Source organism: Novosphingobium sp. PASSN1, assembly GCF_002278815.1.
Genome location: NZ_NKIS01000005.1, coordinates 173,015 through 230,685 on the forward strand (window position 1 = coordinate 173,015; position 57,671 = coordinate 230,685).

Annotated in this window: 43 protein-coding genes (2 of these 43 running past the window's edge); 33 read left to right on the forward strand and 10 right to left on the reverse strand. The window is 65.4% G+C overall.

What is annotated here, in order from left to right; translation table 11 throughout:
• The 15 genes from CFE35_RS10510 to CFE35_RS10580 form a co-directional block, all read left to right on the forward strand.
• Positions 1–1,103, forward strand: the 3' portion of a protein-coding gene (locus tag CFE35_RS10510) for a CoA transferase (RefSeq protein ID WP_292930549.1). 106 nt of this gene lie to the left of the window's left edge; only the last 1,103 of its 1,209 coding nucleotides appear in the window; the start codon falls outside the window, past its left edge; its stop codon occupies positions 1,101–1,103.
• Positions 1,100–2,347 (forward strand): acetyl-CoA C-acetyltransferase, encoded by a 1,248-nt coding sequence (locus CFE35_RS10515; RefSeq protein ID WP_292930550.1) that lies wholly within the window; start codon positions 1,100–1,102, stop codon positions 2,345–2,347. The genes CFE35_RS10510 and CFE35_RS10515 overlap by 4 nt, the downstream gene beginning before the upstream one ends.
• Position 2,348: 1 nt before the next feature.
• On the forward strand, positions 2,349–3,935 hold the full coding sequence (locus CFE35_RS10520; protein ID WP_292930551.1) for an acyl-CoA dehydrogenase family protein: 1,587 nt from the start codon (positions 2,349–2,351) through the stop codon (positions 3,933–3,935).
• Positions 3,935–4,792, forward strand: coding sequence for a hypothetical protein (locus CFE35_RS10525; protein WP_292930552.1), 858 nt, complete (start codon positions 3,935–3,937; stop codon positions 4,790–4,792). The genes CFE35_RS10520 and CFE35_RS10525 overlap by 1 nt, the downstream gene beginning before the upstream one ends.
• A complete protein-coding gene (locus CFE35_RS10530; protein WP_292930553.1) occupies positions 4,789–5,730 on the forward strand; it encodes an NAD(P)H-binding protein in 942 nt (313 codons plus the stop codon). Before CFE35_RS10525 ends, CFE35_RS10530 begins: the two co-directional genes overlap by 4 nt.
• Positions 5,730–6,659 (forward strand): alpha/beta fold hydrolase, encoded by a 930-nt coding sequence (locus CFE35_RS10535; RefSeq protein WP_292930554.1) that lies wholly within the window; start codon positions 5,730–5,732, stop codon positions 6,657–6,659. The genes CFE35_RS10530 and CFE35_RS10535 overlap by 1 nt, the downstream gene beginning before the upstream one ends.
• Positions 6,660–6,815: 156 nt before the next feature.
• Positions 6,816–9,791 (forward strand): TonB-dependent receptor, encoded by a 2,976-nt coding sequence (locus CFE35_RS10540; protein ID WP_292930555.1) that lies wholly within the window; start codon positions 6,816–6,818, stop codon positions 9,789–9,791.
• 109 nt (positions 9,792–9,900) lie between these two features.
• On the forward strand, positions 9,901–11,421 hold the full coding sequence (locus CFE35_RS10545) for a tryptophan halogenase family protein (RefSeq protein WP_292930556.1): 1,521 nt from the start codon (positions 9,901–9,903) through the stop codon (positions 11,419–11,421).
• Positions 11,418–12,137, forward strand: coding sequence for a SapC family protein (locus tag CFE35_RS10550; RefSeq protein WP_292930557.1), 720 nt, complete (start codon positions 11,418–11,420; stop codon positions 12,135–12,137). The genes CFE35_RS10545 and CFE35_RS10550 overlap by 4 nt, the downstream gene beginning before the upstream one ends.
• Positions 12,130–13,161, forward strand: coding sequence for a cupin-like domain-containing protein (locus tag CFE35_RS10555; protein ID WP_292930558.1), 1,032 nt, complete (start codon positions 12,130–12,132; stop codon positions 13,159–13,161). Before CFE35_RS10550 ends, CFE35_RS10555 begins: the two co-directional genes overlap by 8 nt.
• Positions 13,158–14,660 carry a tryptophan halogenase family protein gene (locus CFE35_RS10560; protein ID WP_292930559.1) on the forward strand — a complete coding sequence of 501 codons (1,503 nt, stop codon included), beginning with the start codon at positions 13,158–13,160 and terminating at the stop codon, positions 14,658–14,660. Before CFE35_RS10555 ends, CFE35_RS10560 begins: the two co-directional genes overlap by 4 nt.
• On the forward strand, positions 14,657–15,598 hold the full coding sequence (locus CFE35_RS10565) for a glycoside hydrolase family 16 protein (protein ID WP_292930560.1): 942 nt from the start codon (positions 14,657–14,659) through the stop codon (positions 15,596–15,598). The genes CFE35_RS10560 and CFE35_RS10565 overlap by 4 nt, the downstream gene beginning before the upstream one ends.
• Positions 15,599–15,601: 3 nt before the next feature.
• Complete coding sequence (locus CFE35_RS10570) at positions 15,602–16,666, forward strand: LacI family DNA-binding transcriptional regulator (protein WP_292930561.1); 1,065 nt, start codon at positions 15,602–15,604, stop codon at positions 16,664–16,666.
• Complete coding sequence (locus CFE35_RS10575) at positions 16,659–17,891, forward strand: MFS transporter (RefSeq protein WP_292930562.1); 1,233 nt, start codon at positions 16,659–16,661, stop codon at positions 17,889–17,891. The genes CFE35_RS10570 and CFE35_RS10575 overlap by 8 nt, the downstream gene beginning before the upstream one ends.
• A gap of 80 nt (positions 17,892–17,971) precedes the next feature.
• Entirely contained in the window at positions 17,972–20,356 is a 2,385-nt protein-coding gene (locus CFE35_RS10580; RefSeq protein ID WP_292930563.1) for a glycoside hydrolase family 3 protein, read from the forward strand.
• 6 nt (positions 20,357–20,362) lie between these two features.
• On the opposite strand, the gene CFE35_RS10585 is transcribed toward CFE35_RS10580, so the two are convergent.
• The 3 genes from CFE35_RS10585 to CFE35_RS10595 all read right to left on the reverse strand — a co-directional run bounded on the left by CFE35_RS10585 (position 20,363) and on the right by CFE35_RS10595 (position 25,328).
• Positions 20,363–21,940 (reverse strand): tetratricopeptide repeat-containing sulfotransferase family protein, encoded by a 1,578-nt coding sequence (locus tag CFE35_RS10585; RefSeq protein ID WP_292930564.1) that lies wholly within the window; start codon positions 21,938–21,940, stop codon positions 20,363–20,365.
• Entirely contained in the window at positions 21,937–22,821 is an 885-nt protein-coding gene (locus CFE35_RS10590; RefSeq protein ID WP_292930565.1) for a sterol desaturase family protein, read from the reverse strand. The genes CFE35_RS10585 and CFE35_RS10590 overlap by 4 nt, the downstream gene beginning before the upstream one ends.
• Positions 22,822–22,952: 131 nt before the next feature.
• On the reverse strand, positions 22,953–25,328 hold the full coding sequence (locus tag CFE35_RS10595; RefSeq protein WP_292930651.1) for a TonB-dependent receptor: 2,376 nt from the start codon (positions 25,326–25,328) through the stop codon (positions 22,953–22,955).
• Between the two features lie 787 nt (positions 25,329–26,115).
• Here CFE35_RS10595 and CFE35_RS10600 point away from each other — a divergent pair.
• The 10 genes from CFE35_RS10600 to CFE35_RS10645 all read left to right on the forward strand — a co-directional run bounded on the left by CFE35_RS10600 (position 26,116) and on the right by CFE35_RS10645 (position 40,599).
• Complete coding sequence (locus CFE35_RS10600) at positions 26,116–27,162, forward strand: putative urea ABC transporter substrate-binding protein (protein ID WP_292930652.1); 1,047 nt, start codon at positions 26,116–26,118, stop codon at positions 27,160–27,162.
• A 4-nt stretch (positions 27,163–27,166) separates the two neighbouring features.
• Positions 27,167–27,982, forward strand: coding sequence for an ABC transporter permease (locus CFE35_RS10605; RefSeq protein WP_292930566.1), 816 nt, complete (start codon positions 27,167–27,169; stop codon positions 27,980–27,982).
• A complete protein-coding gene (locus CFE35_RS10610; RefSeq protein ID WP_292930567.1) occupies positions 27,979–28,752 on the forward strand; it encodes an ABC transporter ATP-binding protein in 774 nt (257 codons plus the stop codon). The genes CFE35_RS10605 and CFE35_RS10610 overlap by 4 nt, the downstream gene beginning before the upstream one ends.
• 11 nt (positions 28,753–28,763) lie before the next feature.
• A complete protein-coding gene (locus CFE35_RS10615) occupies positions 28,764–29,237 on the forward strand; it encodes a CopG family ribbon-helix-helix protein (RefSeq protein WP_292930568.1) in 474 nt (157 codons plus the stop codon).
• Positions 29,234–30,061, forward strand: coding sequence for an urea amidolyase associated protein UAAP1 (locus CFE35_RS10620; RefSeq protein WP_292930569.1), 828 nt, complete (start codon positions 29,234–29,236; stop codon positions 30,059–30,061). Before CFE35_RS10615 ends, CFE35_RS10620 begins: the two co-directional genes overlap by 4 nt.
• A gap of 12 nt (positions 30,062–30,073) precedes the next feature.
• On the forward strand, positions 30,074–30,712 hold the full coding sequence (locus CFE35_RS10625) for an urea amidolyase associated protein UAAP2 (RefSeq protein ID WP_292930570.1): 639 nt from the start codon (positions 30,074–30,076) through the stop codon (positions 30,710–30,712).
• Positions 30,713–30,860: 148 nt separating this feature from the next.
• Entirely contained in the window at positions 30,861–34,457 is a 3,597-nt protein-coding gene (uca, locus tag CFE35_RS10630; RefSeq protein WP_292930653.1) for an urea carboxylase, read from the forward strand.
• On the forward strand, positions 34,454–36,208 hold the full coding sequence (gene atzF / locus CFE35_RS10635) for an allophanate hydrolase (protein WP_292930571.1): 1,755 nt from the start codon (positions 34,454–34,456) through the stop codon (positions 36,206–36,208). The genes uca and atzF overlap by 4 nt, the downstream gene beginning before the upstream one ends.
• 13 nt (positions 36,209–36,221) lie before the next feature.
• A complete protein-coding gene (locus CFE35_RS10640) occupies positions 36,222–37,136 on the forward strand; it encodes a YncE family protein (RefSeq protein ID WP_292930572.1) in 915 nt (304 codons plus the stop codon).
• A 136-nt stretch (positions 37,137–37,272) separates the two neighbouring features.
• Positions 37,273–40,599 (forward strand): glycosyl hydrolase, encoded by a 3,327-nt coding sequence (locus CFE35_RS10645; protein WP_292930573.1) that lies wholly within the window; start codon positions 37,273–37,275, stop codon positions 40,597–40,599.
• Between the two features lie 4 nt (positions 40,600–40,603).
• Here the strand turns inward: CFE35_RS10645 and CFE35_RS10650 are convergent, their stop codons facing one another.
• From CFE35_RS10650 to CFE35_RS10675, 6 genes are all read right to left on the reverse strand, one after another.
• The gene (locus tag CFE35_RS10650) at positions 40,604–41,923 is read right to left on the reverse strand and encodes an NAD(P)/FAD-dependent oxidoreductase (protein WP_292930574.1); all 1,320 of its coding nucleotides are present in this window, start codon (positions 41,921–41,923) and stop codon (positions 40,604–40,606) included.
• A gap of 87 nt (positions 41,924–42,010) precedes the next feature.
• Positions 42,011–43,171: an alpha/beta fold hydrolase gene (locus CFE35_RS10655; RefSeq protein WP_292930575.1), complete on the reverse strand. Its 1,161-nt coding sequence runs from the start codon at positions 43,169–43,171 to the stop codon at positions 42,011–42,013.
• A gap of 3 nt (positions 43,172–43,174) precedes the next feature.
• The gene (locus tag CFE35_RS10660) at positions 43,175–44,077 is read right to left on the reverse strand and encodes a VOC family protein (RefSeq protein ID WP_292930576.1); all 903 of its coding nucleotides are present in this window, start codon (positions 44,075–44,077) and stop codon (positions 43,175–43,177) included.
• Entirely contained in the window at positions 44,074–45,321 is a 1,248-nt protein-coding gene (locus tag CFE35_RS10665; RefSeq protein WP_292930577.1) for an amidohydrolase family protein, read from the reverse strand. The genes CFE35_RS10660 and CFE35_RS10665 overlap by 4 nt, the downstream gene beginning before the upstream one ends.
• Positions 45,318–45,746, reverse strand: a complete 429-nt coding sequence (locus CFE35_RS10670) for a heme-binding protein (protein ID WP_292930578.1) — start codon at positions 45,744–45,746, stop codon at positions 45,318–45,320. The genes CFE35_RS10665 and CFE35_RS10670 overlap by 4 nt, the downstream gene beginning before the upstream one ends.
• 86 nt (positions 45,747–45,832) lie before the next feature.
• The gene (locus CFE35_RS10675) at positions 45,833–46,756 is read right to left on the reverse strand and encodes a LysR family transcriptional regulator (RefSeq protein WP_292930579.1); all 924 of its coding nucleotides are present in this window, start codon (positions 46,754–46,756) and stop codon (positions 45,833–45,835) included.
• A 131-nt stretch (positions 46,757–46,887) separates the two neighbouring features.
• Here CFE35_RS10675 and CFE35_RS10680 point away from each other — a divergent pair, with 131 nt between their 5' ends.
• Genes CFE35_RS10680 through CFE35_RS10695 form a run of 4 tightly spaced genes read left to right on the forward strand, consistent with a single transcriptional unit; the run spans position 46,888 to position 51,342 of the window.
• The gene (locus tag CFE35_RS10680; RefSeq protein ID WP_292930580.1) at positions 46,888–48,222 is read left to right on the forward strand and encodes a family 1 glycosylhydrolase; all 1,335 of its coding nucleotides are present in this window, start codon (positions 46,888–46,890) and stop codon (positions 48,220–48,222) included.
• A gap of 3 nt (positions 48,223–48,225) precedes the next feature.
• On the forward strand, positions 48,226–49,095 hold the full coding sequence (locus CFE35_RS10685; protein WP_292930581.1) for an alpha/beta hydrolase: 870 nt from the start codon (positions 48,226–48,228) through the stop codon (positions 49,093–49,095).
• The gene (locus CFE35_RS10690) at positions 49,092–50,207 is read left to right on the forward strand and encodes a ThuA domain-containing protein (protein WP_292930582.1); all 1,116 of its coding nucleotides are present in this window, start codon (positions 49,092–49,094) and stop codon (positions 50,205–50,207) included. Before CFE35_RS10685 ends, CFE35_RS10690 begins: the two co-directional genes overlap by 4 nt.
• Complete coding sequence (locus tag CFE35_RS10695) at positions 50,200–51,342, forward strand: FAD-dependent monooxygenase (RefSeq protein ID WP_292930583.1); 1,143 nt, start codon at positions 50,200–50,202, stop codon at positions 51,340–51,342. Before CFE35_RS10690 ends, CFE35_RS10695 begins: the two co-directional genes overlap by 8 nt.
• Positions 51,343–51,363: 21 nt before the next feature.
• Here the strand turns inward: CFE35_RS10695 and CFE35_RS10700 are convergent, their stop codons facing one another.
• Positions 51,364–52,032 (reverse strand): TetR/AcrR family transcriptional regulator, encoded by a 669-nt coding sequence (locus CFE35_RS10700; protein ID WP_292930584.1) that lies wholly within the window; start codon positions 52,030–52,032, stop codon positions 51,364–51,366.
• A 125-nt stretch (positions 52,033–52,157) separates the two neighbouring features.
• On the opposite strand from CFE35_RS10700, the gene CFE35_RS10705 reads away from it, so the two are divergent.
• From CFE35_RS10705 to CFE35_RS10720, 4 genes are all read left to right on the forward strand, one after another.
• Positions 52,158–53,255 carry an LLM class flavin-dependent oxidoreductase gene (locus CFE35_RS10705; RefSeq protein ID WP_292930585.1) on the forward strand — a complete coding sequence of 366 codons (1,098 nt, stop codon included), beginning with the start codon at positions 52,158–52,160 and terminating at the stop codon, positions 53,253–53,255.
• Positions 53,256–53,442: 187 nt separating this feature from the next.
• Positions 53,443–55,842 (forward strand): TonB-dependent receptor, encoded by a 2,400-nt coding sequence (locus CFE35_RS10710; RefSeq protein ID WP_292930586.1) that lies wholly within the window; start codon positions 53,443–53,445, stop codon positions 55,840–55,842.
• A 175-nt stretch (positions 55,843–56,017) separates the two neighbouring features.
• Positions 56,018–57,367: an MFS transporter gene (locus CFE35_RS10715; protein WP_292930587.1), complete on the forward strand. Its 1,350-nt coding sequence runs from the start codon at positions 56,018–56,020 to the stop codon at positions 57,365–57,367.
• Between the two features lie 123 nt (positions 57,368–57,490).
• Positions 57,491–57,671: the start of a TIM barrel protein gene (locus tag CFE35_RS10720; RefSeq protein ID WP_292930588.1), read on the forward strand. Its footprint extends 842 nt past the window's final position; the window shows 181 of its 1,023 coding nt (coding positions 1–181); it begins with the start codon at positions 57,491–57,493; its stop codon lies beyond the right edge, outside the window.

A 57,671-nucleotide genomic window follows, 5' to 3' on the forward strand; every position in this document is an offset into this window, starting at 1 on the left:
TCGACCAGATCGGCGGCGGGCAGGATTTCAAGCGCTGGCCACTCACGCCGGAGGGCCATTCGCTCTCGTGGGAAAACCTCAACCGCGCCAAGAAGAGCGTCGCGCTCGATCTCACGAGCCGCGAGGGCCGCGCTATCCTGACGCAGCTGATCCAGAAAGTCGGCACGCTCGTCACCAACCTGCCCGTCGGCGGGTTCCTCGCGCATGAAAAGCTGGCGGCAGAGCGAGCGGACCTCATCACCGTGCGCGTCATGGGCTGGCCCGATGGCGCCATTGCGCTGGATTACACCGCCAACGCCGTCGTCGGCTATCCCGCGCTCACCGGCACGCTGGCCGATCCGTCGCCGGTCAATCATGTGCTGCCCGCGTGGGATCTCCTGACCGGGGCTTACGGCGCGTTCGCGCTCGTCTCCGCCATCCGCCGCCGCGAGCAGACCGGGCTGGGCGGCGAAGTGCGCCTGCCGCTCACCGATATCGCGATGGGCAGCGCCGCCAATCTCGGCCGCGTGGCTGAAGTGCTCCAGAACGGCGCAGACCGCGAGCGCCTCGGCAATGGGGTCTACGGCACCATCGGGCGCGATTTCGTTACCGCCGATGGGGTGCGCGTGATGATCGTCGCGATCAATGAACGCCAGTGGCAGGGCCTCGTCCGCGCGCTCGATCTGCAGTCGGGCCTCGCCGCACTGGAAGCCCGCCACGGCGTCTCCTTCACCGGCGACGACGGCGTGCGTTATCGTCACCGCGATGCGATCTACGCCTTGATCGAAGCCGCCATCGCGCCGCTGTCTCACGCCGCGCTCGGGGAAAAGCTGGATGCGAACGGCGTGACGCACGGCCCCTACAAGACGATGCCCGAAGCGGTGCAAGACCCCCGCCTTGTCAGCGCAAACCCGATGTTCCAGCACACGGCGGACAACCCCAGCGGCTTTGCCTATCCCGCTGCAGGCGCCTTCGCCACCTTCCCCGGCCTCGAACGCCTGACCCCGGCCCCGGCCCCCGTGCTCGGCGCCGATACGCGCGACGTTCTCGCCCGCCACCTCGCCCTTGATCCCCAAGCCATCGACCAGCTCTTTGAAGCCGGCATCGCAGGAACCCCCGCATGACCAAACTGACCCGCCCAAATCTTGTCAGGGCCGCTATCGTTGCCCCAATCCGCACCGCCGTCGGCAAGTTCGGTGGCAGCCTTGCCGACATGAACGCAGGCCAGCTTGGCGCGGTGATCCTCAAGGCGCTGATGGAGCGCACGAAGATCGACCCCTCGCGGGTTGACGACGTCGTGTTCTCGCAAGGCTACGGCAATGCCGAAGCCCCCGCCATCGGCCACTGGTCTTGGCTGGCGGCGGGCCTGCCCATCGAAGTCCCCGGCTACCAGCTTGATCGGCGCTGCGGCTCGGGCCTTCAGGCCGTCATCAATGCCGCGATGATGGTGCAGACCGGACAGTCCGACGTTGTCGTCGCGGGCGGCGTGGAATCGATGTCGAACGTGGAATACTACACCACCGAAGGGCGGCGCGGCACGCGCGCAGGCGGGCTCATGCTGCATGACCGGCTCACGCGCGGCCGCCTGATGTCGCAGCCGATCGAGCGGTTCGGCGTCATCACCGGCATGATCGAGACGGCCGAAAACCTTGCGCGCGATTATGGCATCACCCGCGAACAATGCGACGCCTTCGCCGTGCGCAGCCACCAGAACGCCGCCACGGCGTGGAAGAACGGCCTGTTCGATGATGAACTCGTCCCCGTCGCCATCCCGCAGAAGAAGGGCGATCCCAAGATCTTCGCGCACGATGAAGGCTACCGCGCGGATGCCACGATGGAGAGCCTTGGCGCGCTGAAGGCGCTGGAGGCCAAGACCATCCCCGGCGCGGTCGTCACCGCAGGCAATGCCAGCCAGCAGAACGATGCGGCTGCCGCCTGCCTTGTCGTCGCCGAACACAAGCTCGAGGAACTCGGCCTCGAACCCATCGCCTGGTTCCATTCGTGGGCCGCTGCGGGCTGCGACCCGGCGCGCATGGGCATCGGCCCGGTGCCTGCGGTAGAACGCCTGCTCGCGCGCTCCGGCCTTGGCTGGGGCGATATCGACGTGGTCGAACTCAACGAAGCTTTCGCCCCGCAGGCGCTCGCCTGCCTCAAGGGCTGGGGCTGGAGCGAGGACGACAGCCGCCGCGAGATCCTCAACGTCAATGGCTCGGGCATCTCGCTCGGCCACCCCATCGGCGCGACGGGCGGGCGCATCCTTGCCAACCTCACGCGCGAACTGGTGCGCCGGGATGGCCGCTATGGCCTTGAAACCATGTGCATCGGCGGCGGTCAGGGCATCGCCGCGGTGTTCGAGCGCGCGTCCTGATATGGACCTTCGCACGCCGCTCGAAGCGGCCATAACCTACCGCGAAGCTGCCCGAAGCGCGCTGGCGCAGCGCCTCGCCAACCGCCCGGTGGATGCGGAGCAGCGCGCCGCGCATGGATTTGCATGGATCGCCACCAGTGTCGCTGCGCTGGAAGCCGTCCATGCCTGGGCGGAGGCAGGCAGCAGCCCGCTCGACGTCCAGGTTGCGCAGCTCGCCTTTGCCGAAACGCTCGGCCAGCTGACCGGCGCGCTGCTGATGGGGCCGGCAGAAATGCTGCGCCCCGCAGACCTTGGCCTGACCGCCGAAGCGCGCGCGCTTGCCAATGCCGCCGCCCCGCTGCTCGATGCCGATATGGCGGAAACCCGGGCGGTGCTCGCCGCCGCACTGGCGGAAGGCCAATGGCCCAGCGAGACCTTCCACGATCCCGAACTCGATGAAATCCGCGCGCAGTTCCGCCGCTTCACCGATACCGAGATCATCCCCCACGCACACAAATGGCACCTCGCCAACACGCTGATCCCGGACGAGACGGTGCGTGCCATGGCCGATCTCGGCACGTTCGGCGTGTGCATCCCGGAGGAGTTTGGCGGGCTCGGCCTTGGCAAGCTCGTCATGTGCCTCGTCAGCGAGGAATTGTCGCGCGGGTGGATCGGCGCTGGCTCCTTGGGCACCCGCTCGGAAATCGCGGGCGAGCTTATCATGCTGGGCGGCACCGAAGCGCAGAAGGCGCACTGGCTGCCGCGCATCGCCAGCGGTGAGATGCTGCCGGTCGCCGTGTTCACCGAACCCGATGTCGGCTCCGACCTTGGCGCGCTCACCACGCGCGCCGCGCAGGATGCGAGCGGCGATTGGGTCATCCACGGCGCGAAGACGTGGATCACCCATGCCGCGCGTTCGGATGTGATGACGCTGCTCGTGCGCACGAAACCCGATACACCCGGCTATGCGGGCCTTTCCATGCTGCTCGTGCCCAAACCGCGCGGCACCGAGGAGACCCCTTTCCCCGCCGAGGGCATGACCGGCAGCGAAATCGAAGTGCTCGGCTATCGGGGCATGCGCGAATATGCGCTCCAGTTCGACGGGATGCGCGCGCCCGCCGATGCGCTGCTGGGGGGCAAGGAAGGCGCAGGCTTCAAGCAGCTGATGCAGACCTTCGAAGGTGCCCGTATCCAGACCGCCGCGCGCGCCGTCGGCGTGACGCGCCGCGCGCTGGAGCTGGGGCTGGACTACGCACTCCAGCGCAAGCAATTCGGGCAGGCGCTGATCGGCTTCCCGCGCGTGGCGGACAAGCTGGCGGTCATCCTCGCCGAATACGTCACCGCGCGCGAACTCTCCTACGCCGCTGCCCGCGCCAAGGACGCCGGCCGCCGCTGCGATATCGAGGCCGGCATGGCCAAGCTCCACGCCGCCCGCGCCGCATGGACCGCCGCCGACGCCGCGCTGCAGATCCACGGCGGCAATGGCTATGCGCTCGAATACGAGATCAGCCGCGTGCTGTGCGACGCGCGCATCCTCTCGATCTTCGAAGGCGCTGCGGAAATTCAGGCGCAAGTGATCGCGCGCGGCCTCATGGCGGGGCGTGGCTGATGGGCGATTACGCTGCATGGATCGGCCGCGAGGAGGTCCGCCGCGATCTGCTGACGCCCGGCCTGCTCGCCCGCTGGTGCGCCACGCTGGACCGCGAAGGACCCGCCGATGCCGCGCCGCAGGGCCTGCATTGGTGCCTGTGCGTGCCGGACGCGCCGACTGCTGCGCTGGGCCCAGATGGTCATCCGAAGCGTGATGACAGCCCCGGCAGCCTGCTCCCCCCGCTCCCGCTCGAACGCCGCATGTGGGCGGCGGGCGCAGTGGAGTTCCTGCACTCCATCGCCAGCGGTACGGCCATCGAACGCCGCACCCGCGTCCTCTCGATCACCGAAAAGCAGGGCGGCACCGGACCGCTCGTCTTTGCCGAACTGGCGCACGAGACCTTTGCGAACGATGCCCTCGCGTTGCGCGAAACGCAGACGCTGGTCTACCGCGATGCCCCGCCGCCCGGCAGCCCCCTCGCGCCGCCACCGCTCGGCGAAGGCCGCTTCGATTCAGGTGCATGGGATACAACGCGCGCGGTTCTGCCTACCCCTGCCCTCCTCTTCCGCTACTCCGCGCTCACCTTCAACACCCACCGCATCCACTACGACCAGCCCTACGCAACCGGAGTCGAAGGCTATCGCGGCCTTGTCGTCCATGGCCCGCTGATCGCCACGCTGCTGCTCGATCTGGCGCGCCGCACGCTCGGCAGCGAGGCCGCGCTGGCGGCCTTCAGCTTCCGCGCGGTTTCCCCCGCGATGGCGGACGAGCCGCTCCACCTCGCCATGCGGCGCGAAGGCGAAGGCCTTGTCCTTGCCGCCCACGCGGACGATGGCAGGCAGGTGATGGCCGCGAAAGCAACACCGGCGGCATGAGCCGGGTTGCTCTCATCGGCGCAACCGGCACCATCGGCCGGGCGGCGGCGGATGCGCTCGTTCAGGCTGGCCATGACGTTACCTGCATCGTCCGCAGCCCTGCCACTTTTCCCGGCGCGCTCACCCACATCGCGGATAGCGCTTCAATCGCGCGCGAAGGCTTCGGCGAACTGCGCTTCGACGCCGTTGTCTCCTGCATGGCCTCGCGCACCGGCGTTGCCAGCGATGCCTGGGCGATAGACCACAAGGCCCAAAGCCATGCCCTCGCCGCTGCCCGCAAGGCCGGGGCGGAGCATTTCGTGCTGCTGTCCGCGATCTGCGTGCAACGGCCGCGCCTTGCCTTCCAGCAAGCCAAGCTGGCGTTCGAGTCCGAGCTTGCCGCCTCGGGCCTGCGTTATTCCATCGTCCGCCCGACAGCGTTCTTCAAATCGCTCTCCGGCCAGCTTGGGCGGGTTCGCCAAGGCAAGCCGTTCCTGATTTTCGGCGATGGCACGCTCACCGCCTGCAAGCCGATCAGCAACCGCGATCTGGCGGCCTATATCGCCGCGTGCCTCACCGATCCGAAGCGGTGGAACACAGTGCTCCCCATCGGCGGCCCCGGCCCCGCGATCAGCCCGCGCGATCAGGGTGAGGCGCTGTTCGCGATGCTGGGCATGGAGCCCCGGTTCCGCTCTGTCCCGCCCGGCTTCCTTGGCGGCATCGCCGGTGCGCTTGGCGTCGCCGCCAAACTCATCCCCCCGCTCGCCGCCAAGGCCGAACTCGCCCGCATCGGACATTATTACGCGACGGAATCGATGCTCGTCCTCGATCCCGCGACAGGCCGCTACGACGCTGACCTCACGCCCGAAACCGGCACCGACACCTTGTTCGAGCACTACCGCGCCATCATCGCCGGCAAAGCCGCAGCGGACGCGCGCGGCGATCACGCGGTGTTTTGATGTTGCGCCGCATCCTGCGCTGGGCTGCCGCGCTGCTCTTCGCCGCCATCGCCGCGCTCGCGCTCTGGCTCTATGCCCCGGACAAACCCCGCGCCATGCTGGAGGCCGCCTATCCCGGCGAATACCGCCTGGTCCTCGGCCAGCGCCTGCGCCTGCTGGATACCGGGCCGCGCACTGGACCGCCGCTGATCCTGCTGCACGGCTTCGGCTCCAGCCTCGATACGTGGGAGCCTTGGGCCAAAGTGCTATCCCGCCAATACCGCGTGATCCGGCTCGATCTTCCGGGCTTCGGCCTCACCGGCCCTGATCCCACGGGCGATTATTCCGATACCCGCACCCTCGCGGTCCTTGCCGCGCTGATGGACCAGCTTGCCCTGCCCCGCGCCACCCTGATCGGCAATTCGCTCGGCGGCCGGTTCGCGTGGGAATTTGCGGCGCGCTATCCGCAGCGGGTCAGCCGCCTCGCGCTGATCTCGCCCGATGGCTTCGCCAGCCCCGGCTTCGAGTATGGCAAGGCTCCCGAAGTCCCGCTGCTGCTCGAACTCATGCCGTGGGTCGGCCCGCGCAGCCTGATCCGCGCCAATCTTGCCCCAGCATGGGCGCATCCCGAAGCGCTGCCGGATGCCGTGCTCGAACGCTACCGCGACATGCTGCTGGCCCCCGGTGTGCGGCGCGCGATCCTTGACCGCACGCGCCAGACGGTGCTGACCGATCCCGCGCCGCGCCTGCGCAGCATCACCGCGCCCACGCTACTGCTTTGGGGGACGCAGGACACGATGATCCCGCTCGGCAATGCGCAGGATTATCTGCGCCTGATGCCAAACGCGCGCCTCGTCCGCCTGCCCGGCATGGGCCATGTGCCGTTCGAGGAAAGCCCCGCGCAGGCCCTTCCCCCTCTGGAACGCTTCCTGGCCGAGCCCGCGCCCTGATCAATCCGGTGTGGCAAAAATGCCTATGATCCCGCGCAAAGCCCCTGGGGGCACCTTGACGAAGTGAACGTTCCCAGTTAGGTGAACGTTCACATTCGATACGCACATCGACTACTCAACCGGACAAAGTGCCGGAATTCAGGGGGAAGAATCGCCATGAACGCATCCCGAACGCCTGCCTATACGCGCCTCATGCTTGGCGCATCGGCAGCCGCTCTCGCACTCGCTGCGCAGCAGGCCCACGCTCAGGAAGCAGCGCCGCAGGCCACCGCCAGCGCTGACGCACCGGCAGACGCCATCGTCGTCACCGGCATCCGCGCCTCGCTCCGCAGCTCGATGAACATCAAGCGCACCGGCATCGGCGTGATCGACGCGATCTCGGCGGAAGACATCGGCAAGTTCCCGGATACCAACCTCGCTGAATCGCTCCAGCGCATCACCGGCGTCTCGATCGATCGCTCCAACGGCGAAGGTTCGACCGTGACGGTTCGCGGCTTCGGCCCGGACTACAACCTCGTCCTGCTCAATGGCCGCCAGATGCCTGCCTCCAGCCTCGGCGGCAGCAGCGGCGCGCCGGCTTCGCGCAGCTTCGATTTCGCCAACCTCGCCTCGGAAGCCGTTGCCGGCGTCGAAGTCTACAAGTCGGGCCGCGCCAGCCTCGCCACGGGCGGTATCGGCTCGGTCATCAACATCAAGACCCCGCGCCCGCTTGACCGGCCCGGCCTGCACGGCAGCATCGGTGCCAAGGCGCTGTATGATACCTCGGTGTTCGAAGGCGGCAAGGTGAAGCCCGAAGTCTCGGGCATCATCAGCGATACTTTCGCCGACGACCGTATCGGTATTGCGATCAGCGGCTCCTATCAGGATCGCCGCGCGAGCCAGGCCCAGTTCAATGCGGGCTGGCGCGAAGGCTACCTCGGCTATGAAAACAACTGGGGTTCGCTCCCGGTTGATGCCAACGACTGGCGCGGCAATTTCGCACGCACCGAAAACCGCCCCGGTCCGAACAGCACCTATCAGGTGACGCAGAACGCGGGCTACGATTTCAGCACCTTCCGCCGCAAGCGCATCAACGGTCAGGCTGTCGTGCAGGTGAAGCCGACCGATACGCTGGTCGCCACGGTCGACTACACTTTCTCGCAGAACACCATCGATTCGCGCACCAACAGCATCGGCGTGTGGTTCAACCACGATCAGACCAGCAGCAGCTGGACCGATGGCCCCGCCGCTGGCCCCAATTTCTATGCCGAGAGCTTTGGCCCGGGCAAGGATCTGGCGATCACCGGCGCGGTTGCGGCCAACCGTTCGCGCAACCAGTCGATCGGCGGCAACCTCAAGTGGGATGGCCCCGGCGGCCTGCGCCTCGAACTCGATGGCCACCACTCGACCGCTGAAAGCAAGCCGACCTCGCCTTACGGCACCGGCATTGCGGTGGGCAGCGCGATCTTCGGCGTGAAGAGCCAGAAGGTCGATTTCACCTCCGACATGCCGGTCATCTCGGTCGAGATGTATCCAGGCGCGGAAATCACCGCCGCCAACATCCGCCCCGCGGGCAACGCCTTCCGCACCGCCTACATGCGTGACGAGATCAACGAGATCGCGCTTCGCGGCGGCTACGATTTCGATGCCTCGTTCATCGACAGCCTCGATTTCGGCGCCACTTACACCGAAAACAAGGTGCGCTCGGCCTTCGGCGTGATCCAGAACGACAGCTGGGGCGGCACGCTTTCGGCAGCTGACACGCCAGATGATCTCTATTCGATCCGCGACCTGCCGAACGATCTGGCCGGCATGAACATATCGGGCAACGGGACCATCCCGAGCTATTTCAACATCAATACGCCCGCGCTGATCACACTGCTCAACGACAAGCTTGGCATCTGCGCCAGCGCCCCGGTCGCCGGAACCTGCATCGCCGATTTCAATACGGATCGATTTGTGCGCGAGCGGACGACTTCTGCTTACCTGCAGTCGACGCATACGTTCGATCTGGGCGAAGCGCCTTCGCACCTGCGGCTTGGTCTGCGCTATGAAAAGACCAAGGTCTTCTCCAGCTCAAAGGTACCGATCCCGACCGGCACCGTGTGGAGCGGGGGCAACGAAACCTCGATCATTTATGGCGGCAGTGGCGAGACCACCCGGCAGGGTGACTACGAAAACTGGCTTCCGGCCATCGATTTCGACATGTCGCCGGTCAAGAACGTGAAGTTCCGGGCGTCCTACAGCCACACGATCACCCGCCCGGACTATGAATCGCTGCAAGGCGGCCTTACGCTGGCCTCGCCGATCCGTGGCGGCACGAGCACGGCCTCGGTCGGCAATCCGAACCTGCTGCCCTACAAGTCGAAGGGCGTCGATATCTCGGCAGAATGGTACTATGGCCCATCGAGCTATATTTCGGTCGGCTTCTTCCACAAGGTGGTGAAGAACTACATCAGCAAGCCGCAGGTCAATCAACCTGCCTTCGGCCTGACTGACGCTGCTGCGGGCGACCGCGCCAAGGAAGCCCGTGCTGCTCTTGGTGCCGATGCAAATGCCACGTCGATCATGAACTATATCGGGAACAAGTATCCCGATACGGTGGCTGGCCGCGATGGCAATGGCAACGTGACCGGGATCAAGTCGCTCGCTGATGATCCGCTGGTGAATTTCATCACTACGGTTCCCGTCAACAGCGCGCAGAAGGCCCGCATCTGGGGCTGGGAATTTGCCGCCCAGCACAGCTTCTGGGATACCGGCTTCGGCGCCATCGTGAACTACACCGTGGTGCAGAGCGACACCAAGTTCGACAACACCTTGCGCTACACCGTGCCGCAATTCGCGGTCCTCGGTATCAGCAACAGCGCGAACGCGGTGCTGTTCTACGACAAGAAGGGCCTCCAGGCCCGCGTCGCCTACAACTGGCGTGCCGGGTTCCTCGGCGGTCAGGGCTTCGATCCGTACTACACCAATTCGTATGGCCAGTTCGACGTGAGCGCGAGCTACGAGATCAAGAAGGGCGTGACCGTCTTCGGCGAAGGGATCAACATCACCAACGCCGACCGCAAGGGCCACATGCGCAACGACCAGACCGTGTTCTTCGCGGCCCCCGGTTATGCGCGCTGGGCAGCGGGCGCACGCTTCTCCTTCTGACAGGTTCACGCCTGAACGAAGGTCTGCAATCGAGAGGGCCGCACTGCTCATAGCGGTGCGGCTCTTCTCTTTGGTCACACGGGCTAATCTGCGCTATGGTCGCCCTTCGATGAGCAATCCGGTTCAGCATATCGTCATCGTCGGCGGGGGCACTGCCGGATGGCTTTCGGCCTGCCTGCTCGCTGCGCGCTTGCCGGGCAAACGGATCACACTGGTCGAGGCACCCGATATCCCGACCATCGGCGTGGGCGAAGGCACCTGGCCAACGATGCGCGAAACCCTCGCCGCCATCGGCATTCCCGAAGCGGAATTCCTTGCCGAATGCGACGCCGCGTTCAAGCAAGGCTCGCGCTTCGATGGCTGGCGCGATGGTTCGGCTGAAGACAGTTACCTCCACCCCTTCACCGCCCCGCCGCCTGCCGAGATGCAGGCGCTTGCCGCTGCGTGGCAGGAAAACGGCAGCCAAGGCCCGTTTGCTGCGGCGATCACGGCGCAGCACGGCGTCTGCGCGGCCAACCTCGCGCCGCGCCAGCGCACCATGCCAGGCTACGCGGGCGCGCTCAATTATGGCTATCATCTCGATGCGGGCAAGTTCGCCGCGCTGCTGATGCGCCATGCGACCACCCGGCTTGGCGTGACGCATATTGCTGCAAGAGTCACCGGCATCGAGGCTGCAGCAAATGGCGATATTGCGGCCCTCATGCTGGAAGGGCGTGATCCGCTATCGGGCGATCTGTTCCTCGATTGCTCGGGGCAGGCAGCCCTGCTGATCAAGGGGCATTGCGGCGCTGGCTGGGTCGACCGCTCCGACATTTCCTTCAACGACCGCGCGCTGGCCGTGCAGGTTCCGGTTCGGCCAGGCAGCCCCATTGCTGCGCAAACCATCGGCACCGCGCATGAAGCGGGCTGGCTGTGGGATATCGGCCTGCCCACCCGGCGCGGGATCGGCTGCGTCTATGCCTCGCGCTTCCTTTCGGACGAGCGCGCCGAGGAAATCCTGCGCGGCTATATTGCAGCCAAAGTGCCCGGCGCGGATGTCGCCAGCCTCACCCCGCGCAAGCTCGCGTTCGCCACCGGCCACCGGGATCGGTTCTGGATCGGCAATTGCCTTGCCGTGGGCCTATCCGCCGGGTTCATCGAACCGCTGGAGGCTTCGGCCATCGTGCTGATCGAATTGTCGCTCAAGGCACTGGCGGACAACTTCCCGCAAAGCCGCGCCAGCATGGCTATCCACGCCGCGCGCTTCAACGAGTTGTTCCGCTACCGCTGGGACCGGATCGTGGAGTTCCTCAAGCTCCACTACGTGCCCAGCCAGCGCACCGAGCCCTATTGGCTGGCCCAGCGCGCGCCCGAGACGATCCCGCCGCGCCTTGCCGAATGCCTTGCCTTGTGGCGCGAACAGGCCCCCTCGGCGTGGGATTTCCCGCGCGTGGATGAAATGTTTCCCGCCGCCAGCCAGCAATATGTGCTGCACGGCATGGGCGTTCCCGTGCCGACCGGCAGCAGCGCCCCCGCGCCGCACGCCCGCCTCGCCGAAGTCACCGCCAAGGCCCGCGCGCTCACCGCCGCGCTGCCAACGGCGCGCGACTACCTCGACCGCCTTTCCGCGCCCACCAGGATTCCCGCATGAGCCAGCACAGCATCCTCAATCCCGCCGATCACGGCCAACTGCGCATCCACACCGAAGCGGGCGCGGAATATGGCGACGCCGTGATGGCCTGCCTCGCCATGCCCGCCGAATTCCGCGAAGTGCAGGCGCATTATCCCATCGTTTTCCGCCGCGATGCCGAAACCGGCAAACTCGCCGCGCTCGCCCTGTTCGGCTTCGAGGCGGGCGAGAACCTCTACCTGAATGGCAGCACGTGGGACGCGCGCTACCGTCCGATGGCCCACGCAGTGCAGCCCTTCCTGATCGGCCGTTCGGCAGAGGAAGGCGCGCCGCCGCAAGTCCATATCGACATGGCCCACGCGCGCATTTCCACCAGCGGTGAAGGCATGCGCGTGTTCGACGATGCAGGCGCGCCCACGCCCTATCTCGAAACCCTGGCCAACATGCTCGGCGATCTCGATTACGCATGGCACGAAAGCACTGCCTTCTTCGATGCGCTCGAAGCTTATGGACTCGTCGAACCGTTCAGCCTCGAAGTCACGCTCGACAATGGCGCAGTGCAGTCGCTCGTCGGCTTTCAGACCATCCACGAGGACCGCCTCGCCAGCCTCGACGGCGAAGCGCTCACGGACCTGATGAGCCACGGCCACCTCGCGCGTATTTACATGGTGCTGGCCAGCCTCGCGCAGTTCGGCAATCTCGTCGCGCGCAAGAACCGCAAGATTGCGCTTGGCTGAAGCCGACGCCTCGATCTTCGCCGCGATGCCTGCGGTGGAGGAGCGTATGGCGGGGGATGCCGCTGCGCTCGATGCGCTGCTCAAAGGTGCGCGCACGCCGTTCGTGATCCGCGGCCTCGCGCAAGCTTGGCCGCTGGTGCGCGCTGGCCTCGTGTCGGCCCGCGCCGCCCGCGCCTATCTCCTCGAACGCGCCCGCCCCGTTCCGTTCACCGTCTCCCTCGGCGAACCGGGCAAGGACGGCCGCCTGTTCTACGGCGCCGACATGGCAATGAATTTCCGTGAGGCGCGCGGCAAGCTGGCCGATGTGTTCACCGGGATGGACGCCAACGAAGGCCGCGCCGATGCGCCCGCGATCTACATGGGCTCGATCGACGTGCCTGCCCATTTCACGACCGTCGCGGCGGAAAACAGCATTGATCTGGGCACGCGCGAGCCCATCGTCAGCCTGTGGATCGGCACGCCCACCCGCATTGCCGCGCACAACGATTTTCCCGACAATCTCGCGATCTGCGCCGCGGGTCGCCGCCGCTTCACGCTGTTTCCGCCAGATCAGTTCGCCAATCTCCACCTCGGTCCCATCGACAACACGCCCGCAGGCCGCGCCGTCTCGATGGTCGATTTCCATGCGCCCGATCTTGATCTCCACCCCCGCTTCGCCGAGGCGCTGGGCCATGCGCAGGTCGCGGTGCTGGAGCCGGGCGACGCGCTGTTCATCCCCTCGATGTGGTGGCACCATGTGGAGGGCCTCGCCCCCTTCAACATCCTGATGAACTACTGGTGGCGCGATACGCCGCGTTGGCTGGGCCAGCCGCAGGACGCGCTCAACCACGCAATCCTTTCCATTCGCGATCTGCCCGCCGAAGACAAGGCAATCTGGCGCGCGCTGTTCGATCACTACGTCTTCGAAAATGGCCCCGAAGTCACCGCCCATATTCCCGAAGGCGGGCGCGGCATCCTCGGTCCGCTCGATCCCGCCGCCGCCGGACGCCTCCGTTCCTTCCTGCTCAGGACACTCAGCAAATGACCCAAGCAAGCACCAAGCGCCGCATCATCGTGGCTGGCGGCGGCACTGCCGGCTGGATGGCCGCCGCCGCACTCGCCCGCACGATGGGCGATGCCATCGAACTGACGCTGGTGGAATCCGATGCCATCGGCACCATCGGCGTCGGCGAAAGCACGATCCCGCCGCTGGTCGCCTACAACCGCCTGCTCGGCATTGCCGAGGCCGATTTCATGCGCGCCACGCAGGCCACCTTCAAGCTGGGCATCAATTTCGAGAACTGGCGGGTTGAGGGCGAAAACTACTTCCATTCCTTCGGCACCACCGGGCGCGATCACTGGAGCGCGGGCTTCCAGCACTTCTGGATGCACGGGCTGACCAAGGGCCACAAGGAAAGCTACGACGACTACTGCATCGAGCTTCAGGCCGCGATGAAGTCCAAGTTCGCGCACTTGCCGGACAACCGCATCAACTACGCCTATCAGCTCGATTCCAGCCTCTATGCGGTGTTCCTGCGCAAACTGGCCGAGGCCGATGGCTGCCGCCGCGTCGAAGGCAAGATTGCCGAAGTCGAGCTCAATCCCGAAACCGGCGACATCGCCGCGCTGCGCCTCGATTCCGGGCAGCGCCTTGAAGGCGATCTGTTCCTCGATTGCACGGGCTTTCGCGCGCTCCTCATGGAAGGCGCGCTGCATGTGGGGTACGATGACTGGAGCCACTGGCTGCCCTGCGATTCCGCCATCGCGGTGCAGACCGCAAGCGTCCGCGCGCCCATTCCCTACACCCGCGCCATCGCGCATGATGCGGGCTGGCAGTGGCGCATCCCGCTTCAGCACCGGCAGGGCAACGGCATCGTCTATTGCAGCCGCTACCTCTCGCAGGAGGCCGCGCAGGAGCGCCTGTTTGCCACGGTGGAGGGCGAGCGGCTGACCAAACCGAATGTGATCCGCTTCACCACCGGTGCGCGGCGCAAGCAGTGGCACCGCAATTGCGTGGCCATCGGGCTTTCGGGCGGGTTCATGGAGCCGCTGGAATCAACCTCGATCCACCTCATCCAGCGCGCGATCCTGCGCGTGATCCGGATGCTGCCCGCCGGCGAAATCAGCGCGCGCGATGTGGCTGAATTCAACGAGCAGCAGATGACCGACATGGAGCAGATCCGCGATTTCCTGATCCTCCACTACAAGGCGACCGACCGGCGCGACAGCCCGTTCTGGCGCCAGTGCGCGGCGATGGATATCCCCGACAGCCTGACGCACAAGATCGAACTGTTCCGCGAGACGGGCCGCGTGTTCCGCAAGAACGAGGAACTGTTCGTCGAAAACAGCTGGGTGCAGGTGATGATGGGTCAGGGCATCATGCCGAAGAGCTACCACCCCGTCGCCACCAAGCTCTCGGACGCGGAACTCGCCCATCTCCTCAAGGGCCTGCGCGAAAGCGTGGCCAAGACTGTCGCGGGCCTTCCCGATCATCATGCCTATGTTGCGCAATACTGCGGCGCGCAGGAAGCTCGCGCGGCATGATCGCTCGCCTTGTTCTGCTGGCCGCGCTGCTCACGCCCGTAGCCGCGCAGGCCGCGCCAAGCGGTCCCGGCTGGCAGCTCGTCTGGTCCGATGAATTCCGCGCGCCGAAGATCGACAAGACCAAGTGGAGCTTGGATGTCGATTGCTGGGGCGGCGGCAACGGCGAGCGCCAGTGCTACACCGGCCGCCTGCGCAACGCGCGCATCGCGCAAGGCAAGCTCGTCATCACGGCGCGGGCTGAGCGCACCACCGGCCCTGCGCTGCCTGCCAGCCAGCGCCCCGATCCCACGCAGCCGGGCGCGCTGGTCACGCGGGACTATTCCTCCGCGCGCCTCACCACGCGGGGCAAGGCTTCGTGGCGTTATGGCCGCATCGAAGTGCGCGCCAATCTCCCAGAAGGACAGGGCACCTGGCCCGCGATCTGGATGCTGCCCGAAGCGACCACGTATGGCACTTGGGCGGCATCGGGCGAAATCGACATTCTCGAAGCGGTCAATCTCGGCGTCCCCTGCGCGGCTTGCGCGGGCGGCAAGGAAGACACGATCCTCGGCACGCTCCATTTCGGCAAGCCATGGCCGGGCAACACCCACAAGGGCACCGAAGCCCACCATCCCGAAGTGCTCAAGGGCTACCATACCTATGCCATCGAATGGCAGCCGGATCAGATGATCTGGCAGATTGATGGCCAGACCTATGCCGTGCGCCAGCGCAGTGAATGGTGGACATCCGGCTCCGCTACCCCCGGCGCGCCGTTCGATCAGCCCTTCCACCTCATCCTCAATCTCGCGTTCGGCGGCGACCTTGCGGAGACGCGCGGCCTGAAGGGCGTGTCCAACACCAATTTTCCCAAGCGCTTCTTGATCGATTGGGTCCGCGTCTGGCAGAAGCCGCTTTTAACCGCCAGCATCGCGCCGGTGGACCAAGCAAGAGGCCAATAACGCATGGCGAGGCGGCGTCAGGCGGTCACGATCAGGCACGTTGCGGCGGATGTGGGCGTTTCGCTCCAGACGGTCAGCCGCGTCATCAATAACGAGCCGAACGTCCGCCCCGAACTGAAGGAGCGCGTGCAGGAGGCGATCACGCGCCTCGGCTACGTGCCTTCCATCGCCGCACAGCGGATGAGCGGCTCGCGCTCCTACCTGATCCTCGCCCTGAACGATCGCGACCGCACCATCGCCGATTGGCGCGCGCGGCAGGGCACCGACTGGGTCGATCAGATGCTGCTGGGCGGCATGCTGAAATGCGCCGAACACGGCTACCGGATGATCGTCGAACTGGTTGATACGCATAGCGATCACGTGGAGCGCGAACTGCTCGCCGCGGTGGCCGCGCTCCAGCCCGATGGCATCATCCTCACCCCGCCGCACTCGGATAATCCGCAGATCGTGGCGTGCCTTGCGCAGCAGCAAATTCCGTTCGCGCGGATCGGATCGAAGGCGCAGGATCGCGGCATGCCGATCCTGATGGACGATGAAGGTGCCGCCGCCGCCGCCACCCGCCACCTGATCGCGCGCGGGCATCGCCGGATCGGCTTCATTGCCGGTTCGCCCGATTACAACCTCAGCGGCTGGCGCATCGATGGCTGGAAGGCTGCGATGGCCGAAGCGGGCCTGCCTAGCGATGATCTCCTGCAAGCAGGCGATTTCACATACGTTTCGGGCGAGCGCGCCGCGCAGGCGCTGCTGGCCCTGCCTTCACCGCCCACCGCGATCATCGCCAGCAGCGATCAGATGACGCTGGCCGCGCTCGAAGTGGCGCGCAAGGCCGGGCTCGCCGTACCGCACGATCTCTCGCTCATCAGCTTTGACAACACGCCAATGATGCAGTTCACCCAGCCCCCACTGACCGCCATCGACCAGCCCATCGCCGCCACCGCCTCCAAGGCGGTCGAAATGATCATCGCCGCGCAGAAGGGCGAGCGCCTGCCCGAAGCGGTCACCGTGATCCCGGCCACGCTGGTCGAACGCGGTTCGGTCGCCGATGCCAGGCAAACCGTGAGTGCCTGACAAGCCGGGCGTTTCCGGCGAACCCGTCACCCGCCAGCCGCTATCCTTCCTCATGCTCTATGCGCTGGCATGGGCGGGCGGTTCGATTGCCTATGTCCCCTTCCTCACCATTCTCCTGCCGGTGCGGGTCGCCGCGCTGGCGCCGGGCGGGCCGGAGCAGGCGGTGCTGTGGCTCTCGGCCATCGCGTTTTGCGGCGCGATTGCGGCCAGCGTGGGCCATATCCTGTTCGGCTGGCTGAGCGACCTGACCAGAACGCGCCGCCCATGGGCCGCGCTCGGCCTTGCGCTGTCGTGCGGTCTCCTCCTTTTCGTGCCGCTGGCGCGGAGCCTTGAAGCCCTCATCCTGATCGTGGCGGCGTGGCAGCTCGGGCTCAACATGATGCTGGCCCCGCTTGCCGCGTGGGGCGCGGACTGTGTGCCCGATGGCCAGAAAGGCCTGCTCGGCGGCTTGCTGGCATTCGCGCCCGGCCTTGGCGCGCTGGCAGGAGCGCTGGTGACTGTTCCCGGCCTCGCTTCTGCCGATGGCCGCCTCGTGGTCGTCGCGCTGACTGTGGCGGCAGCCGTTCTGCCCGCGCTGCTGCTTGCCCCGCGCGCCGCGGCGGTTCAGCCTGCAACGCCCCTTGCACAAGCCGAGCAACCTCGCCGAAGCGCGGCACTGCGCCAGTCTGCCCTCAAGATGTGGGCCGCGCGGCTGCTGGTGCAAGTCGCCGAAGCCGCGCTGTTCTCGTTCCTTTACCTCTGGCTGCGCTCGATCGATCCGGCGGTCGAGGACTACCTCACGGCGCGCGTATTCAGCCTTGTCCTCGTACTCTCGGCTCCCGCCGCGCTGCTCGCGGGGCGCTGGGCAGACCGGCGCGGCCACCCGTTCCGCCCGCTCGTCGTCTGCACGCTCATCGCCCCGTTCGGGCTGGTCGGCATGGCGCTGGCACACAGTGTTGCGGCAGGCGTGGCGAGCTATGCCGTGTTCGGCTTCTCCACCTCGATCTTCCTCGCGCTGCATTCCGCGCAGACCTTGCGCACTTTGCCCGACAGCAATCGGCGCGGTCGCGATCTCGGCCTGTTCAATCTTACCAACACCATGCCGTCACTGGTGATGCCGTGGTTCACCCTCGCGCTGGTGCCGTGGTTCGGCTTCTCGGGGCTGTTCCTGCTGTTCGCGGCATTGGCGCTTGTTGCTGCCGTATTGCTGGCGGGGCTGCGCGAGTATCCGCTGGCCAAAAACTGATCGGCCCGCTTGATTTTGGTGGTTTCTCATGCGACGAGACAAATGAGAACGTTCACAGAAATACACGGGGAAGAGTGACGATGATGGTTCGGCGCACGCTTTTGGCAGCCATGTTGCTGGCTTCGGGCAGTGTTCTCGCGGCCCAGGATCAGCCCTCCAGCACCGCCCACTCCGCGCTCTGGCCTGCGGCGAAGAGCCCCGCCGCCATCTCCAGCCCCGCCACCGAGCGCCGCATCCGGCGCATGATTGCGAACATGACGCTGGAGCAGAAGATCGGCCAGATGATTCAGGCCGATATCAGCGCGATTACGCCCGAAGATCTGGCGAAGTATCCCCTCGGCTCGATCCTCGCGGGCGGCAACTCCGGCCCTTATGGCGATGAACGCGCCGATGCCGCGAAGTGGTCGAAGCTCGTGCACGAATTCCGCGCCGCCTCGGCCAAGGCAGGGGCCGGCATTCCGATGCTGTTCGGCGTCGATGCCGTCCACGGCCATTCCAACTTGCCCGGCGCCACGATCTTCCCGCACAATATCGGCCTTGGCGCGGCGCACGATCCTGCGCTCATCCAGCGCATCGGCGAAGTGACCGCCATCGAAGTCTCCGCCAGCGGGATCGACTGGACATTCGCTCCCACCCTCGCCGTGCCGCAGGATCTGCGCTGGGGCCGCAGCTATGAAGGCTACGCTGCCGATCCCGCGCTGATTGCCAGCTATGCCAAGGCAATGACTGTGGGCCTGCAAGGCCCGCTGGTGCCCGGTAAGCCGCTGGCGGCAAACCGCGTCGCCGCCACCGCCAAGCACTATCTGGCCGATGGCGGCACCGATGGCGGCAAGGATCAGGGCGATGCGCTGATTTCGGAACGCGAACTCGTCGCCCGCCACGCGCAAGGCTATCCCGCCTCGATTAATGCCGGTGCATTGACCGTGATGGCCAGCTTCTCCAGCTGGAACGGCGCCAAGAACCACGGCAACAAGAGCCTGCTGACCGATGTGCTCAAGGGCCGCATGGGCTTTGAAGGCCTCGTCGTCGGCGATTGGAACGGCCACGGCCAGATCCCCGGCTGCACCGTCACCGATTGCGCGGCCACCTTCAACGCCGGGCTCGATCTCGCCATGGCGCCCAACAGCTGGAAAGGCCTGTTCGAAAGCACCGTGCGCGAGGCCAAGGCGGGCACGATCCCGATGGCGCGGATCGACGATGCCGTGGCGCGCATCCTGCGCGTGAAGGCCAAGCTGGGCCTGCTGGGCGCAAACCCGGTCGACCGCGGCAATCCGTCCGTGGTCGGTGCGGACGCGCACCTTGCCGTCGCGCGTGAAGCGGCGGCCAAGTCGCTCGTCCTCCTCAAGAACAACGGCGGCGTTCTGCCGCTGCGCCCCGGTGCCAAAGTGCTGATCACTGGCCCCGGCGCGGATAGCATGGCCATGCAGGCGGGCGGCTGGACGATCACCTGGCAGGGCACCGACACCACCGCCGCCGATTACCCCAGGGGCCAGACCATCGGCCGCGCCATCGCCGCTGCGGTCAAGGACGCAGGCGGCAGCGCCGCGCTTTCTGCCGACGCCACGTTCGCAGACCGTCCAGACGTGGCCGTCGTCGTCTATGGCGAACAGCCCTACGCCGAATTTCAGGGCGACATGCCCAACATCGCCTTCCGCGCACAAGCGGGGGAGAAGGACATGCTGGCGAAGCTGAAGGCGCAGGGGATCAAGGTCGTCTCGGTGTTCCTTTCGGGCCGCCCGCTGTTCACCGGTGCCGAACTCAACCTTTCCGATGCCTTTGTCGCGGCCTGGTTGCCCGGCACGCAGGGACAAGGCGTGGCCGACGTGCTGGTGGCCGGCAAAGACGGCAAACCGGCGCGCGGCTTCACTGGCAAGCTCCCCTTCCCTTGGCCGGCAGACGCGGTCTCCCCGATCAAGGAGCCGCTGTTCCCCGCGGGCTATGGCCTTGCCTATGGCATGAAAGCCAGTGCCTCGCGCTTCAATGAAGACCCCAAGGTCGAACTTGCTCCGCTCGCCAGCGACGGCGTCTATGTCACGCTCGGCAAGGTTCCCTCGCCCTGGCACATCAGCCTCGATCCCGGCATCACCGCCCGCGCGGTGGATCTCGGCGCGCAGGAAGATGCGCAGCAGTTTGCCTGGAGCGAGACGGGCGGCGTTGGTCTTGATGGTCCGTCGGTCGATCTCATGCGCCAGCTTGACGAGGAATTTGCACTCAAGCTCGATGGCCGCCTCGATGCCGCATCCGGCCCGATCGAGATCGGCATGGCAGGCGCCTCGCTCAAGGTTCAGCCCGCGCCGGGGCCCTTCACGCTGCGCATTCCGCTGCGCTGCTTCCATGAAGCGGGCGCGAACTTCAAGGCGGTAAGCTCGCCGCTGCGCATTGCGGGTGGCAAGGGCCTCGTCCTCACGCTGCGCTCCGCCGCTATCGAAGGCGTCGGCCAGACCATTCCCTGCCCGGCAAAGTAAGCCCGGCTAAATGGCGATACCTTCCGCGGCGAAATAGGCGATCACCGGGGCCAGCGCGTCCCGGTGCCGCTCCCACCGCGCGACCGATGTCGTGTACATCGGACGCCGCACTTGCGCGGCGCTGGGCGTGGAAACCGGTGCGGCGTTGCGGTGGAAATCGAGGCAGGCGGCGTCCCATGCCAGCCCGCAATGCGCCAGCAGCGCCCGCGTCTGCGCTTCCTGATCGGCGACCAGCGCTTCATAGCGCAGTTCCAGAATCCGCCCCGGCAGCGCTGCGCGCCACAGCGCCATCAACCGATCGAACCGCACGTAGTACCGCGCGATATCCATCAGATCGTAGCTGTAGTCGTAATAGCGCGAGGAGATCGCGAAGAGATTGCGGAAGTTCGCGAGCACCGTATCGAGCGGATGGCGGCGCAGGCACACGATCCGCGCCTGCGGCAGCGCCCTTGCGATGAACGCGGCATACTGGAAATTGCCCGGAAACTTGTCGCTAAACCGCCCGTCCTCACGCGCCCCGGCATGGCTGCGCGCCCGCGCCAGATAGTCGCGGCCCACTGCGCCAAGGTCCGCGCTGGCTGCCGCCGCTTCCACTGTCTCGGCATCGAGCACCGTGCGGCTCTGTGTGCCTGCCGCGCGCTTCACCGCCAGCGGCATCGCCTGCAATTCACCCGCGCTCCACACATCGGGATGCGATGACAGGATGCGGTCGACCAGCGTGGTGCCCGTGCGCGGCATCCCGATTACGAAAATCGGCGCATCCTGCGGTGCACCGCGCACCGGCAGCGCCATGACTTGCGGCACAGTCCGCTCGATCGCATCGAAGTTCGCCGCGTCCCGTGCGAACGTATAAGGCAGGCGTGCGCGGTGCCCGGCATTGGCCGCCGCAAGCTGCGCGAAAGCCTCCTGCTCGCGCCCGATATCCTCCAGTTCCTTGGCCAGCGCATAGCCCAAGAGCAGCCGCGCATCACCCGCAGGAGCGCGCGCGAGCGCCGCTTCGAGCGCTGCGACATGGTTGCGCTCCGCCGTAACCTTGCGCAGCCCCGCCAGCAGATGGTGCCCGCGCGCGTGATCCGGGTCGAGCGCCAGCAAGGCGTCCGCCGCCGCCGCCGCGCCCGCCACATCGCCAATGAAGTTGAGCGCCGCCGCCAGATTGTATCGGAAGCTGGCGTTGCCCGGCGCGAGCCGCACGGCCTCGCGGAAATGCGGCACCGATGCGGCGTGCTCGCCCAGCCGCGCATAGACGCAGCCCATCGTGTCGCGCCCCAGCGCATCCTCCGGCAGCGCCGCTTCGGCCGCCGACAGCGTTTCCGCCGCCGCGCCATCCTGCCGCAGCATCACCTGAAACCGCGCCAGTTGCGCCCTGTACTCGCCGCGCGGTTCCAGCGCGATGGCGCGGGTGATATCGGCCACACCTGCGCTCACGCGCCCAGTTTCCGCGCGCGCCATGCCGAGCAGGAAGCGCGCTTCGGCATCATCCGGAAACGCCCCGACAACCCCCGCCGCAAGGCTTTCCGCCGCCGCCAGATCCCCGCGCCCCAGCGCGCGGCGGACCGCTGCGATCCGGGCAGGTTCGGCCTTCAACCTGCTGCGTTCGGCGAATTGTCCTTGCGCCGTTCGAAGAGCGGCTTGAACGGAAACACGAACTGCTCCCAGATCGTCAGCCGCCGCCGGTCATCCTGCCCCACCAGAATGCCCTCGCCTTCCTTGTAGGTGCCGAACATGCGGTCGATCAGGATCAGTGAATTGCCATAATTGCAGCGCGTGTTCTCATAGCCCACCGAGTGGTGAAAACTGTGCTGGCGGATGGTGGTGAAGATATAGCTGTAGAACAGCGGCGGATCGCTGCGCACATTCGCATGGGCGAACGTCGCCACCGCATTGGTCACCCCGAACGCGCAGAGATAGGCCGCCGGGGACACATCGAACAGCGCCACGACGCCAAGGCTGATGAGGAACAGTTCGATCGGATTGCCGACCGCGCCCTTCATCGCATTCAATTGCGTGATGTGGTGGTGCGGCGCATGGGTCAGCCAGAACGGCTCCCAGTTATGCATCAGCCGGTGCATCCAGTACTGGCCGAATTCCCAGAGGAACACGATCAGCGCCACTTGCGCGAGGAACGGCATCTCCGCCGCCCACGGCGTCGCGATGCCCCAGGATTCCTTCAGTGCGCGCAGCGGCGCTTCGGACAGGAGATAGGCCATGCGCCCGATCACGGTGTTGATCAGCACGAAGTAGAACAAGTCAGTGAAGAACTCCTCGCGGTTGATCCGCCAGTCCTTGTGCCGTTCGAATACCAGTTCAAGCCCGAGCACCAACGCGGTGACCACGCTGTTGACCACCAATGAAGTCCACGGGTTGGCCGTGATCGCAGCAGGAGCCAGCATCCAGAACGCCACGACTGCAGCAACAGTCGCGGGGGGAATGCAATCAACCGCCAGCTTTTTCAGCCCTGAACTCATGGCCTCGCTTCTCCTTGCCAGTCTTGTGCCTTATTTCCGTCCTGCCTGCTGTTTTCGTTGCAGTGCAGCTTCGCGCAAACGGGGGCGAGGATCAACCCCGCCCCCTTTTGTGCGTCAGACATGCCGGATGGTCAGTATTTCACCCGGAATTCCAGCCCGACCGTGCGCGGCGCAATGACCGTGCGGCGGAAGTAGCGCAGCCGCACCCCGTCGTTCTGGCCGATACGCGAACGGTCGTTGGAAACCGCCGTCACCGCGTACTTGTCGAAGATGTTGTTCGCGAACAGACCGATCGTGAACTGGTCGTTCTGCCACGCGAGCGAAGCGCGATGCAGCACGAAGCCCGGCAGCTTGTCGCCATAGGCACGGTCCCAGCCAAGGCGCGTCACCACATCGCCACGATAGGTTGCGGTCCAGTCGCCGATCAGATCGCCGCCAAACACAGGCAGCGTATAGTTCACACCAAGGCTGCCGCTGTTCTTGGTCGATCCCGGCAGCCGGTCTCCCTTCAGCGCATCGAGCTGGATCGGTGAGCTGGGATAGAGACCTGCAGGGCTGTTGACCGAAATGATCTTGGCGACGTCTTCGGTCAGCTGTGCGTTGGTGTAGGAATACGTCCCCTGGATCGCCAGCCGATCAATCGGCCGCAACTGGAACGAAGCTTCAAAGCCCTCGGACTTGGCCTTGCCGCCATTCACGGTGATGCCGACAATGCCGTTGACCGTTGCGGACGCCACCTGAATGCCATCCCATTTGATCGAGAAAGCATTGAGGTTCATCGTCAGCTTGCGATCAAACAGTTCCGCGCGCAGGCCGATTTCGAGGTTCTTGGTCGAATCCGGCCCGAACTGGAGTTCGTTGGGCAGGCCGCACACGTTCTGGAATGGCGGCGGCTTGAGCGGGAGGATGCAGGGCGCAACCGTGTTGGGGCCGCCGATGCGATAGCCCTTGCTGTAGGTCGCATAGACCATGAGGCCCGGCGTGAACTTGTAGGAGGTGTTGAACTTCCACACCGAGCCGCTCTTGCCCGACGAACCACCCGCCGCCTTCGCGTCATAGGGGCTGAGCGGATCGCCAAGCAGCGGCACCACGGCGCGGCCCGATACGCGCGAATCGTAGCGGAAATAGCGTCCACCGGCGGTCACCTGCCATTCCGGCGTGATGGTGAACGTGCCTTCGCCGAACACCGCCTTCTCGCTCACCTTCGAGGTGACGTAGGAGACGTATTCAAGCTCCTCGGGGTTGGTGGCGAGATCGACCCAGGGATGGCCCGGGATCTTCTCGTGGTAGTCGTTCTGGAGCTTCTGTTCGTTGAAGAAGCCGCCGACCACCCAGCTGAACGGCCCGCCATGCGTTGAAACGAGGCGAATTTCCTGGTTCCACTGCGCGCGGGAGTTCACCGATTCATTGAAGCTCGTGAAGGCCGGGAACGTCTCGTAGTCATAGTCGAGATCGAGCAGCAGATCGGTGTTGTCGCCCGTGCGCTTGTTCTTGACCTTGGTGTAAGCGGTCGTGGCGACAAGGTCGAACACTTCGCCGACATGGGCGTTGATTTCCATGCTGGCGAGATGGGCGAACCGGTCGACCGGCTCGGCATAGCGCGCCGCGCTTTCATAGAGGCCGGTGCCGAACACGCGGTTGGAATTGTACTGGCCGCCATCGGTCTTGGTGCGCTGGTAGGCATACGTAAACACCACCGAGAGATCGTCAGTGATCTGCGCCAGCAGCTGGTTGCGCGTGCTGAAGGTCTTCTCGAAGTTGAGGTCCTTCTGCCGGAACAGGTTGGCATCATAGCTCGCCTGCGAGATCGTGTTCGGACCATCGGGCTGCGGCAGCGAAACGCCCGGCGTCTTCACCAGCAGCGGATAGTCGATGAAGCCGGGGTCATAATAATACCCGGTGGCCGAACGGAACGCGAGCCGGTCCTTGATCAGCGGGATGTTGATCATCCCGTCGAGCTGATAGCCGACCTTCGAGGCCTCCTTGCGGCCATAGACGCGGCCATGCCATTCCGCCTCGACCTTGTCCGTATTCGGGCGATTGGGAATGTTGCGGATCGCGCCCGCCAGCGTGCCGAGGCCATACAGCGTGCCCTGCGGCCCCATCAGTGTCTCGACGCGCGCGATATCGAGCATCTTGAAGTCGTAGTAGAGCGGCACTTCGCCAAGATAGAGACCGAGCGCATTGTCATAGGACGAACCGCCCGCGTCGGTATCCGAAGCGTTCAGGCCGCGCAGCACGATCGTGCCGGTGTTGCCCGGGCCGGTATCGGCAATCGTCACACCCGGGGTGAAATCGGCGATGTCGCGCACGTCATCGATGCGCTGGCGTTCAAGCTGCTCGGCGCCCACGGCGGAAATGTTGATCGGCACGTCCTGCAGCGAAGTCGCGCGGCGCGTCGCGGTCACAACGATGGCGCTGTTGTCCTCGATGGCCGCAGCCTGCGGCGCATCCCCTGCGGCAGCAGGCAATTCCTGCGCAAAAGCGGGAATGGCTGTGCTGCCCATGAGGATCGTCGCACACACCAATGTCGTTCTATAGGATTTCTTGGTCACTATGGCCCCCGCGTTCTATGCGTGTCAGCCTTTTCGCAGCACCCCGTCCCTGTTCACCCGCATTGCGCGGGTGTTTTGCCGATCCGTTGGAGATCCGGCAGTCAACTTCTGCACCAGATCAGCGCCTCCCTCATGAGACAGCTGAAAAGTGCTTTGATGGGATGAGAAAAGCGGAAAATTGACCCTATCCACTCACCATCCGGAAATCGAAAACTGGCTGACTTCGGGAACAATCTCGCAGAAAACCAGATTTATGTCCTCACGATTAGTACCGTGAAGATTATCTTCACCAGAAACACGCAGTCTCTAGAGCATGATTTCGAAACACTTGTCGCGAATACTGTACGCCTCACGACATTTCCGTTACGCTATCGATATTACATAATAGGTCAAGCGTAATAATTTGGCGCAATCCTGGTATTATCAGCACATCGCTGCACTGCGGAAAACACGCGATTTTTTGTGAGCAACCGCCGCATATCCTGCCTATTCCAGCACACTGAAGACCATCAATGCCTGCGCTGAATCGGCGGATTCTGGCCACACTGACGCCTGATTCGCCCGTCCTCCCCGCACCCATTGAGGGGTGGTATTACGTTTTTTATCGAACGTAACATTTTTCCATGGACAAGCGATCCGCTTCTCGCAATGCTGCACTGCGAAAGGAGACAGACTCGTGTTCACCCTCCCCAGGCCATCGCGCCACCGGGCAAAAACCGGCTCTCTCCTGATCGTGGCCATGGCAGCAACGCTCGCACTCTCGGGCTGTTCAGGCGGCGGCGGCAGTAGTGTAGCTGAAAAGAAGACCGAATTCAGCATCGGCTGGTCGATCTATGCTGGCTGGATGCCGTGGCCCTATGCGCAAGCGTCCGGTATCGTGAAGAAGTGGGAAGACAAGTACCACGTCAAGATCAAGGTCGTTCAGGTCAACGACTACGTCGAATCGATAAACCAGTACACAGCTGGGAAGCTGGACGGCGTCACGCTTGCGAACATGGACGCGCTGACGATCCCGGCAGCGGGCGGCAAGGACACGACCGCGGTCATCCTTGGCGATTATTCCAACGGCAACGACGGCGTCCTGCTCAAGGGCGCCGCGAACCTCTCCGCGATCAAGGGCCGTTCAATCAATCTCGTCGAGCTGTCCGTCTCGCACTATCTCCTCGCCCGCGCGCTGGAAAAGGGCGGCATGGCGATGACCGACGTGAAGACGGTCAACACCGCCGACGCCGATATCGTCGGCGCTTTCGCCAGCGCGGATGTGACCGCCGCCGTCGCGTGGAACCCGCAGCTTTCGGTGATGCGCGCGCAGGCCGGGACTACGCAGGTGTTCTCCTCCGCCGACATTCCGGGCGAGATCCTCGATCTCCTCGTCGTCGATACGGCCACGCTCAAGGCCAATCCCGATCTCGGCAAGGCGCTCGCAGGCATCTGGTACGACACGGTGCAGCTGATGATGCGGCAGGACGACCAAGGAAAGGCCGCCCGCGCCGCGATGGCCAAGCTCGCCGGGTCTTCGCCAGAAACATTCGACAGCCAGCTCAAGACCACCTTCCTCTACAACGATCCCAAGGCTGCCGTCGCCGCCGCGCAGTCTCCCGCGCTCGTCGCGACGATGACCCGCGTGCGCGATTTCAGCTTCTCCAAGGGCCTGTTCAAGGGCGCTGCTTCGGCCGACGCGGTCGGCATCGCCTTCCCCGGCGGCAAGACGCTGGGCGATGCAGCCCATGTCACCCTGCGCTTCGACGACAGCTACATGAAGCTCGCGGCAGACGGGAAGATCTGAGCCCATGCGCTGGATCAATTGGCACCTTTCCAGGCGCGACCGGCTTATTGCGGGGGGTGCACCGATCATCGCCCTGCTGATCGGCTATGTGGTGATCGCCGCGCAGCGCCACGCCGCCAATCCTTCGGACAAGATCTTCCCGCTGCCTTCGGGCATGGCCAAGGCGCTAGGCGATCTGCTCACCACGCCCGATCCGCTGACCGGACAGCTAGTGTTCTGGGCCGATACCATCGCCAGCCTCCAGCGGCTCGGCCTTGGCCTTGGCATCGCGACGCTGTTTGCGCTGGTCCTTGGCCTGCTGCTCGGCGCGCTGCCGCCGGTGCGGGCCGCGCTCAGCCCGCTGGTCACCGGCATCGCTGTCATCCCGCCGATTGCGCTGCTGCCGATCCTGTTCATCGCGCTGGGCCTTGGTGAGACGTCCAAAGTCGTGCTCATCGCCATCGGCGTCGCGCCCGTGATGATCCGCGACATTGCCGCGCACGTAATGAGCCTGCCGCGCGAACAGATCATCAAGGCCGAGACGCTAGGCGCCAATTCGTGGCAGATCATCGCCCGCGTGGCGCTGCCGCAGGCGATGCCGCGCCTTCTGCAGGCGATCCGCCTCGCGCTCGGACCCGCGTGGGTGTTCCTCATCTCCGCCGAAGCCGTCGCCTCCGATATCGGCCTTGGCTACCGCATCTTCCTAGTCCGCCGCTATCTCGCGATGGATGTGATCATCCCCTACGTCGCGTGGATCGCGCTGCTCGCCATCCTGATGGACGTGACGCTCGCCGCGATCAGCCGCCGCGCGTTTCCCTGGGCGCACGGAGCAGGCCGATGAACGCGCTCCTCTCGCTCAAGAACGTCTGGGTCGAATACGGCGACAAGGTCGTGCTCGAAAAGGTCAACCTCGACGTTCCCGAAGGCGCGTTCCTCTCGATCATCGGCCCATCCGGCGCGGGCAAGTCCAGCCTGCTGCGCCTCATCCTCGGGCAGGAAGCGCCGACACGCGGCCAGGTGCTGCTCGATGGCCAGCCGCTCAAGGCCGAATGCGGCCCCGATCGCGGCGTGGTGTTCCAGCGCTACTCGGTGTTCCCGCATATGACCGTGCTCGGCAACGTCACCTTCGGCCTCGAATGCCCCGCCGCGCCCTTCGCCGCGCGCCTGTTCGGCAGCGCCCGCCGGAAGGCCGAAGCCGAAGCGACCCAGATGCTCGAAGCCGTCGGCCTTGCCGATAGCCTGCACCTTTACCCGGCACAGATGTCGGGCGGCATGCAGCAGCGCCTCGCCATCGCGCAGGCGCTGATCAAGCGGCCGCGCATCCTGCTGCTCGATGAACCCTTCGGCGCGCTCGATCCCGGCATCCGGGCTGATATGCACGGTCTGATCACCCGGCTGTGGCGCGATTATGGCCTCACCATCGTGATGGTCACGCACGACATCAAGGAAGCCTTCACGCTCGGCACCCGGGTCCTCGCGCTCGACAAGCGCCGCCATGATCCCCACGCGCCGCACCGCTACGGCGCGACCGCGGTCTACGACCTGCCCTTGCGCGGGCCGCCCGTGCCTGCCCCCACACCCGAAACCCAACCTGTCGCGGCCTCGCATTGAGAGGAATGGCAATGACACCCGAAACCCCCGGCCTCGCCCGGCTCAGCATGAGCCTCCCCGCCGAACTGTTCCGCAAGCTCGACATGATGGTGATGGAGCGCCAGCTCCCTTCGCGCTCGCAGCTCATGGCCGAGCTGATCCGCCACGCCCTCGCCGCGCACGAGGCGTTCACCCGGCCCGACGAGATGCTCGCGGGCACGATCACGCTGGTCTATAAAGGCGAGCGCGGCCGCGTGCGGCACCAGCTGGCGCAGACGCAGGCGCACTATCTCAAGGAAGTGATCTCCTCGCAGCACGTCTTCCTTGAAGATGACCAGTCGCTTGAAGTGCTGCTGGTGCAAGGCCCTGCCGCCCGCCTCAAGGATCTGTCGGATGCGCTGCGCCGGGTGCGCGGGGTCCAGCAGCTCGAACTCGTCACCACCACCGCGCTCCTTCCGCAGCTCTATGAGCCGGAAGGCGATGCGCCGCAGGGAGCCGCCGCATGACTTCTGCTCTCGCTAACCCGAACGCCGCCCGCGATCATGCGCGCGCACAGGGCGGCACCGTCGTCGAGGCGATGCCGATCCTCCCGCCCGCCGCGCCTGATCTGCCCGAAGGTGTCCCCGCGTCCGACTTGCTCTGGGAAGAGACCCTCGCCCCCGGCGGCTATGCCACCCGCCGCCTGCCGCGCGGCAGCCGCCTGCGCCTGATCGACACGAAGGGCGATGCCTGCGCCAGCTTGCAGATCTTCAACGCCGAAATGCCGACCGAGCGCTACAGCTTTGCCGACACGGTGAAGATCCAGTGGAACGCCTATCTGGCCAAGGGCAAATTCCTGCTTTCGGACATGGGCCGCGTGCTGATGAGCCTGGTGGAAGACACCACCGGCGGCACGCACGATACCTTCTCCGGCACCTCCAACGCCCATACCAATGCTGCAAAATATGGCGACGGGCGCAACAGCGGGCAGTTCCCCAACGGCCGCGACCGCTTCCTGCTCGGCGCGGCCAAGCACGGCCTTCAGCGCCGCGATATCCATGCCGCCGTCACTCTGTTCAAGGGCGCGCGGATAGCCGATGATGGCACGATCGAACCGCAGATCGGCCCGTTCGCGCCGGGCCGCGAAGTCGTCCTGCGCGCGGAGATGGACGTCATCGTGGTGATCGCCAACGTCCCCCACGTGCTCGATCCGCGCCCTGAATACACCGTCACGCCGTTGCGCGCGACGGCGTGGCGCGGGCGAGTTGCCGCCGAAGACGATCCCATCCGCACCGCGACGCCAGAGGGCCTGCGCGCCTTCCTCAACGTCGAAGACTATTACCGCCGGTAAGGAGGCAGCCCCATGCAGAACCGCGATCCGCATTTCGACGGCCTCCCCGACGATATCGTCCACGACGAAGTCGTTCCCGCCCGCGCGCCCTGGATCCATCACATCAAGCAGGGCCAGACGCTGCGCATAGTCGATCTTGAAGGCAATCAGGCGGTCGATTTCCTGCTCTACAGCGAAGCTGACGACTGCGAGCGGTACAGCGCGCAGGATACCGTCGCAGCGCAGGGCAACCTCTTCCTGCGCACCGGCACCGTGCTGCGCTCCAACGAGGGCCGCCCGATGATGACCATCGCGGCGACCACGGTCGAATACCACGATACCATCGGCGGTGCTTGCAGCTGCGAAAGCAACACGCTGCGCTATGGCCACCACACCAAGGTCCAGCACGCCTGCGTCGAAAACTTCCTTGAGGCCAACCTCACCGAAGGGCGCGGCAAGCGCGATATCGTGGCGAACATCAACTTCTTCATGAACGTGCCGGTGGAAGCAGATGGCGCGCTCGGCATCGTCGACGGCATTTCCGCGCCCGGCCTCACGGTCGATCTCAAGGCCGAGATGGATGTGATCGTCGTCGTCTCCAACTGCCCGCAGATCAACAACCCCTGCAACGGCTTCAACCCGACGCCCGTGCGCATGATCATCGCGGTATGAGCCGAGGCGCGCGCTCAACCTCCACTTCACTTCCCCTCCCCCGCTCGGGGGAGGCCGGGTGGGGGCGCGCAGCGCTTACCGGACAGGCCGAACCCCCTCCCCCACCCCCTCCCCACCGGGGAGGGGAGCAATGAGTGGTCCCTCAACGATGCCTTTTGACACCGTCCTCATTGCCAACCGGGGCGCCATTGCCACCCGGATCATCCGCACCTTGCGCCGCATGGGTCTGCGCTCGGTCGCGGTCTATTCTGAGGCCGATGCCGGCTCGCTCCATGTCTCGGAGGCAGACGAAGCCATCTGCATCGGCGGCGCGCGGCCATCGGAAAGCTACCTCAACATCGAGGCGATCCTCACCGCCGCCAAGGCGACCGGTGCGGGCGCGATCCACCCCGGCTATGGCTTTCTGGCCGAGAACACCGATTTTGCCGAGGCCTGCGCGGCTGCCGGGATCGTGTTCATTGGCCCAACGCCCGATAACATTCGCCAGTTCGGCCTCAAGCACAGCGCCCGCGCGCTGGCCAAGGCCCACGGCGTGCCGCTCGCCCCCGGCTCCGATCTGTTGACCAGCGAAAAGGACGCCCTCACCGCCGCCAACGAAATCGGCTTCCCGGTGATGCTCAAGGCCACCGCTGGTGGCGGCGGCATCGGCATGCGCGTGTGCGAAACGCAGGCCGATGTGAAGGAGGGCTTCGCCACCGTCGCCCGCCTCGGCCAGAGCAATTTCGGCGATGCGGGCGTGTTCCTTGAACGCTACGTGCGCCGCGCCCGCCATGTCGAGGTGCAGATCTTCGGCGATGGCGAGGGGCGCGTCATAGCCTTGGGCGAACGCGATTGCTCGCTCCAGCGCCGCAACCAGAAGGTGGTGGAAGAAGCCCCCGCCCCGCTCCTGCCCGAACACATCCGGCAAGAGCTTTACGCCGCCGCGATCCGGCTGGGTGAGGCCGCGCGCTATCGCTCCGCCGGTACGGTCGAATTCCTCTACGATGCCGAGCGGCAGCAATTCTACTTCCTCGAAATGAACACCCGCCTGCAGGTCGAACACGGCGTGACCGAGATGGTCATGGGCCTCGATCTCGTGGAATGGATGGTGCGCGGCGGCGCGGGCGATTTCAGCTTCCTCGATGCCGCGCCGACAGTGCCCAACGGCCATTCGGTGCAAGTCCGCCTCTATGCCGAAGACCCGGCGCTCGATTACCGCCCCACTTCCGGCACACTGACGGCGGTGGAATTTCCCGCCGACATTCGCACCGAAACCTGGGTGATGGGCGGCAGCGAAGTCAGCGCATGGTACGATCCCATGCTCGCTAAGCTGATCGTCCACGCGCCCACCCGCGATCTGGCCGTCACCGCGATGCAAGCCGCGCTCGGGCAAACGCGCATCGACGGCATCGAGACCAACTTGCGCTGGCTGCGCGATGTTGTCCGCACGCCCGCCTTCACCAGCGGCGAAGTTTCCACCCGCGTCCTCGATGCGATTGCCTATGCCCCGCGCAGCGTTCGCGTGATCAGCGGCGGAACCGCCACCACGGTGCAGGACTGGCCGGGCCGCCAGCGCCTCTGGGCGGTCGGCGTGCCGCCTTCAGGCCCGATGGACGACCAGTCGTTCCGCCTCGGCAACCGCCTGCTCGGCAATGCGGAAGGCACGGCAGGCCTTGAACTCACCCATTCCGGCCCGACCCTTGCCTTCACGGCGCCTGCAAAGATCGCGCTGACCGGCGCAGACTTCAGCGCGACTCTCGATGGTGTTCCCGTCCCGCGCGGGCAGGCGATCACCGTCGCCGCAGGCCAGACACTCGCCATGGGGCGCACCTCGGGCGGCGGGATGCGCGGCTATCTGCTCTTCGCGGGCGGGCTCGATATCGCGCCCTACCTCGGTAGCCGCGCCACGTTTGAACTCGGCCAGTTCGGCGGCCACGCCGCGCGCCGCCTTGTCGCGGGGGATGTGCTGCACTTCGGCGATGAACCTGCCGAAGCGCCGCTTGCCGCCACCGCCATTCCGCCGCTTGGGCAGGAATGGACCCTGCGCGTCCTCTACGGCCCGCACGGCGCGCCCGATTTCTTCACCCCTGACGATATCGCGATGATCGTCGCAGCCGAATGGCAGGTGCACTACAATTCGAACCGCACCGGCGTGCGCCTGATCGGCCCCAAGCCGCACTGGGCGCGCAAGGACGGCGGCGAGGCGGGGCTGCACCCCTCGAACATCCACGACAACCCTTATGCCATCGGCGCGGTCGATTTCACCGGGGACATGCCGATCATCCTCGGCCCGGACGGCCCCTCGCTCGGCGGGTTCGTGTGCCCGTTCGTGGTGATCGCGGCGGATCGCTGGAAATTGGGCCAGCTCGTCCCCGGTGATCGCCTGCGCTTCGCCCCGGTCACCATCGCCGATGCCGCCGCTGCCGATGCCGACCAGCAACGCCTGCTCACCCAAGGTACGCTGCCTGGCCCCGTGCCGGATCGCCCCATTGCGCACCTCTCCCCGATCCTCGCCGAAACCCCCGCGGCAGGAGGCCGCCCGCGCACGATCTACCGCCAGCAGGGCGACCGCAACATCCTCGTCGAATACGGCCAGATCGTGCTCGACATCGAACTGCGCATCCGTGTCCACGCGCTCATGGTCGAGCTTGAGCGTCAGGCCCTGCCCGGCGTAATCGATATCGTGCCCGGCATTCGCTCGCTGCAATTGCACTTTGATGGCAAGGCGCTCAATCAGGCCAGCGCGCTTGCCGCGCTGATCGCCGCCGAAGAACGCCTTGGCGATCTGGCGGACTTCACCATCCCCAGCCGCATCGTCCACCTCCCCCTCTCGTGGCGCGATCCCGCCACGCTGGAGACGATCGAGAAGTACATCGCCGCCGTGCGCGACGATGCACCGTGGTGCCCGGACAACATCGAATTCATCCGGCGCATCAATGGCCTGCCCGATGTGGCGGCGGTCGAGAACCTGATCTTCGAGGCCAACTACCTCGTCATGGGCCTCGGCGACGTCTACCTCGGCGCGCCGGTCGCGACGCCGGTCGATCCGCGCCACCGCCTCGTGACGACGAAGTACAACCCCGCGCGCACCTGGACCCCGCCCAATGTCGTCGGCATCGGCGGCGCGTACATGTGCATCTACGGGATGGAAGGCCCGGGCGGCTACCAGCTGTTCGGCCGCACCGTGCAGGTGTGGAACACCTACAAGCAGACCGACGCCTTCACCGACGGCAAGCCGTGGCTCCTGCGCTTCTTCGACCAGATCCGCTTCTATCCCGTCAGCGCCGAAGAGCTGGTGGAGTGGCGGCGCGAATTCCCCGCCGGACGCCGCGCGCTCAGGATCGAGCCCAGCGAGTTCCGCCTTGCCGATTACCGCCAGTTCCTTGCGGACAACGCAGACGCCATCGCCACCTTCGAAGCGAACCGCCAGTCCGCCTTCGACGCCGAACGCGCCGATTGGCAGGCGCGCGGCGAATTTGACCGCGTGACCGATCTGGCCGAAACTGACGCGCCCGCGATGGGTGCAACGCAAGTCCCTGATGGCACAGACCTCATCGAAGCCCCCTTCGGCGGCAGCGTGTGGAAGCTGCTCGTCGCCGCCGGAGACGCGGTGCAGGCGGGCGATACCATTGCGGTGATCGAGGCGATGAAGATGGAATGCCCGGTCGAAAGCCCCGGCACCGGCACGATCGAGGCGCTCTACATCAAGGAGAAGCAGTCGCTCCAGCCCGGCTCCCCGATGCTTGCCCTGAGGCGCACGGTATGAACGCCGCCCAGATCGCCGCCGCAGTCCAATCCGGCGAAACAACCGCCGTCGCGCAAATCGAAGCAGCCCTCGCCCGCATCGCCGCCTATGATCGGGTTCAGCCGCAAGTCTGGATCAGCCGCGCGAATGCCGACCAAGCCCTCGCCGCCGCCCGCGCCGTCGATGCGCGCATCGCTGCGGGCGAACATCTGCCGCTGGCGGGCGTGCCCTATGCCGCCAAGGACAACATCGACGTCGAGGGCTTCGAAACCACCGCCGCCTGCCCCGCCTTTGCCTATACGCCCGAAGCCTCTGCCACCGTCACCCAGCGCCTTGCCGCTGCGGGCGCGATCTGCATGGGCAAGACCAACCTCGATCAGTTCGCCACCGGCCTTGTGGGGTCACGCAGCCCCTATGGCATTCCGCGCAACGCCTTCAACCGCGCCTATGTCAGTGGCGGTTCGAGCTCGGGTTCGGCCATCGCGGTCGCCGCCGGGCTCGTGCCGATTGCGCTCGGCACCGATACCGCCGGCTCGGGCCGCGTGCCCGCCGCTTTCAACCAGCTGATCGGGTTCAAGCCCACCAAAGGCCGCTGGAGCACGCACGGCGTCGTTCCCGCCTGCCGCTCGATCGATTGCGTCACCGTCTTTGCACAAACCACCGCCGAAGCCGCGCTTGTCGATAGCGTGCTCACCCGGTTCGATCCCGCCGATCCGTGGTCCAAGCCGCTGGCAGACCGTGCCCTTGCGCCTGCCCGCATCGGTGTGCCCTATCGCCGCCAGCGCCAGTGGTTCGGCGATGCGGAATCGGAATACTTCTACGACCGCGCGCTGGATCACCTCGCCAGCTTTGCCGAGATCGTCGAAATCGACATCGCCCCACTGCAGGAAGCCGCCCAGCTGCTCTATGGCGGCCCCTGGGTCGCCGAACGCACCGCCGCGATAGCGCATATTCTGAAAACCACCCCCGATGCTGTCGATCCCACGGTCCGCGCCGTGGTCGAAGCCGGGTGGGACAAGACCGCCGTCGAGACCTTCGAGGGCATCTACCGCCTCGCCGAGCTGAAGCGCCACGCCGATCTGCTGTGGGGCGAAATCGACGCGATGGCCTTCCCCACCACCGGCACGACCTATCGCGTGGCCGAACTCGCCGCCGCGCCCATCGCGCTCAACAGCAATCTTGGTGCCTACACCAATTTCGTGAACCTGCTCGACATGGCCGCGCTCGCGGTTCCGGCGGGCACGCGCCACAACCGCACCGGCTTCGGCATCACCCTGATCGGTCCCGCCGATACCGACCGCGCGCTGCTCAACCTCGCCGACGCCTATCTGGCCAAGGCCGATCTCGCCCCGCCGCCCCCGCTCGATCTGGAGTCCGTCATGCAGACCGTCAAACTCGCCGTCGTCGGCGCGCACCTCAAGGACATGCCGCTCCACTGGCAGCTCACCTCGCGCGAGGCGCAGTTCGTGGAAGCCACCCACACCGCACCCACGTACAAGCTCTACGCCATGGCCGACAGCGTGCCGCCAAAGCCCGCGCTGATCCACAGCGCCGATGGCGGCGGTTCAATCGCGGTCGAAGTCTATGAACTCGGCGTGGCCGAATTCGGCAGCTTCACCGTGGAAGTCCCCGCCCCGCTCGCCATTGGCACGGTGACGCTGGCCGATGGCACCAGCGTCAAGGGTTTCGTCGCCGAACCCCGCGCAATCGCGGGCGCGGAAGACATCACCCACCTCGGCGGCTGGCGCGCCTATATCGCGCAGAAGAGCTGAAGGAGCATACCCGATGCAAACCCTCAAGACCCTGCTGCTTGCAGCAATCCTCCTGCCCGTAGCGGCCCATGCTGAGGCCCAGCCCAAGCCGCACGTTCAGGTCGTCCCCGGTTTCGCGGATTTTCTCGCCATCGATGGCGAAACCGTCTGGGCTACCAACAAGGGCCGCGTCGAGCAGTGGTCGGTGAAGGGCAAGCAGGCCGAGGCCCCGATGGGCCGTCCCTGCGGCGGCATGAGCATCGATTTCGGCGCGCTCTGGGTCGCCGATTGCCCCGAGAATGCGGTCAAGCGCATCGACATCAAGACCGGCAAGCTCCTCGCCGTCATCTCCAGCGGCATCGCCAACCAGATGGAAGGCGAACTCAACACCGTGACGGGCGCGGGATCGGTATGGATCGGGTCTGACGCCAGCGGCAAGGTCGCGCGCATCGATCCGGGCACCAACAAGGTCGCCGCCACCATCGCGGTCGCCCCCGGCACCTGGTATCTCAGCTACGGCCTCGGCGCGCTCTGGGCGGTCAGCGCCAAGGAACAGCTCCTCCAGCGCATTGATCCCGCCACCAATAGCGTCACCGGCACCGCGCCGCTCGGCAAGCTGCCCGGCTTCCTCGTCGCGGGCGAAGGCGCGGTCTGGGTGCAGGAGCAGGGCGATGGTACCGTCGCCAGGATCGATCCCGCCACGATGGCCGTCACCGCGCGCATCAAGGTGGGTGACAACCTCAAGTGGGGCGATATCGATACCGGCACGGGCAAAGTCTGGCTGCGCACCACCGACGATCAGGAATACGTGATGATCGACGCCCAGACGAACGCCATCCTCAGCCGCATCGGCAAACCCGTCGGCAGCGGTGCGCTGCGCTGGACCCCCAAGGGCGTGTGGACGTCCGCCCACGATGTGCACACGCTGACATGGTGGCCCGGAAAGTAAGGCTTCACCAGCACACCAAGCAATCCGCCACCGGCAAGCGCCCCTTGCCGTGATTTCGCTTGCACTCTTTGCGCGTTTTTGATCAAACCAATCACAAATGATCATAACGAACGATTTTCCGCGCGGGAGACGAGCAATGCACAAGGCCCCCATCCGGCTCCTCGGAGCGCTTCTCCTTGCAGGCAGCGCGCTCGCCCCGCTGCATGCCCAGCAAGCCTCTGACCCGCTGGCCGAAGCCTTCCGCGATCCCCCCGCCTCCGCCCGCCCGCGCGTTTGGTGGCACTGGATGAACGGCAACGTCACCGAAGAAGGCATCCGGCTCGATCTCGAATGGATGAAGCGCATCGGCATCGGCGGTGTGCAGACGTTCGACGCGCAGCTGCAAACGCCGCAAGTGGTCGAAAAGCGCCTCGTCTACATGACGCCGGAATGGAAGCACGCCTTCCGCACCGCCGCGCAAGCCGCCGACAAGCTCGACCTAGAACTCGCCATTGCCGCCTCGCCGGGCTGGAGCGAGAGCGGCGGACCTTGGGTGAAGCCCGAAGACGGCATGAAGAAGCTCGTCTGGTCCGAAACGCGCGTCACCGGAGGCAAGCGCTTCAAGGGCAAGCTCGCCCCGCCGCCCTCGGTCACCGGACCGTTTCAGGACCTCGGCATGCAGCCCGAGATCGGCGTTGCACAGCCCAAGACCGACCTGCCGCAGCTCTACCGCGATACTTACGTCTTCGCCGTCCCCGAAACCGCGGCCCCGCTCGCGCCGGTCTATACCGCCGCGTCAGGTCCGATCGAGGCCGGACGGCTCACCGATGGCAGGCAGGCAACCTTCATCGAAGTGCCGGCCGATCCCGCTGCGCCGCCGGGCTGGGTCCGCGCCGATTTCGCCGTGCCGCAAGTCATCCGCTCGGCCACGCTCGCAACCCCGCCGGTCTCGCTGTTCAGCGCTGCAAGGTTTGCCCCCGTTCTCGAAGCGAGCGACGATGGCACCAGTTTCCGCGAAGTCGCCCGCTTCCCTACCGGCACTTCAGCACAGTACACGATCACTTTCCCCGCCGTGACCGCCAAGGCGCTGCGGGTGCGCTTCCTGCCCGACCCGACGGGCTTTGGCCTGCCGACCCAGCCCGCGCCGGGCGTCGAGTTTCCCGTATTCCCCGGCTTCATGAGCGGCGCTGCGCCGCATGTGACCGTGTCGGAACTGTCGTTCTCCGCCACTGCGCGCACGCACCGCGTCGAGGAAAAGGCCGGGTTCGCCACCACGCTCGATTATGGCGCGATCCCCACACCCGATGCACCCGCCGTTCCGGAAGCGGCGGTGATCGACCTCACCAGCCGCATGAAGCCCGATGGCTCGCTGGACTGGACGCCGCCCAAGGGCAGCTGGCGCGTGCTGCGCATGGGCTACAGCCTCACCGGCACCGAAAACCACCCCGCACCGCCCGAAGCGACCGGCCTTGAAGTCGACAAGTTCGATGCCGATGCGGTGCGCCGCTACGTCAACACCTACCTCGACACCTATATCGATGCCGCAGGGCCGGACATGATCGGCACGCGCGGCGTGCGCGCCCTGCTGAACGACAGCATCGAAGTCGGCGCGAGCAACTGGACGCCCGCACTGGTCAGCGAATTCAAGGCGCGGCGCGGCTATGATCCGGTGCCGTGGCTCCCCGCGCTCACCGGCGCGATACTCGGCAGTCCGGCGCGCACCGACGCGTTCCTGCATGATTACCGCCAGACCCTCGCCGATCTGATGGCCGATGCGCACTACAAGACCATCGCCGAGGAAGCCCACAAGCGCGGCCTGATCCACTATTCCGAAGCGCTGGAAGACAAGCGACCCTCGCTCGGTGACGACATGGCGATGCGGCGCAACGCCGATGTGCCGATGGCCGCGATGTGGTCCTACGATACGGCCAACGGACAGCCCCAGCCCAGCTATCAGGGCGATATGCGCGGCGCGGCATCGGTGGCGCACGTCTATGGCCAGAACCTCGTCGCCGCGGAATCGCTCACCGCGGCGCTCCAGCCGTGGGCCTTCGCCCCGCGCGATCTCAAGCCGATGATCGACATGGAGTTTGCCCTCGGCGTCAATCGCCCGGTGATCCACACGTCGGTCCACCAGCCGCTGACGGACAAGGCCCCCGGCTTCTCGCTCTTCATCTTCGGCCAGTATTTCAACCGCCTCGAAACCTGGGCCGATCAGGCGAAGCCTTGGGTCGATTACATGGCCCGCAGCAGCTTTATGCTCCAGCAGGGCCGCAATGTGGCAGATGTGGCGTATTTCTATGGCGAGGAAGCCCCCCTCACCGCGCTCTTCGCCAAGGCCGTGCCGGGCGATCTGCCCACCGCCAATGCCTTCGATTTCGTCAATCCGGATGTGGTGCTGAACCAACTTTCGAACGACGGCGCGGACCTCGTCGCCAAGAGCGGCGCGCGCTACAAGGCGCTGTACCTCGGCGGAAGTTCGGCGCGGATGAGCCTTGCGGTGCTGAAGCGGATCGACGCGCTGGTGCGCGCTGGCGCAACGCTGATTGGGGAGAAGCCCACCGGGTCGCCCGCCCTGCAGGACGATGCCGCAGAGTTCGCTCGCGTCGCCGACGCACTGTGGAGCGGCAACACCAGCGCGGGCCGCGTCCTTGCCAGCCACGATCCCGATATCGCCCTCATGGCGCTCGGCATCTCGCCAGACATGTTCTACCTGAAGACCGCAGCAGATAGCGCTGTCCGGTTCGTTCACCGCAAAACGACGGATGCAGATATCTACTTCATCACCAACAGCAAGAATCGCGTAGAGGCTACTACACTCACCTTCAATGTTATCGGCAAGGCGGCAGAATGGTGGGATGCCACCTCGGGAAAGGCTTCACCAATCGGTTATTGGTCTGCCTTCGGCCACACCGAGATCATGATGACGCTGCAGCCTTGGCAGTCCGGCTTCGTCGTTTTTCGCAAGGATGGCCCCGCCAGCATGACGATCCCGGCTGCAGTCCGGACGCCCGTGAGCACGCTCAGCGGCCCTTGGACCGTCACGTTCCAGCCGCGCCGGGGCGCGCCTGAAAGCGCCGTCCTGCCGCAACTCGCCGACTGGTCAAAGAGTAGCGATCCGGGCCTACGCTATTTCTCAGGCACCGCCACTTATCGCCAGACCTTCAAGCTGCCCGCCAAGGCCGGCAAGCATCTAGTCCTCGATCTGGGCGAAGTGCGCGAAGTGGCTGAAGTGCTGGTCAACGGCAAGTCCGCCGGTATCCTCTGGAAACCGCCCTACCGCGCCGATCTCACTGGCCTGACCAAGCCCGGCACGAACACGCTGGAAGTGCGTATCACCAACTTGTGGGTCAACCGCCTGATCGGGGACGCCCAACCCGGTGCCAAGCCGATCACCTTCACCACGCTCAAAACCTACCGCGCCGACGCGCCCCTGCGGCCTTCGGGGCTGATGGGTCCGGTCACGCTGGAGGAGGAACGCTAAAACCTCAGTGCAGCTTCAGCCTTGGCCGCACGATCTGGTTCACATGCCCGATTACGATCAGCATGATCCCGCGCCACCAGCCGTGGATGGCAATCAGGTGCATCCGGTAGAGCGACCTGTAGACCATCCGCGCGATCCGCCCTTCGACGAACATGCGCCCGCCGACGAGGTTGCCCATCAGGCTACCCACGGTCGAAAACCGGCTCAGCGACACCAGCGAGCCATGGTCGCTGTAGGCAAAGTCCTTGAGCGGCTGCCCGGCCTGCGCGCGGACGAGATTGGTGAAGATCAGGCTCGCCATCTGGTGCGCGGACTGCGCGCGCGGCGGCACCGGGCGTTCCTTGCCCGGCAGCAGGCATGAAGCGCAATCGCCCAGTGCATAGATCCGCTCGTCGGTCTCGCTTTGCAGCGTCGGGCGCACGACGATCTGGTTGCCGCGCGTGAGCGCCAGATCGCTCATGGTCTTGATTTCCTCCGCGCCCTTCACCCCTGCGGCCCAGACGATGAGGTCCGCATCGATCACCTTTCCGTCGCCAGTATGGACCGCGCGGTCCTCCAGCTTAACCACTTGCGTGCGCTCCAGCACCCGCACGCCCAGCTTCTCCAGCTCCTCGCGCGCCGTCCTGGCCAGTGCCTCATCGAGCGCGGGCAGGATACGCGGCCCCGCCTCGATCAGCGAAACTTCCAGCTTGGTCTCGTCGAAAACTTCCAGCCCGTAGTGCCGCAGCGCGCCTGCCGCGTTGTAAAGCTCCGCCGCCAGTTCCACGCCCGTCGCCCCGCCACCGACGATGCTGACGCGCACCCGCGCATCGGGATTGCCGGTGTGGTGCGCGTGGTTGGTACGCAGGCAGGCGTTGAGTAGCTTCTGGCGGAACTTGTCCGCCTGCGGCCGATCTTCCAGAAACATCGCGTGTTCGCGCACGCCCGGCACGCCGAAATCGTTGGAAATCCCGCCGATGGCCATCACCAGATAATCATAACGCACGGTGTGCCGCCCGATCACTTCCTCGCCGCGCTCATCCAGCAGCGGCGCGGTGGTGATCGTGCGGTGCTCGCGGTCGATGCTTTCGATGCTGCCCTGAAAGAACCGGTAGCCCCAGCGCACCGCGTGGCCGCCATAACCCACTTCATCGAGATTGGCATCGAGCGAGCCTGCCGCCACTTCGTGCAGCAGCGGCTTCCAGATATGCGTCAGGTTGCGGTCGATCAGGATGATGTCGTGCTTCTTGCGCCCATACTTGGCACCCAGCTTGCGCACGAGTTCAAGCCCGCCCGCGCCGCCGCCCACGACAACGATCTGCGTCTTCTGATCCGGCACGCGCATTTCCCCCCGCGCACGCAAGATGGCGCAGCAAGGTTAATGCCAGAAACAGGCCGGAAATAGCAGCCTGTCCCTAGGGGAATGCGCCGCTCAGGCCTTGGTGCGGCCTCCCAGCGTGTCGGCGAACCAGTCGGCAATGTAATCATTGCCAAAACTCATGTTGTCTGCCCCCACATGCTCCACCCCGCCTTCGCGTGCGGTGAAGATTTTCAGTTCCCGGCGCGGCGAATTGACCAGCTGCGCATAGCTCTGGTGCGCATAGTCCACGCTGATTTGCCGGTCCGTCGCGCCGTGCGTCACCAGAAACGGCACCTTGATCCGGTCGAGATGACCATTAAGGTTCATGTCGTTGCTCTTGGCGAGGAAGTCCGCGTGGTCCTTCGCGCCGAACACCCAGTAGACGTGGCCCCAGTAGTGCGGCACCGGGTTCTCGCCCTCGCGCGCCATGCGCTTGTCCTGCACTTCGCGCCAATTGTGGTTCGCGCCCCAGGCCGCGCCGCTGGCAAAGCGCGGCTCATAAGCAACCGCGCGCGGCGCAAAGTGGCCGCCCAGCGAAATCCCGGTCATGCCGATGCGCTTGGGATCGACGTCCGGCTGCGTTTCCAGCCAATCCACCCACTTCGAAGCCCACTGTTCGGAGTACGGCGTCGCATTAAGGCCTTGCAGCCGCAGCGCCTCGCCGGTGCCCGGCTGATCGACGCACAGCGTATGAATGCCGCGCTGCGCCAGCGCCTCGGGAAAGCCGCCCAGCCACAGCATTTCCTTCATGCTGTCGAGCCCGTTGCAATAGACCACGCACGGCGCTGGCCCTTCGACATTGGCGCGGTGGAACAGGCCGACGATGGGCTTGCCCTCATACGGGATTTCCACGCGCGTCAGCGGATCGCCTGCAAACTTCGTCCCGCGCTGGAAGCTGTCGAGCGCCTTGGCATAGGTCTGCTCGCGCCCGGCCGATCCATGCGCCTGCATGCGCTCGCCGGTCAGGTAGTAGATCGTCGCGCGCTTGAGCTTCGCGCCTGCCGAAAACTCGCGTCCCAGCGCAAGGTCTTCTTCTGCAAGGCCAACCAGCTTGTCCGCCATCTTGACCCATTCGGCCATGAAATCGGCGGTGCCCGCGTCCGCGCCGCTCTGCGCTTTGGCGAGCAGCGGCTCGATCATGTCGACGATCTCGCCGATCCGCCCGCCGTTTTCCATCGCGATGGCGACCGAGAGGTTCCAGATGTAATTGGGGAAAGGCTGAAACAACGCCATGGATCAGACCCCCGCCGGCTGGAACAGCGCCGCATCGGGCGCGGGGTGCGGCATGGTCTGCGGGCCGCCGACGCCGGTGCCCCACTGGTCCATGATCTCGGGCGCGGGCGCGATCACTTGCGCCTGATGGTTCTCGAAATCGACCTTTTCGAGTTCGGCGGTGTATTCCACCGCGAAGCCTGCGGGCGTGGTGAAATAGCTGAACGTGTTGTTCCCCGCCGTATGACGGCCCGGGCCCCAGCGGATATCGATCTTCTGCCGCTTGAGCCGCGCAACCCCGCGCATCATCTCGTCCACATTGGCCATGTCGTAGGCCACGTGGTTGAGGCAGGGCGGCCCCGGCAGGAACGCAAGGCGGTGGTGCGCTTCGTTGCAGCGCAGGAACACCATGAAATCACCCAGCCAGTCGCTCACCTTGAAGCCCAGCACATCGGTGAAGAACGCCAGTTCCTCATGGTGGCGGGGCGAATGCATCACGATATGGCTGATCCGCTCGGGGATCGCCTCGCGCACCGCGATTTGGCGTGCCGTGCCGCGCGCAACCCCGGCCGAAATCTCGTAAGGCAAGCCGTCCTTCGAGAAGAAGCGGAAGCCATAACCGCCGCCGAACTGCGCCAGCTCCTTCGGCTCCCACACGATCTGGCAGCCATAATCGCGCACTTTGGCATAAAGCGCATCGACATCGGCGGGCGTATCGGCGGCCAGCGCGATCACATCGACCCGCTGCACGGCATCTTGCCGCAGCCGCACGACATAGAGCTCGTCGTGCCCCTCGGCGGCAAAGTATACCATGCCATCCGCGTCCTTCACTTCCTTCAGCTTCCAGCTGTCAGCATAGAAGGCGCGCTCGGCGGCCAAGTCGGTGACGGCATAGCCAACATAGCGGATTTCGGTGACGCGGCTCATGCGGAGGCCCTTCCAGTGTCGCAAAGTGGTTTGAAGAATTGCCCGCCCTTCATGATGGCGGCAAGATTGTGTTTGTCCTGCAGAATGCGGACATCGGCGGTGGGGTCGCCCTCCACCAGCAGCAGATCGGCCAGATAGCCCGCCTTCACCTGCCCGACATCCCAGCCGACCAGTTCACCGCCCTGCTTCGTGGCAGCAACCAGCGCTTCGGTCGGCGAAAAACCGAACAGATTGACGAAGTGCTCCAGATCGCGCGCGTTGCGGCCGTGCGGGTTATAGGGGAAGCCGTAGTCGCCCCCCGGCAGCACGCGAATGCCGCGCTTGCGCATCTCGGGTATCACCTGCTGGCCGAGTTCGATGCCTTTGAGCGCGCCGAGTTCGGCCGCTTCCTTCGGCCCGATACCGAAATCCTGCGCTTCATAGGCCCGCGCCCAGAGCAGCCCGACCGCAGGGGCGGTAAAGGTCTGCTCCTTCTTCGCCTCGAACAGATCGAGCGCTTCCTCATCGGCATAGGTGCAATGATAGATCGCGCGGAAACCGGCGCGCAGTGCGCGCTTCACTGCCTCTGCGCCTTGCGCGTGGCACGCCAGCCAGATCCCCGCCTCGCAAGCTGCTGCGCCGATGGCCTGCGCTTCCTCTTCGGAATACATCAGCGTCTGCGAGCCGCCCGGCTGGAAGGCCTCATCGCTCGACATCAGGAACTTGATCGTGTCGCAGCCATCGGCCTTCTTCTGCGCGATATAGTCACGCAAGTGCGGAATATCGCGCTGGTGCGTCGGATCATGCCCCGCAGGCACGCCCAGCACGCCTTCCGCGCCCTTTTCCAGCGCCGAGGCGCGCAGGCGCGGGCCGGGCATGAACCCCGCGTCGATCATGTCACGCAAGGCAGGCTCGATCCGCTCGCCGAGCGATCCCGCAGAATAGACGCTGGTGAAACCGGCCTCCAGCGTGATCCGCGCGTTCTGCGCCGTGACAAGCACGTGCTGCTCGATGGGCAGCGGCTTCATCGTGTTGATCATGCGCTCGGTGGAGGTCGGCCAGGTGAGGTGGCCATGCGCCTCGACCATGCCGGGCATGAGGGTGCGCCCCTTGCCTTCGACCACGACCACGCCGTCACGCGGCAGGCGTTCATCGCCGCGCGCCACGGCCTCGATCCGATCTCCGCGCACCAGCACTTCGCCCGGAAACAGCGCGGCGCCGCTGCCGTCGAACACGCGCACATCGGTGAACAGCGTGCCGCTCATGCGCCGGTGTCCGCCACGAGGCCCGTCGCCGCAATCCCCGCCAGCGCGCAAAGCTCGTCGTTGTCCGATGTATCGCCCGTCACGCCCACCGCGCCCAGCAGGTTGCCCTCGCCATCACGGATCAGCACGCCGCCCGGCACCGGCAGCATCCCATTGGGAAACGCCGCTTGCAGGCCATTGAAGAACATCGGCATCGCCGCCGCGCGCTTGGCCAGTTCGCGCCCGCCAAAGCCCATGCCAAGGCAGCCCGCTGCCTTGCCCATCGCGATTTCCGGCCGGTAGATCGACGCGCTCTCGTCGCGCAGCATGGCAAGCACATGGCCGCCGCGATCGAGCACCACGCAGGCCAGCGGCGCAAAGCCCAGCCGCCGCCCTTCGGCCAGCGTTTCCATCGTAATCGTGAGCGCGTGCGCTAGTGTCAGCATGATCCTGCCTCTCTCCCGAGGCACTTCTGCGGTGTGCCAATCAATCTGTAAAAATGATTGTTTGGATCATACAGCACAAACATGATTTATACTTTGGCCAGTTCGCCCCGCCGCGCAATCGCCTCGATCCGCCCGCGCAGCCAGGTCAGCCCGGCATCGTCCTTGCGCCCCGGATGATAGCTCAGCATCTGCTTCATCGCCGGAATCTCGAACGGCATTGGCGCACTCACAATGGCAAAGCGGCCCATCAATTGCGCCGCCAACCGCGAATGCATCACCGATAGCCGATGGGTGCCCTCGATCAGCCACGGCACCGCGGTAAAGATCGCCACGGTCGCTTCGATCGTGCGGTTTCGTCCCATCAGCTCCAGCGTTCGGTCGGCATAAGACAGCGTCTTGCCCCCGCCCAGCAGCACCGCAATGTGCCCCGCATCAAAGAACGCTTCCTCGGTCAGCGTCCCATCGGCAATCGCCGGGTTTCCCGTCCAGCCGACCACGACTTGCGGCTCCTGATACAGGACATACGACAAGTGATTGCCGCCGATCACATATTCCGGCGTGATCGTGATATCGATCTTGCCTTCCTCAAGCTCCTGCACCGTGCCCGGTTGCGGCAGGTCACAATCGACGCGGATGCCCGGCGCGTCCTGCGCCAATTCGGCCACCAGCGGCACGATCAGGGATGCGAAGACATAGTCCGACGTCACCACCCGGAAACTGCGCTGCGACACGCGCGGATCGAAATGGGGCGAGCGCGAAAGCATGGTCTCCAGCCCCAGCAGGCTCTCGCGCACTTGCGGCATCAGTTCATCGGCAAAGGGCGTGGGATGCATGCGCTTGCCCTGCAATTGCAGCAGCTCATCACCGAAATACTCGCGCAACCGCGCCAGCGCGGCGCTCATCGCGGGCTGGCTCAGGTTCAGCCGCTCGGCCGAACGGCTGACGCTGCGCGTTGCCATGAGCGCATCGAACGCCACGAGAAGGTTGAGATCGAGACCCTTGAAGCGCATCCTGCCCCTCCGCAAACGGCGACCTATGCGCCGATGTATCAGTCAAGCTTATGCGATTTCATGCATCATGACAATTTTACTTGATTGATGATTTCGCCCAGACGAACATCAAACATAGGGGAGACGATGACATGGCAATCGACCGGCGCACGTTCGTGGCCGCCACGGCAGCAGGCTTGGCGTTGGGCGCAGCCCCGCGCGCCGCAGCCAAGGCAGTGAAGGCCGCCGCCGCGCCGCAGCCCTTCCCTTCCAACTTCATCTGGGGCGCGGCCACCGCAGGCCATCAGGTAGAGGGCAACAACGTCAATGCCGATTGCTGGCTGCTGGAAAACATCAAGCCCAGCGCCTTCGTCGAACGGTCGGGCGATGCGGCCAACAGCTTCGAGCTCTGGCGCACCGATCTCGATCTCGCGAAGAACCTCGGCCTCAATGCCTATCGCTTCAGCCTCGAATGGGCGCGGATCGAGCCGGAGCCGGGCCAGTTCTCGATTGCCATGCTCGATCATTACAAGGCGATGATCGAGGGCGCGCGCGCGGTGGGCCTGAAGCCCATCGTCACGTTCAATCACTTCACCACGCCGATCTGGTTCGCTGCGCGGGGCGGCTGGATGAACGACGAGGCCCCCCAGCTTTTCGCCCGCTTCTGCGACAAGGCCGCGCGCCATCTCGCCGCCGGGATCGACCACGCGACCACGCTCAACGAACCCAATCTGGCGGGCGTTCTCCAGTATATCCTGCCCCCGTTCCTGCTCGATCAGGACAAGGCCATGGTCGAGGCAGCGGCGAAGAAACTCGGCGTGCCGCTGTTCCTTGCCGGCAACGCGCTCTACCAGCCCGATCGCGCCAAAGTGCAGGCCAACCTTCAGGCCGGCCACACCCAGGGCAAGGCCGCGATCAAGGCAGTGCGCGGCGATCTCCCGGTCGGCGTGAGCCTTGCCATGATCGACGATCAGGAAGCGACACGCGGCTCGGTGCGCGATGCCATGCGCGAGAAATTCTACAATTCGTGGCTGCGCCTCGCCCAGGCCGACGATTTCCTCGGCGTCCAGAACTATGAACGCGCGCTGTGGGGCAAGACGGGCAAGCTCCCCGCTCCCGCCGATGGCCGCCGCAACTATATTGGTGCCGAAGTCTATCCCGCCTCGCTCGCGGGCGCGGTGCGCTATGCCCACGAGGTCAGCAAAGTGCCGATCATGGTCACCGAACACGGTGTGGGCACCGAAGACGATACCACGCGCGCCTGGTTCATCCCCGAAGCGCTCGATCACTTGCGCGCCGCAATTGCCGATGGCGTGCCGGTCAAGGGCTACCTCCACTGGTCGCTGATCGACAATTTCGAATGGGTCTTCGGCTACAAGCCGAAGTTCGGCCTCCACAGCTTCGACCGCGAGACGTTCGCACGCACGCCCAAGCCGAGCGCGCTGGTCTACCGCGACTACATCAAGAGCCACACGGCAGGAGCCTGAGCCATGCGCAAGACCATCGCCTTCCTGATCGCGCTGCTCGGCCTCACCGCCGCCCCAGCCATGGCCCAGCCCGCCGGTTTCACTGCGGAAACCGTTCCAGCGGTGCGCGGCGAAGAGATCGTCCTCAATGCCGTGCCCACCGGCGGTGAAACCTGGACCCGCGTGTTCGGGCAGGTCTGGGCGCGCAATGTCCAGCGCTCCACGCTCTATGTGATCCGCCCGATGAACGGCCGCGCCAACGGCAAGTCGGTGATCGTCGTGCCCGGCGGCGGCTACATGTTCGTCTCGATCGACAGCGAAGGCTTCCGCGTGGCCGACCGGCTCGCCGCGCAAGGTTACACCGCCTTCGTCCTCAAGTACCGGGTGAACCCCACCCCGCCGACCGCCGAAGGCTTCATGGCCGAGATGGCCGCGAAGTTCGGGCAGCTCGGCAAGGGCGAACTGCCTGATCTGCCGCCTGCGGTCGATGATCTGGCCTCAGCCATCACGGCCGTGAAAGCGCACGCGGCGGAATGGAAGCTCGATCCGACGCAGATCGGCGCGATTGGCTTTTCCGCCGGATCGCGCACGCTGATCCGCCTGATCGAGCAGAAGCCCGAAGCAGCGCTGCTGCACCACGTCGGCCTGATCTACCCGCCGATGACCCAGACCGTGACGGGCGGTCCGCGTCCGCCCCTGTTCCTCGCCATTGCCGCAGGCGATCCGCTGTTCAAGCAAGGCGGCCTCAAGCTCGTCGACAACTGGCTGAAGGAAAGCAACACGGTCGAATTCCACCTCTACATCGGCGGTGAACACGGCTTCGGCATGATGCCCAAGGGCACCACCAGTGATCGCTGGATCGACCAGTATATCGATTGGCTGGCGGTCCAGTGAGCGCGGTCAGAGCATTCGCCGCCGCCTTGCTGCTATCGGTAGGCACACCGGCGCTGGCTGGTGAGCCGGTGCGCGATTGTCCGCTGGCGACCACGCCGCTCGGGGTAGATTCGCCGCTGTCCGATGCGCTCATGCATCCCGATGGACCGGCCACGCTTGCTTCGCTCGCGCCCGATCTCGTGTCTGGCTTCACCCGCAATTTCGGCGGCATGGATCTGCCGCCGGGCTTTGCCAATATCCTGAGCGTGGCATCGCTGCTCGAAGTGCGCCCCGATGGCGCAGCGCTGAAGGCCCCGCTGGCGGCTAAGCTCGCCGCGCTGCCGATCACCGATGCGTTCACTGTGGCCCGCTGCGCGCGCTACGATCATGATCGCCCCGCCCTGCCTCCGCCAGATGGCCGTCCGCAGGTTCTCGTGTTCGAGAAGATCAACGGCTTCCGCGATAACCCTTCAGTCGATTCCGCCCGCAAGCGCCTCTCCGCCATCGCCGAGGCGCGCGGCTGGCAGATCGTGTTCACGGATCGCGGCGGCGTGATGAACGCGGATGACCTTGCCCGCTTCGCCGTCGTCGTGTGGAACAATGTCAGCGGGGATGCCCTCACCACGCCCCAGCGCGCGGCCTTCAAGGCCTATATGGAGCACGGCGGCGGTTATGCCGGCATCCACGGCGCGGGCGGCGATCCGGTGTGGTTCTGGGACTGGTATGCCGACACCCTGCTGGGCGCGCGCTTCACCGGCCACCCCGGCCGCCCGCAATTCCAGACCGCCACGGTCAGCACCACCGATCCCGATAACGCCATCAGCGCGGGCGGTGCCAAGGCCTTCCCCTTGCTCGAAGAATGGTATTCGTTCGACCGCAATCCGGTAAACGGCGGCGCAGTTGCCGTCGCCACCATCGACGAGCGCGAATACCAGCAGATCGGCTATCGCGGCGAAAGCCTTGCTATGGGCTATCACCCGATTGCCTGGCGCAAAGGGATCGGTGCGGGCCGCATGTTCTACACCGCCATCGGCCACCGGCCGGAAAACTATGACGAGCCGCACGCAGCGGCGCTACTGGCCGAAGGCATCGCCTGGGCCATGGGACAGAAGGAAGCCAAGCCACATGACTGATCACGCGCCCATCACGGCGATCAACACCGCCCTCATCGTCGGCGGCGGCATCGGCGGCATGGCGGCGGCCATCGATCTGGCTGCGCGCGGCGTGGCGGTCACGCTGATCGATCTCGATCCCGAATGGCGCGTCTATGGCGCGGGGATCAGCATCACCGGCCCGACCTTGCGCGCGTACAAGCGGCTCGGCATGGTCGAGGACATCGCGCGCGAAGGGGCGATTGTCGCGGGCTCCAGCATGTTCCTGTTCAACGGCATGCACATGCGCGATTTCGATGAACCGCCCATCGAGGAAGGCCTGCCCGCCACCGGCGGCATCATGCGCCCGGTGCTCCACCACCTGATGCAGCAGCGCATTGCCGCCGCTGGCATCCCGGTCCGCCTCGGCGTTACAGTGGATACACTGGCCAACCGCGATGGCGGAGTGGACGTCACCTTCTCCGATGGCACCTCGGGCCGCTTCGATCTGGTGATCGGGGCCGACAGCGTTCGCTCACGCGTGCGCGATCTCGCCTTCCCGCACATGGGTGAGGCCGTGCGCACCGGCCAGGGCTGCTGGCGCGTCTCGATGAAGAAGCCGCCCACGCTGGAGCGCGGCGAGATGTTCTTCGGCCACCGCTACATGGTGGGCATCACCCGCTGCGGCGAAGACCGTATCTACCTCTGGCTCCTCACCCCGCACGAAGACAGCGAGGAGCGTCTCGAAGGCGAAGCGCTGGTCGCCCAGATGAAGGCCCACCTCGCCGATTTCGGCGGCAACGCCGGCTGGGTGCGCGATAGCATGACCGCCGAGGACTGGGTGAACTACCGCCCGCTCGCCGCCATGATCCAGCCGCGCCCGTGGTCCGATGGCCGCATCGTGCTGCTGGGCGATGCCGTCCACGCCACCACCCCGCACCTCGCCTCGGGCGCGGGCATCGCGGTGGAAAGCGCGCTGGTGCTGGGCGAGGAACTGGCGCGGGCCGCCACCGCCGAAGCCGCGCTCACGGCCTATGAGGAACGCCGCTACGAACGCTGCCGCGATGTGGTGGAAACCAGCGTTTCCATCGGCGCGGCGCAGCTGGCGGGCCGTCCGGGCGAGGAAATCGGCGGGATCATGGGCGCCGCGCTGCACCGGCTGGCGAAGCCGTTCTGAAACGAACGGCCCACACCGACCTCAATCCGCGTGGCGCAGATAGGCGAGCGCCATCTTGGAAATCTCGTCCTTGATGAAGCCCCAGAGGTAGGGGTCGCTCGATTCCGGTGTAGAACCCAGCCCGAACTGGCGCGCAATCGTGGCGAACACGATCTGGAACACCGCCAGTGCCTTGGCTTCGGGATCGGCCGATTTGATCTCGTCGCGGAAAGTGAGGATCGCGGCGATCGACAGCTCGGACGAGCGCCGCGCAGTTTCCTTGCCCGGCTCGGACACCGCCGGATCAACTTCGGCGCGCGCCATGATCGTGCGCAGGATCGGCGCATGTTGCTCAAGAAAGGCGCTATAGCGCGCGATGTAGAGCGGCAGGAAGGCCCCAAGGCTGTCCGTCTCGGCCAGCACATTGTCGATCATCACCCGTTCCTTGGCGAGGATCGTCTGCAATTCCTCCGCGATCACCGCGTGCAGCAGCCGGTCCTTGCTTTCAAAGCGCAAGTAGATCGATCCGATCGAAACCTGCCCGCGTTCGCTCACGTCCTGCAGGGTGAAGCTGTCGCCCCCCGTCTCGATCATCAGCGCCTTGGTCGCCTCCAGCATGCGTTCGAACGAGGCGAGACTGCGCCCCTGACGCGGCTTGCGACTGAGAGCCTGGAGCGCGAGCGCTTCGGTGTGGTGCGTGGCAGTTGACATTGGCTCGATAGACCCTACTAAAACAGGAACGTCAATTCTAATTTGATTCGTCTGATCCATACCAAATCTGCCCCGGCCAATGCGCGGGATCACGGCGGACAGACCCCAGGGGAGATGGAACTCACATGCGTTTCTCGGTGTTCCTCAATGCGCGCACGATGCGCCCGGAAGACGACAGGCAGATGATGAAGGACCTTGAGGTCCACGCCCTGCGCGCCCGCGATCTCGGCTTCTCGGCGATCTTCATGCCCGATCATCACTTCAACGGCTACATGCCCGTCGCCAGCGACAGCTTCATCTTCGCCGCCTACCTCGCCGCAAAGATGCCAGAGATGCACTTCGGTTTCTCGGTCGTCTCGGTCCCGCTGCACCATCCCGTGCGCTTTGCCGAGCGGATCAACATCCTCGACCAGTTGACGGACGGCAAGCTGCTGGTCGGCATCGGCAGCGGCACGACGCCCGAAGAAATGATCGGCTTCGGCGTCACCTACAAGGACGCGGGTGCCATTTCCGAACGCAACCTCGAACTGGCCGAAGCGCTCTGGGCCAAGACGATGACGGACCCTGCGGTCGAGATCGACAATGGCCCCCATCAGGGCCGCGTGCTCCAGCGCATCGCGCCCGCTGCCTACACGCCCGGCCACGCCCGGCTCATGCCGGTGGCGATGAAGGAAGCGAGCGCCCGCCGCGCCGCGGTAAATGGCTGGCCCGCGTTCATTCCCGCCTTCACCCCGCCCAAGATCGGCGGCACCGAGCCGTTTGTCCACGTGAAGAAGTTCTTCGATATCTACCACGGCATGCTGACATCGGCCGGCCACTCGGCTGAAACGGTCGCCAGCGCGCTTGATTGGACCACCCACACCTACCAGTGCGTCCACGTGGCCGAGAGCGACGATCAGGCGCGCGAGGAACTGGAAGTGATCCTGCGCGCCTATCAGGCCGCCGTGGAACGCGAGGCGGAGTTCAACGCCCGCGCCGAAAGCAACGACGCCAACACCAAGACCGACCGCACCCCAAATGCGCTCACCGAAGACTGGATCGGCACCTGGTGCCTTTATGGTTCGCCCGAAACGGTGGCCGAACACCTGCTGCCGTACAAGGAGCTGGGCATCGGCAATATCCTGTGCGGCACGACCACTGGCCCGCTGACCGAAGAACGGCTGCGCCTTGGCAACCAGACGCTCGATCTGCTTTCCCGCAAGGTCATGCCGGCATTGGCCTAATCCATACACTGATTAGATAATCCATCAGTTCTATGAATGCTTATCGATGAAAACATACTATTTCACTTAATGGACCCAATCAGGCACCACGGCTGACAGGCAATAGCCCGGTACCTGACGGCGGGCTCCGTTCGAAAACTGCACACCAGACACCCCAATTCAAGCGGGGTGCTTAACGGGAGGGATTATGCGCAACTTCATCAAGGGTTCCAGCCTGCTTGCGGGCTGCGCGATCATCGCCGTGGCTGCACCGGCGCACGCCCAGCAGGTAGCGCAAGCCGCCGAGACCGACGCCAGCAACGCCGAAATCGTCGTCACCGCGCAGAACCGCACGCAGAACGTCAACGACGTGCCCATCGCGATCAACGTGATCAGCGGCGAGGAGCTCAAGAAGGCCGGGTTCTCGACGCTCAACGACATCGACAAGATCGCACCGGTGGTCCAGCTCAACCAGGATCAGGGCACGGTCAAGGTCACCGTGCGCGGCGTCGGCACCACTTCGAACGATGAAGCGCAGGATACCTCGGTCGTCATCAATATCGACGGCGAATACATCAACCGTCCCAACGTGATGGGCATGTCGCTGTTCGACATGGACCGCGTCGAGGTGCTGCGCGGGCCGCAGGGTACGCTTTATGGCCGCAATTCCACCGGCGGCGCGATCAACTTCATCACCCGCAAGCCCGGCCGCGAGTTCGGCGCCGAAGGCACGATCAGCTATGGCAACTACAACGCCGTGCGCGCCGATGCCGGGGTCGATGTGCCGCTGGGCGATGTCGCGGCGGTGCGCGTTTCGGGCTTCTACGAAGACCGCGATGGCTACAACAAGCACCCCGCTGGCGGCGGCTTCTTCGTGTTCCCGGCTTATGCAGCGGGCCGTTCGGACGACAACAACGCCTATGGCGGCCGCGTATCGCTGCGGCTCGATCCCACCGACAAGCTCTCGGTCAATCTTGCCGCCGAATATGCGCAGCGCAAGTTCAGCCCCGGCATCTTCGCGGTGGCCGATCTCAACGGCGCGGGCAATGGCCCCAGCGGCGGCACCTGCAACAACGGCTTCAGCCGCGTTGCACCCGCCTATGCGCAGCTGCTCTGCGTGCCGAGCAACACTAACCTGCTATCGAAGGTCGACCGCAACGAATACGCAGCGCCGCTTTATGGCATCGGCCTGGTCAAGCAGGACACCTGGGCCATTCGCGGGCGCATTGCCTATGAATTCAGCGATGCTGCCACGCTCACGTATATCGGCGGCTACCGCAGCTTCTCGGGCGATCCCAAGAACCGCCTGACCCTGCCGGTGATCTACCAGTCGTTTTCGTTCCAGGACGAGGCCGACACCCAGAGCCACGAACTGCGCCTCAACGGCAAGATCGGCGGCGTGATCTACCAGATCGGCGGGTTCTACTTCAAGGAGAAGCAGGACCGCGAAAACGGCTTCTTCCTCGGCCCGATCGCGCCGCCCGCCGGCACCTACTTGTCCTACTTCGGCCGCAAGATCTCCAGCGAGAGCAAGTCACTGTTCGGCCAGATCGAAGTGCCGCTGGGTGACAAGCTGACCGCCGTCGGCGGCCTGCGCTATACCGACAACAGCCGCGACGCGCTCTACATCAACGGCTCGCCGTTCGCGAAGTTCAAGGCCGACGGCGTCACTTTCGATCCCACCGGTCCCAACTTCACGCTGCTGGGCGCAGGCCCCGGCCGCAAGGATCTGAACGCGATCAACGCGCAGAAGCTGCCGCTGGGCAGCAACGACAACAAGGTGACGTGGCTTGCCGGGCTGAACTTCAAGCCCAATTCCGATACGCTGGTCTACGTGAAGGCCTCCACCGGCTTCAAGGGCGGCGGCTTCGATGCGGTCGGCACCTACAAGCCCGAGACCAACACTGCTTTCGAAGGCGGCTGGAAGCAGACCTTCGGCGATCACCGCCAGCACCAGTTCAACCTTGGCGCGTTCTACTACGACTACAAGGATCTGCAGGTTTCCGTCCTGCTCGATACCACCGTGGGCGGACAGACCTTCAACGCGGGCAAGGCCAAGATCTGGGGTATCGAAGCCTCGGGCAGCATCCAGCTGGATGACGCCACCAACTTCCACACCTCGATCAACTACCTGAACGCCGAGTACAAGGAGCTGTTCGCACAGTTCAACGTGTTGGACACCAGCGGCGCCCTGAACGGCATCGGCGATCTTGATCCCACCACACCGGGCATCCAGCAGCCGAACTTTGCGGGCAACCGTCCGCCCTTCTCGCCGGAGTTCATCATCACGGCAGGGCTCGATCACACGTTCCAGCTTGGCGATGCCGGCACGCTCACGGCGCGGGCGGACAGCACGTTCAAGTCCTCGTACTTCACCGATTTCTACAACTACGCCGACGGCACGCAGCAGGCCTTCACGCAGAGCGATCTGAGCCTGGAATACCAGACCGCCAGCAAGCGGATCTCGGTCATGGGCTTTGTGAAGAACCTCGAAAACAACCGCCCGCTGACCTACGGCAGCTTCGTTTCGGCCGGGCCGGACGACGTGTTCAACTGGCAGTTCGGCACGCCGCGCACGTATGGCATCCGCCTCAACGTGAAGTTCTGATAGCCTGAACCAAATGAGGGGGCGGTTGGCGACCGCCCCCGACAACCGGCAGCCAGCCGAGCGCAAGGGAGACCGGACATGCAACTGTCCGCCTGCATCGAATGGCTGTTTGCCGAAGACACTGACAGGGCGGAGCCAGGCACGGCCTCACGCGCGGCCACGCAGAGCGCGCGGCGTGCATAGCCGCCTCTCGCTGGCCGAGCGTGCCAGCTATGGCTTCGGCGATTTCGGCTACAGCCTCGCCTACAACATGGCGGGCGCATTCCTGCTCTATTACTACACCACCGTCGTCGGGCTCCCGGCGGCGGCGGTTGGCACGATCTTCCTCGTCGCGCGCCTGCTCGATGCGGTGATCGATCCGCTGGTCGGCATCGCGGTGGACAAGACGCGCAGCCGCTGGGGCCGCACCCGGCCTTATTTTCTCTTCACAGCCGTGCCTTACACCCTCGTCTTCATCGCCACGTTCAACGTGCCGCACTGGAACGAGGGCGCGCAGCTCGTCTACGCCTTCCTCACCTTCAAGGCGCTGGGGATCATCATGAGCGCCGGCTCGATCCCTTATACCGCGCTGATGCCGATGATGACGGACGATCCGGCAGACCGCCTGCGCCTTGGCGGCTGGCGCTCCATCGGCACGTCGGTCGGCGTGATCCTCGGCACCGCGGCGACCATGCCGCTGGTTGGCGCGCTCGGCGGCGGGAATGAGGCGGCAGGCTTCCTGCGCACGACATTCCTGTTCGGCGCGCTCTCCCTCTTCGCGCTCACCATGCTGTTTCGAAATTGCCGCGAACGCATTTCGGACGAAGCCACGGCATCCGCCTTCCGCGCCCTCCCCGCCATCGGCCAGATGCTGCGCAACCGCGCCTGGGCGGTCTGCTTCGGCTTCTGCCTGCTCTATTTCGTCCGCTTCGGCGCGATGCTCGGCCTCACCATCTTCTATGCCAAGGACGTCGTGCAGAAGCCCTGGCTGATCCCGGTCATGCTGCCGATGGTCTCGGGCGGGCTGCTCCTCGCCGCCTTCATCGCCCCGCCGATCCTTGCTCGCACCGGCATCCGCAAGGGCTGCATCGGCGCAATTGTGCTCTCACTCGCGATGCTGGCGGGCATGACCGGACTGGATCGCGCGCCAGACCTGCACTTCGGCACGCTCGCCGTCCCGCCCCTGCTGATCCCCTATTTCGCCTTCTCGATCATCACCTCGGTGACGATCACCGGCATTTTCTCGATGGCCGCCGCTACGGCCGATTACCATCAGGCGCTGTTTGGCGTGCGCCATGAAGGCCTTTTGTCCTCCGGCATCAGCACGTCGACCAAGGTCGGCATGGCGCTGGGCAGCGCGCTCGGCGCGTTTATCCTCGCGTGGGCTGGCTATCAGCCCGATGTGGTCAGCGAAACCGCCCGCGCCGCCATCCGCAGCGCGTACTTCCTCGCCGCAGGCGGCCTCCTTGCGTTGCAGGCCGGGGTGGTGTGGTTCTGGCCGATGGACGGCGATTGGCGCGCCCGTCTCAAACCGGAGGCCCCTTGACTTGGGTCGCCAAATTATAGAATGGACGTTCTAATATTTTCAAAAGGAATCGCAGCCAGCCATGCGGTTCCGATATCACGATCAGAGCGGCGCTTTGGCAGCCGCCGCAGGGGAGACCAGCACATGCCGATCAAGCGCGGCGTAAGCCTCTACAGTTTTCAGAACGAGACCTTCCAGGGCAAGATGACCCTTGAAGACTGCATCCGCACCTGCGCCGAAATGGGCGCGAACGGGATCGAGGTCATCGGCGAACAGACCTTCTGGGGCTGGCCCGAAGTCGGCGTCGAGGATGCCGCCATCGAGA

What these genes read in the sequence shown, in the direction of transcription:
- CFE35_RS10550 (WP_292930557.1), top strand. Translation starts at nt 11,418, where the DNA reads ATGAGCCAGCACAGCATCCTCAATCCCGCCGATCACGGCCAACTGCGC.
- CFE35_RS10620 (WP_292930569.1), top strand. Translation starts at nt 29,234, where the DNA reads ATGACTTCTGCTCTCGCTAACCCGAACGCCGCCCGCGATCATGCGCGC.
- CFE35_RS10650 (WP_292930574.1), bottom strand. Translation starts at nt 41,923, where the DNA reads ATGCGCGTGCCGGATCAGAAGACGCAGATCGTTGTCGTGGGCGGCGGC.
- CFE35_RS10565 (WP_292930560.1), top strand. Translation starts at nt 14,657, where the DNA reads ATGATCGCTCGCCTTGTTCTGCTGGCCGCGCTGCTCACGCCCGTAGCC.
- uca (WP_292930653.1), top strand. Translation starts at nt 30,861, where the DNA reads ATGCCTTTTGACACCGTCCTCATTGCCAACCGGGGCGCCATTGCCACC.
- CFE35_RS10520 (WP_292930551.1), top strand. Translation starts at nt 2,349, where the DNA reads ATGGACCTTCGCACGCCGCTCGAAGCGGCCATAACCTACCGCGAAGCT.
- CFE35_RS10665 (WP_292930577.1), bottom strand. Translation starts at nt 45,321, where the DNA reads ATGAGCGGCACGCTGTTCACCGATGTGCGCGTGTTCGACGGCAGCGGC.
- CFE35_RS10595 (WP_292930651.1), bottom strand. Translation starts at nt 25,328, where the DNA reads ATGGGCAGCACAGCCATTCCCGCTTTTGCGCAGGAATTGCCTGCTGCC.
- CFE35_RS10615 (WP_292930568.1), top strand. Translation starts at nt 28,764, where the DNA reads ATGACACCCGAAACCCCCGGCCTCGCCCGGCTCAGCATGAGCCTCCCC.
- CFE35_RS10660 (WP_292930576.1), bottom strand. Translation starts at nt 44,077, where the DNA reads ATGAGCCGCGTCACCGAAATCCGCTATGTTGGCTATGCCGTCACCGAC.
- CFE35_RS10670 (WP_292930578.1), bottom strand. Translation starts at nt 45,746, where the DNA reads ATGCTGACACTAGCGCACGCGCTCACGATTACGATGGAAACGCTGGCC.
- CFE35_RS10640 (WP_292930572.1), top strand. Translation starts at nt 36,222, where the DNA reads ATGCAAACCCTCAAGACCCTGCTGCTTGCAGCAATCCTCCTGCCCGTA.
- CFE35_RS10515 (WP_292930550.1), top strand. Translation starts at nt 1,100, where the DNA reads ATGACCAAACTGACCCGCCCAAATCTTGTCAGGGCCGCTATCGTTGCC.
- CFE35_RS10590 (WP_292930565.1), bottom strand. Translation starts at nt 22,821, where the DNA reads ATGAGTTCAGGGCTGAAAAAGCTGGCGGTTGATTGCATTCCCCCCGCG.
- CFE35_RS10545 (WP_292930556.1), top strand. Translation starts at nt 9,901, where the DNA reads ATGAGCAATCCGGTTCAGCATATCGTCATCGTCGGCGGGGGCACTGCC.
- CFE35_RS10655 (WP_292930575.1), bottom strand. Translation starts at nt 43,171, where the DNA reads ATGGCGTTGTTTCAGCCTTTCCCCAATTACATCTGGAACCTCTCGGTC.
- CFE35_RS10705 (WP_292930585.1), top strand. Translation starts at nt 52,158, where the DNA reads ATGCGTTTCTCGGTGTTCCTCAATGCGCGCACGATGCGCCCGGAAGAC.
- CFE35_RS10535 (WP_292930554.1), top strand. Translation starts at nt 5,730, where the DNA reads ATGTTGCGCCGCATCCTGCGCTGGGCTGCCGCGCTGCTCTTCGCCGCC.
- CFE35_RS10695 (WP_292930583.1), top strand. Translation starts at nt 50,200, where the DNA reads ATGACTGATCACGCGCCCATCACGGCGATCAACACCGCCCTCATCGTC.
- CFE35_RS10710 (WP_292930586.1), top strand. Translation starts at nt 53,443, where the DNA reads ATGCGCAACTTCATCAAGGGTTCCAGCCTGCTTGCGGGCTGCGCGATC.
- atzF (WP_292930571.1), top strand. Translation starts at nt 34,454, where the DNA reads ATGAACGCCGCCCAGATCGCCGCCGCAGTCCAATCCGGCGAAACAACC.
- CFE35_RS10560 (WP_292930559.1), top strand. Translation starts at nt 13,158, where the DNA reads ATGACCCAAGCAAGCACCAAGCGCCGCATCATCGTGGCTGGCGGCGGC.
- CFE35_RS10700 (WP_292930584.1), bottom strand. Translation starts at nt 52,032, where the DNA reads ATGTCAACTGCCACGCACCACACCGAAGCGCTCGCGCTCCAGGCTCTC.
- CFE35_RS10600 (WP_292930652.1), top strand. Translation starts at nt 26,116, where the DNA reads ATGGCAGCAACGCTCGCACTCTCGGGCTGTTCAGGCGGCGGCGGCAGT.
- CFE35_RS10570 (WP_292930561.1), top strand. Translation starts at nt 15,602, where the DNA reads ATGGCGAGGCGGCGTCAGGCGGTCACGATCAGGCACGTTGCGGCGGAT.
- CFE35_RS10675 (WP_292930579.1), bottom strand. Translation starts at nt 46,756, where the DNA reads ATGCGCTTCAAGGGTCTCGATCTCAACCTTCTCGTGGCGTTCGATGCG.
- CFE35_RS10530 (WP_292930553.1), top strand. Translation starts at nt 4,789, where the DNA reads ATGAGCCGGGTTGCTCTCATCGGCGCAACCGGCACCATCGGCCGGGCG.
- CFE35_RS10680 (WP_292930580.1), top strand. Translation starts at nt 46,888, where the DNA reads ATGGCAATCGACCGGCGCACGTTCGTGGCCGCCACGGCAGCAGGCTTG.
- CFE35_RS10525 (WP_292930552.1), top strand. Translation starts at nt 3,935, where the DNA reads ATGGGCGATTACGCTGCATGGATCGGCCGCGAGGAGGTCCGCCGCGAT.
- CFE35_RS10610 (WP_292930567.1), top strand. Translation starts at nt 27,979, where the DNA reads ATGAACGCGCTCCTCTCGCTCAAGAACGTCTGGGTCGAATACGGCGAC.
- CFE35_RS10605 (WP_292930566.1), top strand. Translation starts at nt 27,167, where the DNA reads ATGCGCTGGATCAATTGGCACCTTTCCAGGCGCGACCGGCTTATTGCG.
- CFE35_RS10540 (WP_292930555.1), top strand. Translation starts at nt 6,816, where the DNA reads ATGAACGCATCCCGAACGCCTGCCTATACGCGCCTCATGCTTGGCGCA.
- CFE35_RS10645 (WP_292930573.1), top strand. Translation starts at nt 37,273, where the DNA reads ATGCACAAGGCCCCCATCCGGCTCCTCGGAGCGCTTCTCCTTGCAGGC.
- CFE35_RS10685 (WP_292930581.1), top strand. Translation starts at nt 48,226, where the DNA reads ATGCGCAAGACCATCGCCTTCCTGATCGCGCTGCTCGGCCTCACCGCC.
- CFE35_RS10580 (WP_292930563.1), top strand. Translation starts at nt 17,972, where the DNA reads ATGATGGTTCGGCGCACGCTTTTGGCAGCCATGTTGCTGGCTTCGGGC.
- CFE35_RS10625 (WP_292930570.1), top strand. Translation starts at nt 30,074, where the DNA reads ATGCAGAACCGCGATCCGCATTTCGACGGCCTCCCCGACGATATCGTC.